Consider the following 57,671-nt stretch of genomic DNA (forward strand, 5'->3'; position numbering starts at 1 on the left):
GATACAGGGAGAAACTGGTAAAGTAAAGCCATTCGGGCAGAAAGATAACGGTGGCGACCTGGTGGAAACTGCCTTCCTGGTGCAGGGTATGCTAACAGTACGCCAGTACCTGCAGGATGGCAACGAGCAGGAAAAAGCGTTGGCCGCCCAGATAGATAAACTATGGAAAGAGGTAGACTGGAACTGGTACCGTAAGGACGGCCAGAATGTACTGTACTGGCACTGGAGCCCGAACTATGGCTGGGAAATGAACTTCCCGGTGAGTGGCTACAACGAGTGCCTGATTATGTATGTTTTGGCGGCCTCTTCACCTACACATGGCATCCCTGCTGAGGTATACCACGAGGGCTGGGCGCAGAATGGTGCCATCAAATCAGACGCTAGTAAGTATGGGCACGAAGTAGTACTGAACCATAACGGGCATAAAGGTAGTGTCGGTCCACTGTTCTGGGCGCACTACTCTTACCTGGGCCTCGACCCGCGCAACCTTACCGACAAGTATGCTGATTACTGGAAGCTTAACAGAAACCACACCCTTATCCACCACGACTATTGTGTAGACAACCCGAAGGATTATGAGGGCTATGGCGAAAATGCCTGGGGCCTGACCTCGAGCTACTCCATGAATGGCTACGCTGGTCACAGCCCTGAAAATGACCTGGGCGTGATTTCACCAACTGCTGCACTGTCTTCTTATCCTTACGCACCGGAAGAATCTATGAAGGTAATCCGTCATCTGTATGAAGACCTGGGCGACAAACTTTGGGGAGAGTATGGATTTTATGATGCTTTTTCGGAGGAGCATGACTGGTACACGCCTCGCTACCTGGGTATAGACCAGGGGCCAATTGTAGTGATGATAGAGAATGGCCGTACCGGGCTGCTGTGGGATCTATTTATGAGCGCACCAGAGGTACAGGCAGGCTTGAAGAAGCTTGGTTTTGAGAGCCCTAAGCTGAAATAGGAATTTTAGTAGATACAGGCGGAGAGTTCTGTAAGAGTTTAATCCTAAAGGAATTAGAAATATACTTATGAGTAGAATCTTACGAGCTATACTTTCACTAGCCATACTTGCTTGCAGCCACTCGGTAGTGCAGGCACAGAGCACGCAGAAGAGTACTTACTGCAATCCTATCAACATCGATTATACCTATGCGGTATACGATGCTTATAGAGATATTTCGTACCGCTCTGGTGCCGACCCTGCCGTAGTAGAATTTCGCAATGAATACTACATGTTCGTTACGCGCTCCATGGGTTACTGGCACTCTACTGATCTGCAGAACTGGAACTTTGTAAAGCCAGAGAAATGGTACTTTCAGGGCTCCAATGCTCCTGCGGCATTCAACTACAAAGACTCTGTACTGTACGTAGCCGGAGACCCATCAGGCTCCATGAGTATTCTTTATACTGATGACCCGAAACGCGGTAACTGGAAGGCTACACCCGGCATTCTGGGCGATCTGCAGGACCCTGCTTTGTTTATTGATGACGATGGCAAAGCTTACATGTACTGGGGCTCCTCCAATACTTATCCTATCCGGGTGAAAGAGCTGGATAGGAAAGATCGCTTTAAACCATCAGAAAAGACAGTGGAGCTCTTCAAGCTGCACGGCGACAAGCACGGTTGGGAACGCTTCGGAGAGAACCACTCGGATACGGTGCTGGCTGGCTACATGGAAGGTGCCTGGATGACGAAGCATAACGGCAAGTATTACCTGCAGTATGCCGCACCAGGTACAGAATTCAATGTGTACGGAGATGGTGTGTATATCAGCGATTCTCCACTGGGTCCTTTCACTTATGCTCCGAACAACCCCGTTTCTTACAAGCCAGGTGGTTATATGAACGGTGCAGGCCACGGCAGTACAGTGGTAGGGCCGGCAGGAGAGTACTGGCACTTTGGCTCAGCCACGGTGTCGGTTAATATGAACTGGGAACGCCGCATTAACATGTTCCACACTACCTTCGATAAGGATGGCCTGATGCACGTGAACACGTACTTTGGCGATTACCCGCACTTCGGGCCAGCTACACCTGGTAAGATGGGGCAATTTGCTGGATGGATGTTGCTGTCTTACAAGAAGCCGGTGAGGGCTTCGTCGGTGCTGGAGAATTTTAAGCCAGAGGGCATGTTGGACGAAAGCACCAAAACCTTTTGGGTCGCAGAGCAGAACAACGATCAGCAGTGGGTGCAGATAGACCTGGAGAAACCAGGCAGAGTACACGCTGTGCAGGTGAATTACCACGACTATAAATCAAACCTCTACGGCAAAGTGCCGGGGCTTTATCACCGTTATGTGATTGAGGGCTCAACAGACGGAAAAAACTGGAAAATGCTGGTAGATAGAAGTGACAGCTATGAGGACGTACCCAACGATTACGTGGAGTTGGGTACACCACAGACAGTACGCTATGTCCGATTCCGAAATATTCATGCACCAACCCCTAATCTGGCCATTTCGGGACTGCGCGTTTTTGGTGTAGGGCAAGGTAAGGCACCGTCTCGCGTGAAAAATTTCAAGGTAAACCGTAAGCAGGATCGTCGCGATGCCATGATCACCTGGGATAAACAGGCTAATGCACAAGGCTATAACGTGCTTTGGGGCATTTCACCGGATAAGCTATACAGCTCCTGGATGGTGTACGGTGACAATAAACTTGACCTAAAAAGCCTGGGTATAGACCAAGGCTACTACTTTGCAATCGAGGCATTCAACGAGAACGGCGTGTCAGAAAGAACCAAGGTGGTAAAGGTAGATTAAGAAATTACGGAATCAGCAACTTATACTATCCTGCAGTTGAAGTGTAAATCTCTGGAATGCGCCTTAGGAGAGGGGCTCTCATTCAGTGAGGTAGGGTGTTCGTTTAGGTTAGTCGCAGCAGAGGTATCCATAACTTTGATGATTAAGCATCACCAAAGTGACCCCATTTAGAACCTGTTCATTAGAATAAAGAAATACAACAAGCTCTTGAAAGATATAAAAAGCAATATGAGAAAACTGTACTTATACTTCTGGCTACTGTTAGCACTACTGGTAGCAACACAAGGGCAGTCTCTTGCCCAGCAGAATCATCCTCCTTTCTGGGAAGAGATACAGCAGTACAAGCAGCAGGATGCATCTCAAATGCCTCCTAAAAATGCTATACTTTTTGTGGGAAGTTCCTCCTTCAGGCTATGGGAAAACATGCAGGAAATGTTTCCCAAACATACTGTCATCAACCGTGGCTTTGGAGGATCAAACCTGCTCGATCTAAAGCGCTACCTGAATGACATTGTATTCCCGTACCAGCCGAAGCAGATCGTGATTTACTCTGGGGAAAATGACATTGCTTCCGACACCGTGCAGGCGCCTGAGGTGCTTGAGCGTTTTCAGGACGTGTTTCTTGAGATACGAAAAGAGATGCCGCAGGTGCCTGTAGTGTTTGTTTCTATTAAGCCTAGTCCTTCCCGGGCAAAGTATAAACCTATCATAGAAGAGGCAAACCAGCTTATAAAGCAGTACCTGAAAACGCAGCCTAAGACCAGGTTTGTAGATGTGTACACGCCTATGCTCAAACTAAGCGGTAAAGCAAAACCAGACATTTTTATACAGGATAGCCTGCACATGAACCAGCAAGGCTATCAGATTTGGACGAAAAGAATTACACCACACTTACTTAAATAATACTACATGAAACGAATCATACGCACCGCTCTGATCATGTCGATCGGGTTGATGAGCACGCAATGTAACACTGCACAGCAAAGCAGCACAGCACAGCAAAGCGGTACGACGCAGCAGACTAAATCTGCGGCGGTGGCTACTGCAGGCGATCAGCAAATGAAACAATTTGTGGAGGATCTGCTCAGCAAAATGACACTGGAGGAGAAGATTGGGCAGCTGAATCTGGTGGCAGTTGGTTTTGATGTGACCGGCCCGGTGGTGAGCGAAAACGTGGATGAGAATATCCGCAAAGGAAATGTTGGTGGTGTTTTTAACACCTATACCCCAAATGCTGCCCGTAAACTGCAGGAGTTTGCCGTTAACAACACGCGCCTGAAGATTCCGCTTCTCTTTGGCTACGACGTAATTCACGGGCACCGTACCATCTTCCCCATTCCGCTTGGCTTGTCAGCAAGCTGGGACATGAATGCTGTGGAGCGAAGTGCCCGTATCGCAGGGGATGAGGCCTCTGCCGATGGCTTGAACTGGGTATTCTCACCGATGGTAGATATAGCCCGCGATGCCCGTTGGGGGCGCATTGCTGAGGGTGCTGGTGAGGATCCGTACCTGGGGTCTCAGGTGGCAAGAGCAATGGTGCGTGGTTACCAGGGCAACGACCTGACACTGGCAAATACAGTAATGGCTTGCGTAAAGCACTTTGCCCTGTACGGTGCCGCTGAAGCTGGCCGTGACTATAATACTGTGGACATGAGCCTGAACCGTATGTTTAACGAGTACATGCCGCCTTACAAAGCAGCTATAGATGCAGGAGCAGGTAGCGTAATGACCGCATTTAACGAAATAAACGGCGTGCCTGCCACAGGTAACAAGTGGTTGATGACAGAGTTGCTACGCGACCAGTGGGGTTTCGATGGCTTTGTGGTAACTGACTATACAGCCATCAACGAAATGGTGGCTCACGGAGTAGGTGATGAGGCAAAAGCTGGAGAATTGGCCCTGAAAGCAGGTGTAGATATGGACATGGTAGGCGAGGTGTTCCTTAAAAACCTGAAGCAGTCTGTAGAAAAAGGAAATGTTTCTGAAGAGGAAATCAACACGTCTGTTCGTCGCATACTGGAGGCAAAGTATAAGCTAGGCCTGTTCGAAGATCCTTACCGCTATACGAACGAGGAGCGTGCTAAGAATACCATCATGAAGCCGGAGTACCGTGAGGCAGCCCGCGATATTGCGCGCAAAAGTATGGTACTCCTGAAGAACGAGAAACAGACACTTCCGCTTAAAAAGACTGGCTCTATTGCGCTTATCGGACCTCTGGCTAAGAACCAGCGCGACATGATCGGTAACTGGAGCGGTGCAGGCGACTGGAAGCAGGCTGTATCAGTAGAGCAGGGTATCCGCAATGTAGCTGGCAATAGCACCAAGATTAACTATGCCAAAGGAGCCAATATTACAGATGATGAGCAAATGATCAAGCGCCTGAACGCTCACGGCGGAGAACTTGAAATTGACACACGCACTTCTGAGCAAATGATTGCCGAGGCCGTGAAAGTAGCAAGAGGTTCTGATGTGATTGTGGCGGTAGTAGGCGAGTCTCAGGGTATGTCTGGCGAGGCTGCCAGCCGTGCTGATATTACCTTGCCTGGCAAGCAGCGTGAGCTCCTGATGGCGCTGAAGAAAACGGGTAAGCCGTTGGTAGTTGTTTTGATGAATGGCCGCCCATTGGCCCTGAACTGGGAGGATGAGAATGCTGATGCTATGCTGGAAACCTGGTTTGCCGGTACAGAGGCAGGTAACGCTATTGCTGATGTGCTGTTCGGTAACTACAACCCATCTGGTAAACTTACGGCCACCTTCCCGCAGGTAGTGGGCCAGGTGCCAATCTATTATGCGCACAAAAACACAGGCCGCCCGTTTGGAGGAGAGCTGCTGGACAAGTATAAATCCCGCTACATGGATGTAACTAATGAGCCCTTGTACCCATTTGGCTATGGCTTAAGCTACACCACTTTCAACTACTCTAAGCCACAACTCAGCAAAAACAGCATTACGCCTGACGAGTCACTGGAAGTGACGGTAAATGTGCAGAATACCGGCAACTACGACGGCGAAGAAGTAGTGCAGCTGTATGTACAGGATGTAGTAGGAAGCATTACCAGACCAGTTAAAGAGCTTAAAGGTTTCCAGAAGATCAGCCTGAAGAAAGGCGAAAGCAGAACGGTGACCTTTACCATCACGCCGGAAGACCTGAAATTCTATAACAACGATATGGAGTATGTGCTGGAGCCAGGAGAGTTTAAAGTATACGTGGGCACCAACTCCCGTGATGTGCAGGAGGCTAGCTTCACTGTACAGTAACACATACCAACTTGTCTGGCAGGTTGGTTGTTAAAATGGACCTGCCAGACAACTGTAACCCTTATTAATTAACTACTTATGTGCTTAAAATCTACAGATAAGGCAGTCGTCCCTAGGCTAAAAACCTTAGGGCTCCTGTTGTCTGTCTTGTTAGCATTTTCCGGTTGCGACAAGAGAAATACTTCAGATTCCGAGAAAGAAAGCTTTAGAAGAGAGGTAGTGGACAAAGACCCACCTGCCACGCCACTTTCACCGGAGGAGAGTATCACTAAAATGCAGCTTCCGCCAGGATACCGGGTAGAGCTGGTGGCCAGTGAGCCAATGGTACAGGAGCCAGTGGCCCTTGCCTGGGACGGAAACGGCAGAATGTATGTAGCAGAGATGAATACTTACATGAAGGATGCCCAAGGCTCCGGCCAATTTGAGCGGACCAGCAGAATTAAGTTACTGGAGGATACGGATTGGGATGGAAAGATGGACAAAGCCACTGTCTTTGTGGATAGTCTGCTGCTTCCCCGTGCCATATTACCTGTAGGTGACCAGGTGCTGGTGCAGGAAACGAACCTGAAGCATATCTGGAGCTATCGCGACACGGACGGAGATGGCGTGGCCGACAAGAAAGAGATGGTTTTCCGTAACGATGGCATCGACCTGCGTAACCTGGAACACCAGAATGGTGGCCTGCTCTGGAACATGGATAACTGGATTTACCCGACCCGTGACAACCTGCGCTACAAGTATAAAGATGGCGAATTGGTGGCCGACACGCTGATAGACAACATGACTGGCCAATGGGGTATTACCGCCAATGACTACGGTCGCCTTTTTTTCTCAGAGGCCGGACCAGGGTTACCCGCCGTGCAGATAGAGCAGATGCCAGCTTACGGCGCTCTGAATTTCAAGGACCAGTTTACGCCTGATTTCGCAGTGCCGTGGCCTGTTATCGGAACCATCGATGCACAAGGTGGAAAAGGCGCTTTACGGCCCGAGGACAACACCCTGAACCATTTTACATCTGGAGCCGGACAGTCCATCTACCGGGGCGACCGAATGCCTGCCGACATGAAGGGCGACTACTTTATACCGGAGCCGGTTGGCCGTATAATCAAGCGGGGAGAAATCGTGAACAACAACGGCAAAATCCAGATCCAGAATGTGTACCAAGGCAAAGACTGGCTAGCCTCTGCCGACATGAACTTCCGGCCTATCAACACCTATACTGGGCCGGACGGTGCATTTTACATTGTGGATATGTATCACGGCATTATTCAGGAGAGTGAGTGGTCGGGTCCTGGCACCTACCTATACGGTATTATTCAGGATAAGGAACTGTACAAGAACAGGGGCATGGGGCGCATCTACCGTGTGGTGCACGAGGATTTTGAGCTGAACCAGAAGCGCCCGAACCTGCTGAACGAGCCAGCCAGCAAGCTTATAACCTACTTGGAACACCCGAATGGCTGGTGGCGCGACAATGCACAGCAGTTGCTCGTACTGCGCAATGATAAATCCTTGGTGCCAACCTTAGAGAAAATTGCTTTAGGCGAGAAAGCTACCTTAAGTGAAAAATCGGGGCCTGTCACCCGCATCCATGCGCTTTGGACGCTGGATGGTATGGGAGCGATGAACAAAAATATCTTGTTCCAAGCACTAGCGGATGCCGACCCTGAAGTTCGGAAGGCTGCCGTCTGGATAAGTGAAATCTACATTCGCCAGAATGACCAGGAGGTGATACAGAAGTTACGGTCAATAAAGAACGACCCTAGCCCGGATGTGCGGATACAATTGATGCTCTCGCTCCGGGAAAACAAAACAGAAGAAGCACAGGCCACTGTAAAATACTTGCTGGCCGCTAACCCTAACAATGAGGTGATGCAGGCCTCCTACAATTCTTTTGTCGAAACACACCGTAAGATAGCTGAGGAAAAAGAACGTATCAAAAACATCAGTCCTGAGGATAGGGAGCTGATCGCCAAGGGCGCTGTAATTTACAAGCAGCTATGCACGAACTGCCATGGTCCTGAAGGCAAAGGTATACAGGTCGGCGAGCGTATGCCGGCACCGCCGCTTGCAGGCTCCCCGCGCATGCAAGGCTCTGACAGAATATTGCCCATAGAAATACTGCTGCATGGACTGAAAGGCCCGATTGATGGGGTGGAGTACACGGACATGATGCCTTCGATGGCGGGGCAGAGCGATGAATGGATTGCGGCGGTGCTCAGCTATGTGCGCAACAGCAGCGAAGTGGGTAACAATGCATCTGTTATCAAACCTGAAGAAGTGAAGCAGGTGCGGGAGCGTATAAAACTTATACCTGGTGGTGCAACGCTGCAGTACCTGGAGGTGCACAAGGGCTACCGTACCACCGAACGAAACTGGGCTAAGGAACAAGAGTAGGAGAACCAAATATGTTTATTAGACTTAGATTTTTTTTGGTGTTGCCTGTCTTACTCCTGTGTGGTTGCGCACGCTATGTACAGGAATCAGCTTATACTAATTCCGTGGGGATGGAATTTGTGCGCGTGGAGCCCGGCAGTATGATTGTAGGCCGCTACCAGCCCACAGTAGGCAAACCTAACCGAAGCAACTCCGAGAGGAAATGGCTGCCGGACTCTGTCTATCAGGTAGCAGAAAAAATGGCACAGCAGGCGGCCATGCCAGGGTTTGAGGTTATGCTAGACAAGCCATACTACATCGGAAAGTATGAGGTGACGCAGGAGCAGTGGGAGAAGGTGATGGGCAGCAATCCATCCTTTTTCCAAGGCGACAAAGTGCCAGGCGACGCAAGTCTGCATCCGGTGGAAAACATTACCTGGGAGGATGCCCAAGTCTTTGTTCAGAAGCTCAATGCACTGGATAAAAAACACACGTACCGTCTGCCAACCGAATTTGAGTGGGAGTACGCCGCCAGAGCCGGAGCCGAAGACGATATTCACTGGTCTGTAATGAACAAAATGGCTGTGAAGGGCGGAAGCACCACCAGTGCCGTAGGTCAGAAGCAGCCCAATGCCTGGGGAATGTATGATATGCTGGGTAATGTGTGGGAGTGGGTGCAGGATTACTATAACGAGAAGATCTTCGCAGACCCCGTGCCTCCCCAAACAGGCAAAAAGCATGTGCTGAAAGGCGCTTCGTTCACTGGCGATGCGAAGAACGCCACTTACAAAACCCACGCGGCCGGGCCAGGAAACGGTTTTGATGTAGGGCTGCGGGTGTTGATGGAGGCTAAAAAGAAATGATTATGCTCCAAAAGATCACTTATACTTATCTAGTGTGCTGTTTAAGCCTCATCGTGTGTGTGGTGGCAGGGCAGGCGGCAAATGCACAAATACCGACAGGCCACGAGCGCATCTTTAATGGAAAAGACCTGGAGGGGTGGCATATCAGCCGTACCACCCATCAGGGCACAACCCCCGACGTGCGGGTAGAAGACAGCGCTATTGTGCTGCGGCAACAGCCGTACGGGCAGGGCGGAGTACTTTTATCAGACAAGAAGTATAAAAACTTTGACCTGTACCTGGAGGCGAAAATCGACTCCTTCACCAACGGCGGTATTTTCCTTCGCTCTTCTGAGAGCGGCATTGCTTACCAGATTGAGCTGGATGAGACAGCAGGTAGCACCGGAAGCCTATTGGGAGAGCGCATGCCTGTCAGCACAAGCATGAAGGCAACAAATCGGGCAAAAGTCTGGAAGCCGAATGACTGGAACTCTTTCCGGATCAGGATGGTGGGGGATGTACCGCATATCACCCTCTGGATAAATGGCGTGAAAATGTGGGAAGTGAAGCAGCCTAAGAACGATTTTATAGCAGGCGCTACCGAGGGCATGATTGGTTTTCAGTCGCACTGGACGGCGCTGTTTTCCCCTGCGGCTTTCGATTGGAACGGACTCGAATCGTGGGCACCCGGCGCTACACACCGCTTTCGCAACATTGCTATCAAAGAACTGGATATAGACCAGGTGGAATAACCTGCGGGTAACCTTACGTTGCACACCTTTGTGCCGTTAAGTATAGGTGCCGTCGTGCATATGTTGTATTTTCAGGAAAGCGTTACTAGAGCTGATTGAGGAGACGATTCGCTGCAGATCCAGCTCAAGAATGAACTTGCAAACGCTTTCAGTCTGCCGTACAAGGGAAACTGATTAGGAGGCAGAGCTCCATCTTCAAAATGTAAATTCACCCAATGCAATGATAAAATATAAGAACCCACTTCTCGCGCTGTTGCTGTTACTTGTGGCTGCAGTACCTGTACTTGCACAAGGCAAGCTAGATGCATACGAGCGTAAAATGTATGTGCAAGGCAATGACTCTTTGCCTTACCGAATCCTGTACCCAAGAGGCTTTTCTCCGACTAAAAAGTACCCGCTGGTATTAGTGTTGCATGGTGCCGGTGAACGAGGCAATAATAATGAGGCGCAGCTGGCATATGGAGCGGATAGGTTCTTGAATGAGCAGGATAAATATCCGGCAATCGTTGTTTTTCCGCAGTGCCCTAAAAACTCTTACTGGTCTAACGTGAACATTGTAACGGATAAGAGCGGCAAGAGAACCTTCAATTTTCAGAAGGGAGGTAAACCTACAGCGGCTATGCAGTCTTTGCTGGGCTTACTGAAACAACTGCGCGGCAGCGGCTATGTAGATAAAGATCGCGTGTACATCGGTGGGCTTTCGATGGGTGGTATGGGCACTTTTGAACTGCTGCGCCGCAAGCCTACTATTTTTGCCGCCGCCTTCCCTATATGTGGTGGAGGCGCTCCTGAAACTGCCGGTAAGTTTGCCAAAAAAGTTGAGGAAATGTGGGTATTTCATGGGGAGGTGGACAGCGTAGTACCAGTGCAGCATTCAAAGGTAATGGCAGAGGCTATAGAGGCAAAGGGCGGTGATGTGAAGCTGACCATTTACCCTGGCGTAGACCACAACAGCTGGGACTATGCTTTTAAAGAACCAGAGCTATTGCAGTGGCTGTTTTCCCACGAAAAATAAGTTTTCGAAATCAGTTGAATGCTTTTAGTAAAATTTTATCTCCAGAGAAAGGGGTAGGAGTTTCTTCTACCTTTTTTTGTGCCTGTTCCTAAGAAGGCGAAAGCATAACCGGCCACTGCTTAGACAGTGGCCGGTTATTTATGTTGATGTTTACTTAAGCTCCTGCAATGAAGACAGGTTCTGGTTTAGGTATTTGCAGATGCTGAAGTATAACGTCAAAGACATCTATGGCTTGTATCTCCTGCGGTAGCCCTGCCTTGTTTTTTGTCAGCAGCAGTGGCCATTCGTTTTTATCTTCCTGTATACGCCCGTGAGACCCTTTTATCAGGGAGGCATCTAATGGGATAATATCCATCACCGTGCGGAAGCCCAGCTTCTTTTTCAGCAGTTTACCTGCTACCAGCGGCAGCGGGAACTTGATTTTCGGGTCGATAAACATTTCAACCGGGTCAAAACCTGGCTTCTTATGTATATCTACCATACGGGCATAGTCAGGGGCTTTTTTATCATCGAGCCAGAAGTAGTAAGTAAACCAAGCATTGGCTTTAGCCACAACGACGAGCTCGCCACAGCGCTCATGGGCTATTCTATATTTGTACCGCTCTTTACCCTCCAATACTTCTTCAATGCCATCTACCTGCTGCAGTAGCTGTTTTACTTCCTGGATTCTGGCTTTATCCTTTATATAGACATGTGCCACCTGGTGGTCGGCTACGGCAAAGGCATCGCTCATGGCCATGTCCAGCAATTCAGTGCCTCGCTCAACGCGTACGTTCAGAAGGCCCTGCTGGCGTAGTACACGGTTAATATGCACTGGCTGGTTTACGTCTGAAATGCCATACTCCGACAATACTATTACCTGTGCTCCCTTAGCCTCATAAAAACGAATCAGGTCCCCGGCTACGGCATCTATTTCCTGCAGGTCCTTGGCTATGCGCGGGTCTGATGGGCCCAGGCGCTGCAGGTTATAGTCCAGGTGCGGGAGGTAAATGAGCGTGAGCGTCGGGTTGTAGAGGTCGTCTGTGATCTTACTCGCATCCGCAATCCACTTGCTCGACTTAATAGAAGTTTTCGGCCCCCAATAGTTGAATAGCGGGAACGTGCCTAGTTGCGCCTGTAGCTTGTCGCGCAGGTCTGCTGGTTGGGTGTAGCAGTCAGGCAGCTTACGGCCATCAGCCAGGTACTGTGGGCGCGGTGTTAACGTATAGTCTGCGGTGGTGTTCATGTTGTACCACCAGCCCATGTTGGCTACAGTAAAGTTCGGATCGGCGGCTTTTGCCACCTCCCATACTTTAGGTGCCTGTACCAGCTTGTTCGACTGCCGCCATAGTTTTACCTCGTCCTCATCCCTAAAGTACCAGCCATTGGCTACAATACCATGTTCTTCTGGCCATTTGCCGGTAAGGTAGGTAGACTGTGCGGTGCAGGTTACTGCAGGTAACACTGGTTTTATACTTGTCTGCTGTGCTGCTTCCGCCCACTTCAACAAGTTGGGTGTGTTATTACCTATTAGTGACTTCGTGAGCCCGACGATGTTCAGGACTACCGTTTTCTGCATGTTTGTATTTGTTGATATGCTCTATTACCCACTCCAACTCCCGTTGGATAGAAAGGGAAAGGTCTTTTTTAAGGTCTTGAGGCAGTACGTCCCAGGTATAGGTTTCCACCTCAAGGTGCTGTGTCATATGGTGTTGCTGTAGTAATCTTAGCACTTCTGCCACATCCTCTTGTGTGGACTGAAGCCCATTGTATTCTTGCGTAAACAGGGGAACATGGAAATGCGTGCGCCATTCAACAGCGTTCGGTTTACGGATGTGCTGTAGGGCAAAGGTCAGATCTGGGTATTGCGTCAGCTCTCCATCTATGTTTTTTTCCACTACCTGGTGCAGATAAGTGTCTTCGGCAAAGGTGGCCATTGTTTCAGCAATGTCAGCACGCGTTTCTATATCCTCAGGTAAGAGTGTTTTAAGTGCAGCGCTAAGTTGGATCTTGCCAATTCTGATACCGGCATGCTTCAACTTAGCAAAGGCTTCGGCAGGCTTTTCGTATGCCAGCGCAAAGTGGCATACATCATAGCATAGCTGCAGGTGTTCGTAAATTGCCTCGCGTGCCTCCTCCTTTGTTAAAGAGAGTTTCTCCTGCAAGTGTGGTACGCCTATCGGTACAAGCCACTCCTGGTAATAATTAATTACTTCTTTCGAGTTTTCAAGTAGCCCGTCTGGCTCTGGCTCAATATCAATATGGATGCTTTTGCCTGTTGCTTGTTTTAGCCTTGCCAGTTCCTCTGTGAGCTCTACCAGGTGGTTTGTGCACTGGTTGTAGATAGACTTCACCTTCTGATCATCGGCCTCCAGTAGCCAGGGCTTATAGGAGAGAGGAGAGGTAGAGATACCGCCTTCCATTCCTTCCGGGAGCAGCTCAGCCAATATTCTGGCTAGACGTACAGTATAATCCAAACGCTCTGTGGTGGTCCAGTCGGGGCTGTGCACCTGGTCTTTAACTGACTGATTATGAAAGCTGCCGTAAGGAAAACCATTCATGGTAAACACATACAGCTCCTGCTCCTGTAGCCAAATCTTAAACTCCTGCAAACGGTCTGGCTGCACCATTAGCTCTTCGCTGGCTCTGTTGGAGAGGCGCAACCCAATGCCAAAGGGCTTCTGAGAAGAGAGCTTCGCTTTTAAAGGAGGAAAGTATGTCTTCAGGTTTTGAAAAGCCTCATCCCAGCTTTCGCCGGGATGTATGTTGGTGCAGTATGTTAGATGATAACCATCGTCCAGAAACATGATGAGGTGCGTTTTGTGAGACATTAGGCCCATCAAATGAAGGCCATCCTATCTTTGATTATACTTGTGTGAGCGGTTGAGGTTGGTATTTTTTCTGTAGATAGAATACCGCCTGCTGTACCAGGTTCTCGTCCATTTCATGTACTTCCTGGCCTACACCTAGCTTCGTTAACAGCATAATCGTAAGTTGCCCGCCCAGGTGCTCACGGAACTCACGCAGCCCGTTAACCACCGCCAAACGGCCGTCTGATTCCTGTAAGGCTAGCTCAGGCACAAACAGGCTAAAGCCAAGTTCTTGCAACAAGTTCAATACATCATCGCGCTCAGGTGCCGTTAACATTCCTTTCAGATGGGAATATACCACATCCAAGGCAATGCCAATGGCTACAGCTTCTCCGTGACGTACGTTATACTTAGAAAGCTGCTCCAGCTTATGTGCTGCCCAGTGTCCGAAATCCAGCGGACGAGAAGAGCCCATCTCAAAGGGATCAAGGCCGCCAATATGCTCCACGTGCAGTTCGGCACAACGGTGAATGAGTTGCTGCATGGCTGCCATATCACGGTTTGCCAGCTTCTGAGCGTCCTGCTTTATACTTTGGTAAAAGCTAATGTCTTTAATCAGGGCCACCTTTACTGCTTCTGAAATGCCAGATCGCCAGTCGCGGTCTTCGAGGGACAGAAGAAAATCGCTGTCATTGATAACGGCAAAAGGCGGAGCAAATGTGCCCAGGAAGTTCTTCTTTCCGAATGAATTGATACTGTTCTTAACACCTACACCGGAATCGTTTTGTGAGAGTACAGTAGTAGGAATGCGTATAAGGCGAACACCTCTGTGGGCAATGGCAGCAGCAAAGCCAGCCAGGTCAAGTATGGCTCCACCACCAACAGCTATCAGGTAGGAGTGGCGGCAAACACCAAACTCGTTGATGGCAGTAAGTATAGTTTGCAGGTGTTCTGAATCGTTTTTGGATTCTTCTCCACCTGTAATCACTAGGGGCTCCGCCACCAATTGCAGGGTATCTGCATGTGTTTGCGTATAAGCGTGGATCTGCTCCTGTAGCTGAGGGTGTGCCTCTGCTACTCCGCTATCTATCACAAAAAGTGCCTTACGTGGAGTGGTAGCCTTATCCTGAGCCAGCACATCCTGTAGCAATGTGTTTTCGGGCTTAAAAAGACCTTCTGTAAAGTATACCCCATACCTAAATGGTACTGCAAAATTCTGTTCTATCGTCTTCATATCCGAGGGATACTTCTTAAGTTAATGTAATCTTGTTCGGTAATGTATAGCCTCCTGTTCTTTGCTAACGTATCAGGTAACTGCAAAACTCTTGGCAATATAAATGGAAACAGGTAATAAGAGCAAAACGATCAATCCGTACTGCCAACCTGCAAAACCAGCGGCTATACTAGCATTCATCACAATTAATGCCAGGATTCCGGCCTTCACCGCTTTTATGATCAGCTTAGGTTCTTTGGCTGGCATAGCTTTGATAAGCGGCGGGAAGATCAGGTAAGCGAACAGTAGCAGGAAAGGCAGGCTATAAAGCAGGTTGAACTGTGGTAGCAACGCAAGGCTCATAATACCTGCAAATACCAGCGCGTACATAAAAGCAGCACCTTTAAGTGCGGCTGTGTTACCGCCGTGTACCTCGCCACGGCTTACCATGGTAATGGCAGCGATGTATACTATCGGGATAAGGGCCATAAACCAGAGCTCCTGCACGGCAGCAGGTATGGCGCTAACGCCCAGCAGCAAGTTACCTCCACGGCAGGCTCCCATATTGATAGGACCGAGAAAGTTCTGATGCTTGCCTTTCCAGTCGTAGAGGAGGGCGAGCAAGGCAACTAGAAGGGCGATAACGGCACTAGTAGCAGAAACCTGCCATGCAGCCAGTATACCACCTATCAATAGAGCTGCTCCCAAGGTGGCAGCTCCTGTAACACTTGCTTTTCCACTAGGTATAGGCCTTTCCGGACGCTCCACGCGATCCAGGTCGGCATCAAACACATCGTTAAAAACAACGCCGCCGCCATAAAGGCCAATAGTTGCCAACGCCAGCCAGCCCAGTAGGTGTAGATTGCCCCATTCAAAGCCGTTCTCCCACAAATGCAACGACAGCAAGGCACCTGAGGCAGCGTAACCTAACATGATGTCTGCGATGGCAGTTATGATGTTAGCTGGACGCATCAGGCGCAAGTATGCTCCAAGTGTAGTCATGGGTTTAGCGTACTATATTTGAGCCCGGCTCACCTGTTGTGTTGATTTCGCCTACTACAGGTGTTTGACCTCCTCTTAAAACAGAGTTGTCTGAAAACTTCTCGCGCTGGTCTACAGAGGTGCTTTGTAGCCAGTCTGACTCATGCATCTGTCCGCTCTTACCGAAAGAGTCCAAGGCATTCTGGTAGCAGGTCTTACGCACATCCTCTATGCTTATGCCACGCTCCAGCATCAGGGAAGCAGTTTTAGGAACTGAAAGCGGATCGCTCACGCCCCAGTCGGCGGAGCTGTTCACGATAATACGCTCCGAACCATACTTCTTCACGATTTCTACCATGCGCTCATTGCCCATTTTAGAGTTCGGGTATATAGTGAAGGCTGCCCAGAAGCCTCTGTCCAACACATCCTTTACCGTTTCCTCGTTATTGTGATCTATAACCACCATATCCGGTGCAATGCCGTGCTCCAGGCATACTTCCATACTCTTGATGGTACCTGCCTTTTTATCACGGTGAGGGGTGTGCACCTGTACTGGCATGTTTACTTCTTTCGCCAGTTCTAGCTGTGCTCTAAAGTATTTGTCTTCTGTAGGGGTTTGGTCGTCGTAACCTATTTCGCCTACACCAACCACGCCCTCTTTGCATACAAACAGAGGCAGTAGCTCCATTACCTGCTCTGCTAGCGGCTCGTTGTTAGCCTCTTTTGAGTTAAGGCCAATAGTGCAGTAGTGCTTAATGCCAAACTGGCTTGCCCTGAAACGCTCCCAACCAACCAAGCTGCTGAAGTAGTCTTTGAATGATCCGGCCTCGGTGCGGGGCTGGCCCAACCAGAAAGCTGGTTCAATAATGGCCACAATGCCTGCCTGGCGCATACGCTCATAATCGTCGGTAGTGCGGGAGGTCATGTGGATGTGTGGATCTATCAGCATGAGGTTGTGCGTATTCATATAGTATGTATTAGCGTTGGGTAAAATTATTATGGTGGTACTAAAATTGGTTTACCGAAGGTACACCTCTTGCAGCGAAGATCAAAAGTTCAACGCTATCTATGCATACTCGACCAGTTGTTATTGTAGTTCCAGGTTCTTTTCGCCTATCTTGTTCCAGGCTATTTCGCCTTCCTCAACAAGCTCCTTAAGCTGCGGGTGCGAGTTCAGAAGTTCTTTGGCTGACGGATTATTGCTTTCTGCACAGGCAAGGGCAGCCGCTTGCTGTTCCAGTTCGTTAGGCTGGGTAAACAACTTCTTTATGTCGTTTAGTATCGCTTCATCTATAAACGGAGCTACCGGCCGCCATAGTTCCGGAGATACAGTTCTTCCGGCAGCCCAGCGCTCGTGGGCGTAATCAGACAGTATACGGGCTAGTTTTGCGTTTCTGCGTTTCTCAATCCCATAGATGCGGAAAAGAGGCTTCCCTACAAAAAGGGTTTTAAGCACCATGTTGTTCCAGGCATCCATCTCCATATAATCAGCTGGGTATGGATTATCTAGGGCTACAGCCTCGAACACATCGCCCATGTTTGTTCTAAAGCCTTCAGCGGCACGTTTACGGAAAAGCTCCGGGTGTGGCAGCAGCGGCAGGGCAGCATAAAGTGCCACTAGCTCTCTCATGTCAGCTGTGTTAAATAGTGTCTCAATCTGAGAGAAGAAAGATTCCCCATCCTGGTGAGGTAGAGAGAGAAGGAGCAAGGTGCGGGCAGCCTGGGCTGCACTCCAGTGGCTCGGGTTAAAGCCAGACCGGATCATGTCTGCCATCTGCAGCTCCTGCTGTGTCAGGTGGAGGTTTTCTTTGCCAATAAAGCGTGGGGCTGCACTAAAGGAGAGGTAAAAGTCTTTGGGCTTTGCTTTCTCAGAGCTTACCAGCTCCATTTTCTGTGTGAGCCACTCCAGCCCCTGAGAGGTGGTGCTGCGCTCCAATAGCTCTTTTAGGTAAGTAGTAGTAGCTTGGATGTCTGCCTGGTACACGTGTGTATAAGGGTTAAAAGTTGCGATGTAATAGTGCTCCCCAGTGCTTACTCCGGAGAAGTATTGCTATGTAAGAATAGCAGAGTTACCGGAGAAAAACAAACATGCAGGAGAAACCACTATATAGTTATGCTGCTATTTACATTAAAATTTACGGATTGCGAAAAAGAAGGTTCATGTTGCAACAGGGGTTCTGGAAATTGTGCAAGATAGTTTGCATTGTCAAATGACTGGATTTCTCTTGAAAATCTGTTAGATAATGCTGTAGTGGATATTTCTTGCTTTTGTAAATTCTTGTAATACCGATGTTTAGTTAAAAGAGGTGATGAAACCTGCTTATAATAGTGCAACATTTTTAGAGCAGCTGCCGTACTAGTCCTGTTGGTTTTGATGCCAACATGCTGAGTATCCACAACTCTGGAATTTCTATATCTTTTATATAAGTATGTAGCGTAGAAATTAATTGCATCTATTAATGCTGTGTTCGTACTATTTCTAGAGCCGTTTACCCAATACTAGTTTATTATTGTGTTATTCGTTATTACTTTTGAACTATTAAAGGTGCTTGGAATGTCTATACCAGTAGAAGCTTGATATAATTATGAAGGAACTTGAAAGAATAGAAAACGGACTAAAGAAAAGTAACACTTTGCTGTACAAGAATGAAGACAAAGGATTAGCCTGCTCTTTTGTTAATGGTGGCTTAGTGGTAGATTCATTTGTAATTGAGGATGACATAATTGCCGATGCACTCTCTCAAAAAGGTTTAAATGGTGTGGTAGAAGGAAGTAACTTTAGTATGCTTCGTAACAACTACGACTGGTTCTCTTTACATGTGAAAACGAAAAAGCTTTACGAAACCCTGAAGTAACAAAAAAGGCAGCCAAACGGCTGCCTTTTCTATTTATACCTTAGCCTCGCTGGGTCCTTTCTCACACAAAACCTCTCTTAGCCGCGCAAACACATTAAGCGACACCTGAAAGACCGGGCTCAGAATAAAAGTATAAAGAAAGGTAACAATATGGATAGGGCCACCTAACAGGAAGCCTACTACCAGCACCACACACTCTACCGATATGCGGGCCTTACTTACTGAGAGCCCTGTTCGGTCAGAAATGGTAAGCATGAAGCCATCGCGCGGACCGGCGCCTATTCCTCCAGCTACATAAAGGCCTCCTCCTATACCAATAATAAGCATAGCCGCCAGCAGCCACACATAATCAAACCAGGTATAAGTAGCCTGAGGGAGTATATCCATCCACAGGAAAAAATCCATGAACGGGCCTATAAGCAGGGCGTTCAGGAATGTGCCGATATTGATGTACTTTCTGCTTACAAATAGCGAGATGAGTATAAGTACCATTCCCACTATAACACTCCAGGTACCAATGCTCCACCCGAACTTTTCAGAGAAAGCCACATTCAGGACGTCCCATGGGTGTAAACCTAGATGCTTAACCTTGACAGAAATGGCTATTCCAAGCCCAAAGCACAATAATCCCAGAAAAAAGAAAGTATAACGAATAACCCAATTACGCAGGGTATCAGATGTTGTAGACAAAGCCATAATGCAAGCTTAAGCAAATCTGTCCATTCTGTCGCCTGCTTTCACTAAAAAACCTATTATCTAGAGTAAAAGTACATCAAACCCTTCTCTGTAAGATTAAAACAAAAGCCCCACCTTTAGAAGGCGGGGCTTGGGGTAGATAGGTAGTAGTAAATCTTTATTGGATGCCACCGGCTCCGCCGCCGTCACCTTGTTTGGTGTCGTCGTTACGGATGCTGCGCTTACGGCGAGGTTTCTGTTTCTCCATTTTACCAAAACGGTAGTCGAAGGTAACACGTGCGCCCCGGTTGAAGTTGTTAATGCGCATGCGCTGTGTGAAGTCGATCGCCTCTACATCGTTGTTCATCTTCATGCTCTTGCGGAACGGGTTGTCCAGGCCAAGGCTTATGCCGCCCTTACCCTCGAACAGCTCCTTCTTGAATGCCAGCGTGTGGTAAGAGAATGCTGCGAATTTACCTTGCAGCTGAATTCTGCGAGAGTTGAAGCCACCGTTGAACTGAGCACTGAAACCCTTGCCGAAGTCATAAGAGGTATTACCGTTGATGTTATACATCCAGCCGCTGTTCTCATAAAGAGAACTTTTCAGGTCTACAAAGTAGATGTTAGAGCTACCACCAACAGACCATGCTTTTACGGGCTTCACAGAACCAAAAAGGCTGATGCCGTAAGTCTTGTTTTGGGCTACGTTGGCAAAAGTCAGGATGGTGTTGTTGTCCTCCAGACGTGGCACTGTCTCAATGGCATTATCTGTTTCGCGCATGTACAGGTTGGCACTGATGGAGGCAGTTTTAAAGTAGGTGCTGTAGCCCACCTCGTAAAGGTTGGTAAGTTCAGCATCCAGGTATGGGTTACCACGAACGATGGTACCTGGAGCTTGCTCCTGGTCAAATGGATTCAGGAAGAAAAGCGAAGGGCGCTGTATACGCTGCGTATAGTTAGCCTTTAGTGTATGCTTATCTTTTATAGTATAAGAAAGCGCTACACTTGGAATAAGGTTGTTATAGCTTTCGGAGTAGTTAGCACTCTCCTGTGCACCATCCTGTTTCACCTGGAAATAATCTCCCTCAATTTCTGTCTGCTCAAAGCGGGCACCCAACTTTACATTCAGCTTTTGCTTGATGGCAAAGCCATAGGTAGCATAGGAGGCATACACATCTTGTGCATAATCAAAGTTCAGGTTGCTGTTTACTTCCGAGTCTGTTTCGATGTACCGGTAAACACCATCGCTGCTTACATCCCTGAAGATTGACTTAGCACCTAGCTCTAGTGTAGTTTTGTTCTCGAACGGATGTACGTAGTCTGCCTGGAAGGTAAGTTCGTTGTTCTGACCATCGTTGTTGTTACGCTGCAGGAAAAAAGGATCTTCTCCGACAGTGTAGCGATCCTGATAGTTACGGGTGTCCGTGTCCATCATTGTATACTGCGACAGCACTGCCAGTTCATGAGCAGGCTTCCCGAAGGTGTGCACGTAGTCCAGGTTAAAGTCTGTACCCTGGCGCTTGTTGCGGTTTTGGATGTCAGTGTTGAAGGTTTGCTCCGGATTCTCTACTCCGCCCTCAGTAAACAGCTGGTTCTGGTCATTTTGCATCTTGAACTGGCCCCCGTTATGGCGTACACCCCCAGAAAGGCTGTTTTTTGCATTGATGTCGTAATCAAAACCTAGCTGCGCATTCATGAACCCACCACGTATCTTTGTGTCGCCATACTGCTCACGTACCACTCTGGACTCTTCAGGACCGTTGAAGGTGGTAATATTGCTCATGTTACCGTGGTTGTAGAACTGCACAGTGCTGGCACTGGCATTGATGCCAAACTTGCCTCTACGCAGGTTCAGGCTACCATTGCCGTTGCTGGCACGAGTACCGGCTGTAGCGTTAATGGAGCCGCTAACACCTTCTAAGCCACTGTCTTTTTTTGTTATGATGTTGATGATACCGGCAGTGCCTTCCGCATCATACTTAGCCGATGGGCTGGTGATCACCTCAACCGACTTAATCATATCAGCCGGGATTTGCTTTAGTGCATCAGCCACGCTGCCCGCCATAATAGAGGAAGGCTTATTATTGATGAGCACACGCACGTTTCCGCTACCGCGAAGCTGCACGTTGCCATCTGTATCCAGGCTCAGCGAAGGTACTTTCTGCAGTACATCGGCCGCATTGCCACCAGAATTGGTAATATCTTTTTCGGCGTTGTATACAGTGCGGTCAATCTTTTCTTCTACAAGAGGCTTCTCACCTGTGATAACTACTTCGTTCAATTTCTTGGCATCAGAGGCAAGGGATACAGTACCAACATTAACCTCTGCGTTATCTGAAGAAACCGTAACATTTTCCACCACCTGCAGCTGATAGCCCAGGAAAGATACATTCAGTTTATATTTGCCAGCAGTAACTTTCTGTAAAGTAAAACGGCCATTATCGTCTGCCATGGTACCGTCAATTGGTTTCCCAGTGCTCAGGTTGATAAGTGCTACTGTGGCAAACTCGATAGGCTGTTTTGTTTCTGCATCTAGTATCACGCCACTGATCTTGGCATTTCCCTTTGGGGTAGCCATTGTTGTTCGTTGCTGTGGTGGCCCTGCTTGCTGCGGAGCTTGTGCCCATCCTGTTGTGGTACTTAGGCCAAGCAGGATCAGGAGTAGATTCTTCTTCATAGTTTTTGTGCGATCAGGTAGTAAGATGGAATGTTAGCTTTGGTGAATGTCTTCATACTCGCGTGTTCTTTATCTTCACGCTACAAAGTAAAGGAGTAGTTTTATACTGCTAAAACAGAATATACTAATGCTCTTCATTTCTATATGAATAGCATTAGTAATCCGATTAGTGTTTGGTAGGTATAATCAAGGAGTCTATCGGCTTTGGCAGGGAGAAGAGTAGGAGGATCAGCTGCTTGTTCTGTTCTTTGCTGGTTTACAATGTGTTGAGCTAGGTGTTTTCCTGTTGAATTCTAAAATAATTTAGTAGCTGTGTATCCTTTTCGTAATTCTTTAGTACATTTGTTCCGAATAGTATTGCTAACCGCAAGAAGTTTATAGACGAAGAGGCGAGAGAACAGGCTCCCTGACCCTCTGGCAACCATCCACCTAGGAAAGGTGCCACATCCTGCCCAACGAAGGGAAAATATAAATTAAAAAACCATGAACACAACAAATTACATCACTGCATCCGGAAGCGCCACGTCACAGTCAGGCACTACTTCCTACATTGCCACTGCTTCTGCCGCGATGTGTTGTTGCTGTTGCTGTTGTTCCTGTTAAGGAGCCCCCATCATCCAGACCTGGCGTTTTATCACTGCTTCGCAAGCAGTTTCCCAAGCGGGTCTAACTTCAATTTATCTTTTACAGCTACTGCGGCTTAGTCTCTTTGAGTATTGCTGCACATAGCCTACAGCAACAAACGCATGCGTACTGCAGCAATCGTATCAAATTCATACTTTAAACATTTTACAGCTACAGCTTCGGCAGTAGCCTACACCTCAGTTATTTGTTGTGCCACCTGCTGTTGTTGTCAGCAGCAATTCCATGGCATGTGCGCCTGTTAGGCTAACCTTAACTTACAGCCTGTTAAAGCGCAGCCACTTCTGGCCGTGTCAGGCTTTCTTTATATGTATTTTATCGAACAAGTCGCTCAGGCGGCTAATATTCATCAGAAATCAGCATGCAAAGTTTTAGAACAGAAATAGAAAACCCGATTGTAGAGAGGGATATAATTGAGCTGGAAAAGAAGATCAGACTCTACCGCGAAGGCAAGTTGCAGGAAGATAAATTCAAAAGCCTGCGCCTGGCACGTGGTGTTTACGGACAGCGCCAGCTTGGGGTACAGATGGTGCGTATAAAGCTGCCCTTTGGTAAGCTTACGACGCAGCAACTGATCCGCATTTCTGATATTTCAGATGAATACTCTACAGGAAACCTGCACCTGACCACGCGCCAAGACATCCAGATCCACTATGTGAGCCTAGACAGAACACCTGAACTTTGGGCGAAGTTGGAGCAGGATGACATAACACTGCGTGAGGCTTGCGGTAACACTGTGCGTAACGTAACAGCATCTCCTGAGGCAGGCATAGACCCGAACGAGCCGTTTGATGTGTCTCCTTACGCTGATGCTACCTTCCGCTACTTCCTGCGCAACCCTATTTGCCAGGACATGGGCCGTAAGTTTAAGATGTCTTTTTCGTCCAGCGACTCTGACACTGCGATGTCTTACATGCACGACCTTGGCTTTATTCCTAAAGTAAGAACAGAAGATGGGCAGGAAGTGCGTGGCTTTAAAGTGATGATTGGGGGAGGTCTTGGTGCTCAGCCATCGCTTGCTCATACTGCTTTCGAGTTTCTTCCTGAGAACAAGGTGATTCCATTTATTGAGGGGGTACTGCGTATTTTTGACCGCTATGGCGAGCGCAATAACCGCAACAAGGCCAGGTTTAAATATCTGATTGCAAAGTTAGGTTTGGAAGAAGTGATGCGCCTTGTTGAAGAGGAGTATAAAGCACTCAAATCCCACTCGTTTGAAATTGATAAAATTATAGATTTTAATCCTGCACCTCCAGCCCAGAAAGCTATTCCGGATTTTGTTATAGACGATACCGATAAGTACAACAAGTGGCTGAAGACAAATGTGTTCAAGCAGAAGCAGGAGGGCTTTTACGGTATCTATATCAAAGTACAGATTGGTGATATCAGCAGTACTACAGCGCGTAAGCTGGTGCCACTGGTGCGTGAGTTTTCTGCCGATGAGATTCGTGTAACACAGGGACAGAACCTGCTTCTAAAGTATGTGCGAGAGGAAGCACTTCCATACTTCTTTGCGCAGCTGGATGAGCTAGGACTTGCCGAGCCGGGCTTTAACAGCGTAGCCGACATCACGACCTGCCCTGGTACAGATACCTGTAATCTTGGTATCTCAAACAGCACCAATATTACTAAAGTGCTTGAGAAGGTAATCGTGGATGAGTATCCGGAGATGCTGTTCAATACTGATATCAAAATCAAGATTAGCGGCTGTATGAACTCTTGCGGCCAGCATGGTATGGCCAACCTGGGCTTCCATGGCTCTTCTTTAAAGAGTGGCAAGAGCGTAGTGCCAGCCCTGCAGGTTTTGCTGGGTGGCGGTACGTTGAGTAATGGTGAAGGTCGCATTGCCCAGAAGCTTCTGAAGGTGCCAAGCAAGAGAGGACCGGAAGTACTGCGTTATGTGCTGAACGATTACCTGGCAAAAAAGGAGGAAAACGAGCGCTTTAACGCCTACTACGACCGCAACGGGAAAGATTATTTTTACCAGCTGCTAAAGCCTTTGACTGACTTGACTACACTTACTCCGGATGATTTTATTGACTGGGGACACCAGGACGATTTCCAACCTGCTATTGGTGTGGGCGAGTGTGCCGGTGTAATGATTGACCTGGTGGCTACACTGCTTTATGAGGCGGACGAAAAGCTGGAGTGGGCAGGAGAAGCAATGGAAGATAAGCGCTATGCTGATGCAGTTTACTATGGTTATGCAGCCTTCATCAGCACTGCCAAAGCGCTGCTGCTGGATAAGAACGTGAGCACCAATACACAGAATAGCATTATGCAAGAGTTCGACACGCACTTCGTGGAGACAGGCATTTTCACTTTCGAATCTGATTTCAAGAGCAAAGTGCTGCAGATAAATCAAAATCAGCCAAGTGAGGCATTTGCGAAAGATTACCTGAACCAGGCGCTGCTATTCTTACAGGAGGCAACCCGCTATCGTCAGGAGCAAAGAGAACCAGTTGTGGAGTAGCGAATCGGTGGTAATTCCCGCCTACAAGTAGCTGTTTACTCAACTATAAAATTAAAACAATGGCATCAAGAAGAAGAGAAATAAAAAATACTGTTGCCGAGCAACAGGCTAATGCAGAGAGATATAAACTGCCAAAGTTAACACTGGTGGGTGCAGGACCCGGCGATGAAGACCTAATTACCCTAAAAGGGATAAAAGCTCTGAAGCAGGCTAATGTGGTACTTTACGATGCACTGGTAAACCCGGAGCTGTTAAAGCATGCGCCCGCCGATGCTCCTAAAGTCTATGTAGGTAAGCGGGCAGGGGCACACCATCTAAAGCAGGAGGAGATAAACAAGCTCATCGTTGATTTTGCTTTCTCTCATGGGCACGTAGTGCGCCTGAAAGGCGGCGACTCCTTTGTTTTTGGTCGCGGCTACGAAGAGCTGGCCTATGCTGACAAATTTAACATCCATACAGAGGTAGTACCGGGCATCTCAAGCTCTATTGCAGTGCCAGAGCTGCAGCAGATTCCGCTTACCATCCGCGGTGTAAACGAGAGTTTCTGGGTTATCACGGGTACAACAAGCTCCGGAGAGATTTCTTCGGACGTAAGATTGGCAGCTCAATCCAACGCAACTGTGATAATTCTGATGGGAGTAAGTAAATTAGCGCAGATTTCAGAAATCTTTGCGGCTGCCGGCAAAGCTGATACGGCTGTGGCTGTGATACAGAACGGCTCCTTGCCAGACGAGAAGATTGCACTAGGTAATGTGCATAACATTGTAGAGCGGGTTGAAACGAGAAAGGTAGAGTCGCCGGCCATTATCGTGATCGGGGATGTGGTGAATTATCACCCTGCCTTACGCTATACGCTGGCCCTGCAACAGCAGCAGGAGTTGGCAGCTGTAGGAGTATAAATAGAAGCATCTAAATTCGAATGGAGCATCACCAGGACGAAAATATAACTGTACCCTCTGCTACAGAAGGGATAGCTAACACGGCTAACCCCCTGTTCCCGGTTTTCCTGAAACTTGAGGAGCTGCAAACTCTTGTGGTAGGAGGTGGGGCAGTAGGGCTTGAAAAGCTCTCGGCAATTCTTGCCAACAGTCCTAAGGCGCAGGTACGGCTGGTGGCCCCTGAGATACATGTGGATATCTGGGCGCTGGCAACTAAGCACCCACAAGTGGAGCTGGTAGTGCGGGAGTTTCAGGAGGATGACCTGGATGGTAAAGACCTTGTGCTTATTGCCACAGATGATCATGTGCTAAACAGAGCTATCCGAGATTTGGCAAAATCAAGGAAGATACTGACCAACGTAGCCGATACGCCGCAGCAGTGTGATTTTTACCTGGGGTCTATAGTACAGAAAGGAAGCCTGAAGCTAGGAATCTCTACCAACGGCAAGTCGCCTACTGTGGCTAAGCGTGTAAAAGAGGTGCTGAATGAAGCTTTCCCGGAGGAGATTGACCAGGTGCTGGGCAAAATGGGGAAGATACGGGAACAGCTGAATGGCGATTTTGCTGAAAAGGTAAAGCAGCTAAATGCATTAACAGAAGGGTTAGTAACTCCTGCGCCAAAGAAGAAGCAGAAGTATAATGTAACTTCGGTATTGGTGATGGTTTTTGCAGCCATTGCCCTTATGGTAACAGGTCACCTCCTTTTTACTTACATTCCGCTGCAGACTATTGGCAATGTCGCTTTGGATGTTGCCTCCCAGATTGATTCTGACATACTCATCTTTATCGTGGCTGGCTTTGTAGCCCAGCTGATAGATGGTGCCTTAGGTATGGCCTATGGAGTGAGTGCAACTACTTTCCTGCTGAGCTTTGGTGTGAGTCCGGTAGCAGCGAGTGCGAGTGTGCATGCCTCTGAGATATTTACCTCTGGCGTGTCTGGCTGGATGCACCTTAAGTTCGGTAACGTAAACAGTAAGCTCTTTAAGAACATTGTACTGCCAGGTGTGCTGGGAGCTATACTTGGAGCTTACCTGCTCTTTACTTTTGAAGAATACCTGTACATTATCAAGCCCATTGTAGCAGTATATACTTTAGTGCTAGGTATCCTGATCCTGCGCAAAGTACTGCGAAAGAAAGCAAAGAAAAAGCCCGTGAAAAAGCTAGGCTTTCTGGCTACAGCAGGTGGTTTCTTAGATGCCATTGGCGGGGGCGGCTGGGGACCAATCGTGTCGTCTACACTGATTGCCAAGGGCCGGAACCCTATGTATACCATTGGTTCTGTTAACCTGGCTGAGTTCTTTGTTTCTATTGCCAGCTCTGCTACTTTCGTAGCTTTTGCAGGTATATCGCACTGGCAGATTATTTTGGGCCTTATATTAGGAGGATCTATTTCAGCGCCTATCGGAGCCATGCTGGCCCGAAAGCTACCAGTTAAAACCATGATGATTATTGTGGGTATCGTGGTTATTATTGTGAGTCTGAGACTGATCGTAATGGCCTTTCCGTTTTAACAAGGCTCTGTAGTGGCCAATTTTAAAGTATAACAAGATTAGATAAAGCAGCAATTCATGAATGATAGTAATACGGGGGCAATCCGTCTCCAGACTCAACGCTCCCACTACCGCGAACACTCGGTGCCACTATACCTAACATCCAGCTTTGTTTTTGAGGATGCTGAGCAAGCGCGTGCCGTGTTTGCAGAGGAGGAGGCCGGTCAGGTTTACTCACGCTACGCAAATCCAAACATCGATGAATTGCTTGAGAAGATGTGCTACCTGGAGAAAGCAGAGGATGGCTTTGCATTCGCTTCAGGTATGGGCGCCATTTTTGGAAGTTTAGGGGCTCTGCTGCAGTCCGGTGACCATGTGTTGGCTTGCCGCTCGCTGTTCGGATCCACGCACCAACTGCTCACCAATATTTTTCCTAAGTGGGGAGTGTCCTATAGCTATGCTGATGCCGGTAATCCGGAAGAATGGGAAAGCCTGATTACGCCTGCCACCAAGCTTATACTGATAGAAACTCCCTCCAACCCAGGCTTAGAACTAATAGACTTGGAGTGGCTGGGTGAGCTGAAGCAGAAGCACAACCTGCTTTTGGTGGTAGACAATTGCTTTGCTACACCTGTACTACAAAACCCGACAGACTTCGGAGCTGACCTCGTACTGCATTCCGCTACCAAGTACATCGATGGCCAAGGGCGTGTGCTCGGAGGTATAGCTGTTGGAAAAAGCGACCTTATTGCTCAAATTCGATACTTTGCCCGCCATACAGGGCCTGCCATGTCGCCGTTTAACGCATGGGTGCTTTCAAAGAGTTTGGAAACGCTACGCTTGCGGGTAGAAAAGCACTGCGAAAACGCTCTAAAATTGGCAGAAACTCTGGAAGGAAATCCGGCGCTTGAGAAGGTGAATTATCCTTTCCTGCCATCTTTCCCTCAGTATGAGCTTGCTAAAAAACAAATGCGCTTGGGTGGTGGTATTGTAACACTGGAGGTAAAAGGAGGCTATGATGCGGCAAAACGCTTTATTGATAACCTGCAGATGGCCAGTATTAGTGCTAACCTAGGCGATACACGCACTATTGTAACACACCCGGCATCAACCACACATTCTAAGCTTTCAGAGCAGGAGCGTGCAGCTACCGGTATCACACCGGGTTTGGTGCGCGTTTCAGTAGGCTTGGAAAGTATAGCCGACATCATTTCAGATGTAACACAGGCACTGGAACGGGTATAACCACTGCTGCTACTATACATCAGTTAAAGAGGCGCAACAAGTTTGCGTCTCTTTACATTTCCACCTTATTTAAAACATTGTACACAGGAGGATACTCTACTATAGAGATTGTATATTAGAGTACACCCTAATGATAATAAGTTTGTAGCTCAACATCAGACATAAATTCATGGAAGTTAATTTAACACGCGTTGATCAGGATTTTCACTTTGCGGCCACAGGTGCTTCAGGAGTGGAGATCAATATAGACGGCTCACCGGAAATAGGTGGGCATAATGCCGGAGCTCGCCCAATGGAGCTGCTCTTGATGGGGCTCGGTGGTTGCAGTGCTATTGATGTTATCCAGATATTAAAGAAGAAGCGCCAGCAGATCGATTCCTTTAAGATCAATGTGAAAGCTGATCGCGTGCAGGGAGAGGTGCCTTCTCTGTTTAAGCAGATTCATGTACATTTTACTCTTGGCGGGCCGCTGGAGGAGCTGAAGGTACAGCAAGCAATTCAGCTGTCAATGGATAAGTACTGCTCAGTGGCAGCTATACTTTACAAAACCACCACTATCAGCTATAGCTTTGAGTTGGTGAAGTAACCTTTACTTCTTTTGAGCAGGTAAAATAGAAAAGCCGCTGCAAGTATAAATTCGCAGCGGCTTTTCTATTTATGATCTAGTCCTACTCTGTCGCTAGTATTCTATTTCAGCTACCATACCGGCACCTACTGTAGCGTAAGATGTTTCGTCTATAAGTATAAATCCACCGTTGGAGCGGTTGTTCTCATACTTATCCAGCAGGAGTGGGGATGCTGTTTTAATCTGCACACGGCAAATATCATTCAGCTGTACCTGGTCCACGTCCTCCAGGTGGTCTAGCGTATTAATGTCGATCTTATAGTCGATATTGCGAACCACGCAGCGGGTTTCAGTAGAATTGTGGCGTAGCAACAGCTTAGCTCCTGGTTTTAAAGCTTTGTTGTGCATCCAGCATACTTCAGCCTCAAATTCCTGGGCTACTTCAAGTCCATCAGCAGCTTTTACAATAACATCGCCACGACTGATATCTACTTCATCTGCCAGCTGCAGTACCACTGACATAGGGGCAAATGCCTCTTCCAGCACCTTACCACCTAGCTCAACAGACTTTACTGTAGTTGTCTGGCCCGAGGGTTGTACTGTTACCTTGTCGCCAGCCTTATAAGTACCGCTGATCACTTTACCTGCATAACCGCGGTAATCGTGGTGTTCAGCAGTAAGGGGGCGGATAACATACTGTACCGGGAATCGTGAATCTTCCAGGTTGAAATCCTGTGAAACAGGAACCTGCTCCAGGTGCTCCAGCAGGCTTGGCCCCTGGTACCATGGCATAGTCAGCTCAGAGCTTTCCACAATGTTATCGCCTTTAAGGGCACTAACAGGTATAAAGGTGATGTCCTTCGACTTCAGCTTTTTAGCAAACTGCTTGTAATCCTCTACAATCTGGTTGTAAACCTGCTCGTCGTAACCAACCAGGTCCATCTTATTGATACAGATTACCAGGTGCGGGATACCCAGCAGCGTAGAGATAATAGAGTGACGGCGTGTCTGCTCTTGAACTCCTTTGCGTGCATCTACCAGAATGATGGACAGGTTTGAGTTAGACGCACCCGTAACCATGTTTCTAGTATACTGAATGTGGCCTGGCGCATCAGCAATAATGAATTTGCGCTTCTCTGTAGAGAAATACTTATAAGCCACGTCGATAGTGATGCCTTGCTCACGCTCTGCCTTTAGGCCATCTGTCAGCAAAGAAAGGTCTATCTGTCCATCCTCGTTCAGGCGGCCAGAGCTTTCGATAGCTTCCAGTTGGTCTGCAAATATCTGCTTTGTGTCGTAGAGCAGGCGACCGATTAATGTGCTCTTGCCGTCGTCTACGTTGCCGGCAGTTATAAATCGTAGTATGTCCATCTTAAAAGTATCCTCCTTTCTTACGGTCTTCCATCGCTGTTTCCGACAACTTGTCGTCGATGCGGGTAGCTCCACGCTCACTAATCTTTGACTCCAGAATCTCGGCAATTACGGCGTCGATATCATATGCTACCGACTCCACAGCTGCTGTACAGGTCATATCGCCTACAGTACGGAAACGTACCTGCTTCTTCACCACCACATCGTCCGGCTCCTGGTAAATGAAGTCAGACCATGCCATCAGTTTTCCATCACGCACCAGGCACTCGCGCTCGTGGGTGTAGTAGATATGTGGTAATGCGATACCTTCGCGCTTAATGTAGTTCCATACATCAAGCTCTGTCCAGTTAGAGATGGGGAACACACGCACGTTTTCGCCTTTGTTGATGCGGCCGTTGTAGATGTTCCAAAGCTCTGGACGCTGGCGCTTCGGGTCCCACTGACCAAATTCGTCTCGTACAGAGAAAATACGCTCTTTGGCACGGGCTTTCTCCTCATCGCGACGTGCTCCACCAATGCAGGCATCAAAACCGAATTCCTCTATAGTCTCCAGCAGGGTGTGTGTCTGCAGCGCATTGCGGCTGGCATAACGGCCTGTTGGCTCTGATAGGTTCTTGCGCTTGATCGTATCCTCTACATTGCGAACGATCAGCTTTTCACCAAGGCGCTCGGCTAGCTCATCGCGGTAACGAATGGCCTCAGGGAAGTTGTGGCCAGTGTCGATGTGTACCAGCGGGAATGGGAATTTACCTGGTCTAAATGCCTTCTCAGCCAGTCGTACCAGTGTAATTGAATCTTTACCGCCCGAAAAAAGCAGGGCTGGCTTTTCGAACTGCCCCGCTACCTCACGCATAATGTGGATGGCTTCTGCCTCCAGCTGGTCGAGGTAATCCAGATATCTCTTGTCCATATTTTATGATTAACAAGCGGTTGTATGTACCACTCTTAACTCTTGAAATCTTTAACTTATCTTGCGTGCAAGCCGCACTCTTTTTTCGAGTTGTCTTCCCACCACCAACGGCCGGCACGGAAGTCTTCTCCTTCCAAAATGGCACGTGTACAAGGTGCGCAACCTATACTTACAAATCCTTTGTCGTGCAGCGGGTTGTAAGGGATGTGCAGTGCTTTAACAGCAGCACGTACCTCATCCAAAGTAAAATCAAGCAGCGGGTTATACTTGATGAGCTGGTGGCCTTCGTCCCATTCCAGTAACTGTAGGTCCTGGCGTGCACCAGACTGCTCGGCACGGATACCTGTTACCCAAATCTGTACACCTTCCAGGGCACGGTTTAGCGGCTCCACCTTACGTATGTAGCAGCACTGCTTGCGATCATCGATAGAGTTATAAAAGCTCATCGGACCTTTCTCGTTCACCAGCTGCTCTACAGCCTCGTGCTTCGGGAAGTATACTTCTATCTTTTTGCCATAGTGGTTGTTCGTCTTGTGCAACAGTGTATAACTCTCGTTAAAGAGGCGACCTGTATCAAGTGTAAACACCCTAATTGGCAGGTTATTTTCAAATATATAATGTGTGATGAGCTGATCTTCTATGCCAAGGCTGGAGGAAAAGGCTATGCTGCCATTAAATTCCTGAGCCAGCCGGCGCAGTCCTTCCTCAGCCGTAAGGCCAGAAAGAGCGGCACGTAAACTATCTAGTTTAGCCAGCAATTCTTGTGATAGATCCATGGAATATATATTAATCTCTTTGAAAACTAAGTTTGTAACTAGGGTTTCCAGTTTAGAGCCATAACTATGCCACTAAGCTCAAGGAGCATGAAGTGTGCCTGCTTATATCCGGTAAAGTAAAAAGAAGAAAGCGGCTAAAAAAGACGTCGTAAAACTGGAATGGTATAGGTGAGAAGTGCACGCTTAGCACATACAACAACAGCAACAGCAATTCTGCTGCAGAAGAGCAGATGTTGGGACAAAGGCAACTGATGCGGTGGCTGTACCACTGCTTGCCATACGTGTAGCTGATGTAATGTTGTAGGTTTGCATTGCTTTATCAATTTATATGCCCCGGCTGCCGGGCTAGGAATTGGCACCTTACCATTTTGGAGGTTGCCAGAGGGTCTCAGAGCCTAGTCTCTCGCCTCTTCTTTATAAATTTTTACAGACGTAACGTCCATTGGTGATACTAATGCAAAATTAGGGCTTTTTCTGAGATGTGTAACCTTTTATGTAAAATATTGTGAAACAGCCGCTAAAATTAGGCAGGCAAGAGCGTAGCAGCTCTTACCTTAGGCCTGTATTGCTTTTGATTATACTCTAAGCAGCAAGTTGAGTTACATATTTTACAAGCGAACGCTTGGCAATTGGCAGCAGCGACTGCTCAACTGGTACCGGTATTTTGGCCACAGCCACAAAGGTGGCGGGGTTAGGTAACTTCTGGTTCTCCCGTATAAGCTGTGCCTTTAAGTGCTCATGGGTAAGAGCCAGCCCACGGCGCACAGTCTGCAGGTGCTTCGTATTAATGCCCCTGTACTTTTCATAAGTGTTTTCAAAAACAGTAATATGATACACGTACACCTGTGTCTCTTTGCCAGGGAAATTCTCCAGGAAGAGGTAGCCTTCGTTATGGTAGATAGGAGTAATGCCCACGGGGCTGAACTCCAGGTGTCGCTCCACAAAGTCATAGAGTTCTTTCCCCTCCTCCAGTGTTTGGCTAAAGCGTGGCGTGGCATACTGTATGATCTCTTCAATTTGCGCCATTGTCTCGTCGTCCTCCACAATTTTCTCATACACTAGCTCCAGCTTTTCGAAGTCGGCGCGGCTAATACGTTGCGGAAACTGCTCATATACCAGGCGCTTATGCTCTTTTACCTGTAACAGGTTCCGGTAGTGCATGATTAGGTCTGAGAAAATAGGGTACAGGCGCTGCTCTCCAAACTCATTTTTGGCGGCCTGCAAGTATGCCAGCAGCATGTATTTTTTGTACTCAAAGTCTAAAAGTCCCTCAGTGAGCCAGTTGATAGGTAGGGTGTTCATAGGCCTTCAACTTTAGTGTTTATACTTGTGATATTAAACGAAAAAAAAGAGGGTGAGGGTTGAGGAAAGTAAGTGCTCAAAAATTAGTACCTGTAATGGTGGGTTTTAAGTGAATAGTAGTATTTTTACCTGTAGAGACATTTATTCTGCAAGACTATGTTTGCAAAACCACAACTATGAAATGCATTCCACGCATAGCTTTTTCCTGAGGAAGTAGAAGAAGCAGTTTCCAGGTGACGTTAGCGGCTGAACTGACACCTTGCTAGCTGCCTCACAAGACTGAAGCGTGGCTGTACCTAATAGCCATTTTGAAACGAAAAAATTTCACCAACAAACACCCTTAAATTCTAAATGATAGCAAAAGTCCCAATAAAGAAGGCATTTTACCTGTTTGCGGTGTGCCTCTTTGCTGTCTTTTCCTGTAGTGATAAGCGTTCCGGTGATCCGAAGGTGCTTGTGTTTAGCAAGACCAGCGGGTTCCATCACAACTCTATTGCAGCAGGAAATGCCGCCCTTATAAAATTAGGTCTAGAAAATGGCTTTCAGGTAGACACCACTACCAATGCCAACATGTTCCATGAAGACTCTCTTAAGCAGTACTCTGCGGTAGTGTTTCTTAACACTACCGCAGATGTGCTTAATCACTACCAGGAAGCTGACTTTGAGCGCTACATTCAGGCCGGTGGTGGTTTTGTGGGTATCCACTCTGCCACAGACACTGAGTACGAGTGGGGATGGTACGGCAGATTGGTTGGCGGCTACTTTAGCAGCCACCCTGAGACGCAGGAGGCTGTACTGCATGTAGTGGATAAAAATCATGAGGCTACTGCACACCTGCCAGAGGAGTGGAAGAGAACTGACGAGTGGTACAACTTTAAGAACCTGAACCCGGAAACTAAGGTGCTGTTAGCTATAGATGAGAGCAGCTACGAAGGCGGTACTAACGGCGATAACCACCCAATGGCTTGGTACCACGAGTACGATGGTGGCCGTGCATTTTATACTGCTTTAGGCCATACAGATGAGTCTTACCAGGATCCGCAGTACCTGAAGCACGTACTGGGAGGCATCAAGTATGCGATCGGTGAAAATAAAGAGCTGGACTATGAGCAAGCTACCTCTAAGCGTGCGCCAGAGGCTGACCGCTTTGTGAAGGTGCAGCTGAACACTGGTGCTTTCTTTGAGCCTACTGAGATGGCTATTCTGCCGAGCCTCGACATCCTGGTGGCACAGCGCCGTGGCGAATTGATGCTGTACAACAACAAAACAGGTGATGTAACGCAGGTAGGTGCGCTAAATGTGTACCATAAAACAACCATACCTGATGTAAACGCAGAGGAAGGATTAATGGGCTTAGCAGCTGACCCTAACTTCAGCAAGAACAACTTTATCTATCTGTTCTATAGCCCTGCGGATACCTCTGTAAACCGCTTGTCGAGGTTCGTGTTTAAGAATGGTAAACTGGATAACTCCTCAGAAAAAGTTATTCTGCAGTTTTACTCCCAGCGCAATATCTGCTGCCACACTGGCGGCTCTATAGCGTTCGGTCCAGGTAACACCCTTTTCCTTTCTACTGGAGATAACTCTACACCATTCAACGAAAAAGGACAGCCTTATGTAAATAATGGCTATGCGCCGCTGGATGATCGCCCAGGCCACGAGCAGTTTGATGCCCGAAGAACTTCTGCTAACACCAACGACCTGAGAGGTAAGATCATCAGAATTAAGATGAATGATGATGGTACCTACACTATACCTGAAGGAAACCTGTTTCCTACAAATACACCAAACGCGCGCCCTGAAATCTTTACCATGGGGCATCGTAATCCATACCGTATCTCTGTAGATCAGAAAAAAGGTTACCTGTACTGGGGCGATGTGGGCCCAGATGCCGCTGGCGATAGCATGAAAGTTCGTGGCCCTAGAGGTTATGATGAGATGAACCAGGCCCGTAAGGCTGGTAACTTTGGTTGGCCTCTGTTTATAGGTAACAACTATGCTTACAACCGCTACGACTATGGTAAGGGCTTTACAGGACCAGAGTTTGATCCTGCAAAACCGGTAAACGAGTCTCGCAACAACACAGGTATTAAGGAGCTTCCTGCTGCGCAGCCTGCCTTTGTCTGGTATCCATATGCAGAGTCGCCTGACTTCCCACAGGTGGGCTCAGGAGGCCGTAACGCCATGACAGGTCCGGTTTATTACTCAGACATGTTTCCAGAACAGACACGCTACTCGTCTTACTACGACGGAAAGTTATTTGTATATGACTGGATGCGTAACTGGATTAAGGTTATCACCATGAAAGAAAATGGCGATTTTGATAAGATGGAGACGTTTATGCCAGACATTAAGCTGACGGGTGCTATAGACATGGAAGTTGGCCCAGACGGTAGGCTTTATGTGCTGGAGTATGGTTCTGGCTGGTTTGCGAAGAATGATGATTCAGGCCTTGCCAGGATAGACTATCTGGCTGGTAACAGACCTCCTAAGGTGGCTGACTTGACAGTAGACAAAATGAGCGGTAGAACACCGTTAGTCATCACGGCCAAAGTGGATGCGAAAGATCCTGAGAACGACAAGATGCGCTATGAGTGGAATGTTGGGGGTAAAACCCTACGCACTACAGAGCCTTCTCTGAAGTATACAATCAACAACAACGGCGACCACAGTATAAGCGTGGTAGTGTTTGATGATAAAAATGCTTCTTCTAAGAGCAATGTAGTTACCCTGTACGCTGGTAATGAGCAGCCTCAGGTTAATGTGGCTTTACAAGGCAACCGCAGCTTCTATACCGAAGGTCAGCCAGTTAAGTATAGTGTAAAAGTTACAGACCCGGATGGCACAGTTGATATGAACAACCTGTTTGTGTCGGTGGATTATGTAGAAGGTACAGACTTGGCTGGTGCTTCTCAGGGACACCAGATTGTTTCGGAAGAAATGCTGGGCAAAAACCTGATGCTAAGCTCTGACTGTAAAGCATGTCACTCTATCAATGAAAAGTCTATCGGCCCGACTTACACGCAGGTAGCCAAGCGTTACCAAAAGGATAATGGAGCCATGACACACCTGACCAACAAGATTATTAAAGGTGGTAGTGGTGTATGGGGTGAGGCGGCCATGCCAGCACACCCTAACATGTCTGAGTCTGATGCCAAGCAGATTGTAAAATGGATTCTTTCTTTGGGTAACACAGAGAACGCTAGAAAGTCTCTGCCTGCCAGTGGAGAGATAGTGCCTAAAGTTGACTCAAAGCAAAAGGATAACACAGTTCTGAAACTAACGGCTACTTACACAGACCAGGGAGGCCAGGGTATCAAGCCACTTGCCGGAACCGGAGTAGTGTACCTGCGCAATACAACCCTGGATGCAGCAGACTTCAAGTCTATCAATGGCTTCAACAGCGTGGAGTTCGGCGGAGCTCATTTCCTGATCTTCCCGGGCTCGAACGGTTGGCTGAAACAGCCGCAGTTAGATCTGACTAATATCGGCAGCATTGAGCTGATAGGCTTCGGCAATGGTGAGACTACCGAGTATAAAGCGGAGGTAAGGCTGGATCAGCCAGATGGCACTAAGGTAGGAGAAGGCATACTTAAGCTTGGCGGAGAAAGACAACCAGGTAGTGGTACTGTGAAGCTTCAAAACCTACCAGATAGCAAGCTCCACGATGTCTACATTGTGGTGAATGTAGCTGGTGGTGCAACCGGCCAGAACCATGTGCTTAAAACAGTTCGCTTTGTACCTGCATCAGGAACTGCAGTTTCAAGCAGCAGATAATAAAGCAATCCAATCAAACAAAAAGGGCTTCTCATGAGAAGCCCTTTTTGTTTGCCTTTAGAAGGCACAGCACCTATTGGCGAGACTTGATAAACTCTATTATCAAGGCAAACGACTTAGTACAGTTTGAACTATTAGACTGTAGCAGCTAAATAGTAACAAAGCAGCATTAAAGGGCAGGAAAAGCGCTTGGAGAAGCTCCTGGTTTAGAGGTTGGCCTTAACCAAAGTGGAAGCCTTACGTTTATATGGCAAGACTTTGAGGGAGAAGCAAGACATAAATTTCTCTCTATCTACCGTAGAAAATACATAAGCTATGAATTACACAGAGAATTTTGAAGGTATAAAACTAGATGTACAGGCTGTTGATATCGATATTTCGGATGCGATGCAGCAAAAACTAAGGGAGAAGATTACAAAACTGAAGCGTCATGCCAAGAAGATAGATTCAGTGGATATATATTTCAAGGAAGAAGCGAGCCAGTCAACTAACACGAGGAGCGTGCACATGCGGGTTGGCGTACCTGGTAACGATGTGTTTGCACAGGACTCAGGAGACAATTGGTACCAGTTGCTCGATAATGTGGAGGATAAGCTGAAGCGTCAACTCGAAAAGAAATAAGAGCCTCTAGGCACCACTTATCAAACCCGCTGTACTTAGACATAAGGCAGCGGGTTTCTTTTGTAGAGCAGCTATAAAGAAACTTGATAGATGCTTATCCTCAACTAATGCGGCAGAAATCTAATACATCCGCTATACTTGCCATTTACAGATCAAAGTATAAAAATATGCCTAACACTTACTACCAAGATAAGACTGTACTAATAACCGGAGGCGCACAGGGTATAGGACTGGGAATGGCACAAGCTTTTGCTGAGGCCGGAGCAAATGTAGTGATCACCGATAAAGACGAGGAAGCAGGGCAGGAAGCACTAAAGCGGCTAAAAGGCCAGGGACTTGAGGTTGTGTTTATACCTTGTGATGTTAGCGTAGAATCTGAAGTACAGGTACTTCTGCAACAGGTAGAAGAGAAGTATAAAAAGCTGGACGTGCTCCTAAACAACGCAGGCATTGCTGACCCTTTTGTTGGGGCGCTGCAGGAACTGGACATGGCTGTGTTCGACAAAGTGCTTGCTGTAAACCTGCGCGGGCCGCTGTTGTGCTCTAAGTATGCACTGCCTCTGTTGCAGAAGGCTGAGCACCCTGCTATCCTGAACATCTCAAGCACCCGGGCTTTTATGTCGGAGCCTGATACATTTGCTTATTCCGCATCTAAAGGTGGCCTGGAGGCGCTGACGCATTCATTGGCTGTAAGTCTGACAAAAGAGCGGGTACGTGTAAACGCTATTGCACCTGGCTGGATTGAAGTAGGAGAGTGGAAGAAGGAGAGTGAGAAGTATACACCTCAGCACACTGAGCAGGACAAAGAACAGCACCCGGTAGGGCGTGTTGGTCTACCACAGGATATAGCTGAGGCCGCCCTGTTCCTTTGCTCCGATAAGGCGGGCTTTATCACAGGGCAGAGCTTAAGTATAGACGGAGGCATGACTGTGAAAATGATATATCACTGATACTGAAGGATGAATACTACTCCTTCGTAGGTCATTGGCCAAAATCCATAACCATTGCTGGCTGTAAAAGGTAAAAAATAGAGCTTAAGAATAAACTATGAGAAACCTGCCAGACAACCTTTCGCTTCTTTATGTTACCAACCCTATGTGCGCATGGTGCTACGGTTTTACACCAGTGGTGCGGCGTTTAAAGGCCTTGTGGCAGGGCAGGCTAGATGTGCAGGTGCTTTTTGGCGATCTGCAGGCCCATCAAACAAAGCCTCTACTGCACGATCAGAAAGAGCGCCTGGCTCTAAGCTGGCATCGGGTGCAGGAGCGAACTTACTTGCCTTTCGAGTACCGGTTCTTTATCCAGCGGAGTTTTGTCTTTAACACTGAACCTGCCTGCAGGGCTATGTTGTGTGTACGGCTTCTACGGCCTGTGCTAACTCTGGAAGTATTGCGTGCCATGCATTCGGCTTTTTTTGTTGATAATGCTGACCTGAAAGATACACGTGAACTGGTGCGACTGGTGGGGCTGTTCGGTATTCCTGAAAACCTATTTATGACACTGTTCGAGTCGGAGGAAATAACCCAGCAAATGGAAGATGAATTTGCCTACGTGAACAATATTGGCGCCACCACCTTCCCAAGTTTGTTCCTCAATACAGAAAATGGACCGGAACGCTTGGCAGCTGGTTATGTGGAGCTGCATGAGTTAGAACAACGCCTTTTTCAGCTGTTGTAATTCCTGAAAATCACCCTGCTTTGTATATTAGGTTGTTTATATATAGTGCTTGTTTAGCATCTATAACAACCTATTTATGTTTTTGGCCGTATATTAAAACTTCAGTATATTTAAGTGTTTCTGAGTAGAAATCAGATAGAGAACAAGACCCGTATGAGAAGCAAAACGACCACAAACCAAGTTGATGAGTATGTAGATAAACTGACACCTGAGAAGAAGTTGTTGGCCCAAGAGGTTCGGCGAATAATCAGCGGTTCAGTGGCCCATCTGGAGGAGTGCGTGCGCTGGGATTGCGCATGTTATTTTTTCTATGGCCCTGTCTGCTACTTTGCCTCTTCACGCAGCGGCATTCATTTTGGTTTTTTCAGAGGGAAAGAGCTTTCCGATCCTCACCGCCGCCTGGTAAGCCGCAACGGCCAATATCCACATATTAAAGTGCGCACCTTAGCCGACATTGATGAGACTTATTTTGCGGACTTAGTTCGCGAGGCAGTGCAGTTAAATCAAAACTAAAGCCTAAAGGTTGCCTTTATGGCTGCAAGCCTCACCTGGCCTTTCTAGTTCCATGGTTACGTGCTGAATGTCCATGCCTGCCATGGCAGCGCGTATCCTTTTCTTTAATTCTTCCTCCTGTTGCACCGGCAACTGAAATTCGGCAACGGCATGCATGGTAAGTACATTATAGCTACCATCCAGTGTCCAGATATGCAGATCATGTACTGATCTAATCTCAGGTATTTCTTTTAACACGGCCTCCACTTTTTCAGCACTTATGTGCTTTGGTGTACCCTGCAGCAGAATATTCATAGTTTCGCGTAAGTTTCTAATCACGTTATACAGCACGTAGAGCGTGATTAAAACAGAAAGCAGTGGGTCGATCCAAGGCAGGTCGAAGAAGTATAATATAATGCCTCCAATCAGTACCGCTACCCATCCCAGCACGTCCTCCATCAGGTGAAGCCTTACGACACGCTCGTTCAATGATTCCCCTTTTTTCAGGCGAAGTACAGCGGCACCGTTAACCAATATTCCAAGCAAGGCGAACGCCATCATACCTGGAGCATTTACCTCCTGAGGATCCCAGATACGAGGTATGGCCTCTGAAAGTATGATAAATGAACCAACCAGCAGTATAACTGAATTGATAACGGCTCCCAATAATGAAAAACGCTTATAACCAAATGTGTATTTCTGGTCTCGCCCGCGCTTAGCTACGTTTTCGAAGTACCATGCCAGGCCAAGTGAGAGGGAGTCGCCAAGGTCGTGCAGGGCGTCCGAAAGTATAGCCACGCTATTGATCCAGAGTCCGCCAACTATCTCTAGTAGGGTGAAGGCGAAATTCAGGAAAAAAGCCACTTTTATATTGCTGCCCGCTCCATGGTCGTGGCCATGGCCTCCATGATGGTGATGTGCGTGTCCCATAGTCAGTTAAAACGCTAAGTAATGCAATAGGATACTCTATAACCTAGCAGTTGCTGTTTAGAGAGCAGGCCTTATATTTGTGCACCGCGCTTTTGCAAGGTGATTATTGCGACCTACCTAAACCATGATGCATGAAGATACTTCTTATTGAGGATGAACCAAAGGTGGCCTCATTCATAAAAAAAGGGCTGGAAGAGCAGAGCTACGAAGTTGATCAGGCCTATGACGGCAACTTTGGCATTAAGCTGGCACTTCAGAATGAGTATGACCTTATTATTCTGGATATTATCCTGCCAAACATGAACGGACTGGAGGTTTGTCGTGAGATCCGGCGTCACAACGTTGCAGTGTCTATACTCATGCTTACAGCGCTTGGTACAACCGATGATAAAATCATAGGCTTGGATGCCGGTGCTGATGATTATCTGACCAAGCCTTTTGAGTTTAAGGAACTACTGGCACGTATCAGGGCAATCTCCAGGCGCAGTACTGAGGTTAATGTAGGTGAAAAGCTAGGTATAGCAGACCTGGAAATGGATGTGGCCAGAAAAACTGTTACCAGAGGCGGTAAGCCGATCAACTTAACGGCCCGTGAGTTCGCTTTGCTGCATTACCTGTTGCGTAACAAAGGACGGGTAGTATCTAGGGTTGATATAACGGAGCAGGTGTGGGAAACATCTTTTGACACAGGAAGTAACGTGATCGACGTGTACATTAACTTTCTTCGTAAAAAGGTGGATAAGGGACACAGCTCTAAATTAATCCACACGCTGGTTGGGATGGGTTATGTTCTGAAGGAGCAAAATACAGTATGAAAATACGCACCAAATTAACAATGCAGTTTGCCAGTATCATTGCGCTGATATTGATTCTGTTTTCACTGGTTGTTTACTACTTTACTTCCCTTTACCGCCAGGACGATTTTTATAACCGTATTCTACGAAGAGCTGAGGTGGCTGCCCGGCATGTGTTGGAGGCCGATGAAGTAGGAGAGGATCAGAGGCGGCAAAACCTGATTCAGTTTTACCATGAGCTGCCCCATGAAGCGGTGAGGATCTATAACAGTAGCGGAGATCTTAAATTCTCGAATGGGGAAGGTGATCTAGGTGTGACTCCGGCCATACTAGAGCGCATACGCCGAGAGGGGGTGCTGGAGTATGATATAGATGTACGACAGGTAGTAGGCATACGCTACCAGGATAGTACGGGAGATTTCGTTGTGCTGGCCTCCAGTATCGATGCCTATAGTTTACGCAAGCTACAAAACCTGAAGATTATACTTGTAGTTGGCTTTCTAGGCTCCATGGTAGTGGTTATAATTGCTGGTTGGGCCTTTGCAAAACAGGCTCTATTGCCTATAACAAAGGTAGTAAGTGAGGTAAAGCAAATTAGCGCCAACGACCTGCACTTACGTCTGAGCAATGCCGACGGCAAAGATGAACTCTCGCACTTAGCACAGACTTTCAATAGCATGCTCGACCGCCTTGAGCTGGCATTTGAAATGCAAAGCACATTTGTGTCCAATGCCTCGCATGAGTTGCGCACTCCTTTAACCACGATGATAGGGGAACTAGAGGTAGCTCTGATGAAGCCGAGAGAGCCGGAGGAATACCAGCGGGTGCTACAGAGTACGCTGGAGGACGCCCGCCTTTTAACCGAGCTCTCTAATGGCTTGTTGCAAATAGCCCAGGCAAGTATAGATCCTTCCAAAGTAAAGCAGTCTTACCTGCGCTTTGATGAACTGGTCTGGATGGCCCGGGACCAGACCCTAAAACGCCAGCCAAAGGCACGTATTGATATAGATTTTTCAAACTTTCCGGATGACGAGAACCGCCTGGTTGTGCGTGGCAATGAGGCCTTACTTTTGATTGCTGTCGTAAATGTTCTGGAGAATGCTATTAAGTTCTCACCTAATGGCAGAGTGGCAGTGGGGCAGATTGAGGTGCAAAAGCATGATGTGGTGCTGCGTGTGCAAGACCAGGGTTTGGGTATTTCACAGGAAGATCTCAAACATGTGTTTGTGCCGTTCTTCCGTGCCGACAATGTCCGTAACATAACAGGCCATGGTATTGGCCTTCCGCTAACAGAGCGTATACTTAAAATGCACAGGGGAAGTATAAATGTAAGCTCCCAGATAAATAAGGGTACAGAAGTAACTATTTCATTGCCGCAGGCCTACGTTATAATTCCCATCTGAGTTCATTTTTAATCTCATTTTAATCTCCTTTTAATTTCCTCTTAATCTTCATGTGGTAAGTTTGTTTAGATAAAGTGAAGGTGTTGCAAGTGAATTACTTGCCTCGGGCAAAATTTGATATGGCATCCTTACTATACTTATTTTGAAGTTAAGATATGAGAGAGAGTAATAATAATTTCGGCTATTTAGCAAACCTTAGCAAGGATATACCTTCAGGTTTGGTTGTATTCTTTGTAGCGCTTCCGCTTTGCCTGGGTATTTCACTTGCATCAGGAGCCCCGCTGTTGTCGGGTCTTGTTACCGGTATTGTGGGTGGCGTATTGGTGTCGTGGCTAAGTGGCTCGCAGCTTGCTGTAAGTGGTCCGGCTGCCGGCCTTACGGTTATCGTTTTGAACGGTGTAGAGACACTAGGTTCGTTTGAGGCATTTTTGCTGGCAGTTGTTATCGCTGGTTTCCTGCAGTTGATACTAGGTTTCCTGAAGGCAGGTGTGATAGGTTTATACTTCCCTTCATCTGTTATTAAAGGTATGCTGGCTGCTATTGGTCTTATCCTGATCCTTAAGCAGATCCCTCACTTCCTTGGTGCAGATGATGACTTCTTCGGAGAAATGGAATTCTTCCAGCCAGATGGCCGTAATACCTTTTCTGAGATTGGGTATGCTTTCTCAGCTATACAAGTAGGTGCACTTTTTATTGGTATTATCTCACTGGCAGTAATCCTGCTTTGGGATAATCCGAAAATCAAGAGCAATAAAGTACTAGCCCTTATACCGGGAGCTTTGTTAGCTGTAGTCCTTTCAATTGTTTTAAATGAGGTTTTCATAGCCTTTGTGCCTGGACTTGCTATAACTTCCAGTCACTTGGTAAGTATTCCGATCATTAACGGTTTTAGTGACCTGGGCAACGAACTTCAGTTCCTGGATCTTGGCTCCCTGACTAACCCATCTGTATACATTGTGGCCTTTACTATTGCTATTGTGGCTAGCTTGGAGACCCTGCTTAGTATTGAAGCAATTGACAAGCTGGACCCGCATAAGCGCCGCAGCGATACCAACCGCGAATTGAAAGCACAGGGTATAGGTAACATGGTAGCTGGCCTTGCTGGTGGCCTGCCAATGACAGCCGTAATTGTTCGTGGTTCTACTAATGTTGCAGCTGGTGCCCAAACAAGAGTTTCAAGCTTTGTTCACGGTACTTTCCTGGCGCTGTCTGTGTTCCTGCTGGCAGGCTTAATGAATAAGATTCCGCTTTCTGCCCTGGCTGCTGTACTATTGGTGGTAGGTTTTAAATTAACCAAGCCAGCTCTTTACAAGTCTCAGCTTAAATTAGGTTCAGAGCAGTTTATACCTTTCATTGTAACTATTCTTGCCATTCTATTTACCGACCTCCTGATTGGTATCTGTGTGGGTCTGGCAGTAGGTATATTCTACATCCTGAAGGCTAACTATAAGTCGCCATACTTCTTCCATAAGGAAGAGCACCGTGAGCGTGAAGTTATCCGTATCAAGCTTAGTGAGCATGTTTCTTTCCTGAACAAGGCCAGCATCGTTCTTACACTGGACCATCTGCCACAGAACAGCCATGTTATAATTGACGGTGAAAACTCTGAATATATTGACTACGATGTGCTGGAAGCCATAATGGAGTTTAAGAAGACGGCACATGAGCGCAACATAGAAGTAGAGTTAATTAACATCAAAGAAGTGTCTGTAATGGACCTGCACTAAGCAATTAGAGTGTAGTTTTGTAGACGCATTAACGTAAAGTAAACCATATAATGGAAAAGATTTTTGAGAATAACCGTAAGTGGGTAGCCGATAAACTGGCTGAGGATCCTGATTATTTCAAGAAGATGGCCATGGGACAGGAGCCACGCTACCTGTTTATCGGCTGTGCCGATAGCCGTGTGCCAGCTGGCGAAATAACAGGCCATGGTCCTGGTGAGATGTTCGTGCACCGTAACATTGCCAACATGGTGGTGCACACCGACATTAACATGTTATCTGTGCTGCAGTATGCGGTAGAGGTGCTAAAGGTGAGAGATATCATCGTTTGCGGCCATTATGGCTGCGGTGGTGTAGCAGCAGCTGCCGGAAACAAGCAATTCGGCTTAATCGATAACTGGCTGCGCAACATCAAAGATGTTATTCGCCTGCACGATAATGAGATTTCTTCTATTGACGATGAGCAGCAGCGCCTGCGCCGCCTGGTTGAGCTGAACGTGGTAGAGCAGGTACGTAACCTGTACAAGACTTCAATCATCCAGAACGCAATGCAAACTGACAACCCCCCAAGGTTGCACGGTTTGGTATACGACATCAGCGAAGGCTTACTGCACGACCTGAAAGTCGATATGGATACAATACAGCGTTACGACAGCATCTACAAGCTAGCAGTAGCTGAATAACCCTGAGTTTCCTAATTCTGTTATGATAAAAAGGAGCCTCCTGAATACAGGAGGCTCCTTTTTTATTTAGAATCCGGGAATATAGCTAAGGGTAAACTGGAATGAGGCGTTGCGTCGCTCTTTGCCTTCAAAACTTCCCTCGTCATCAATGTCTTTCAGACCACCATTGTAGCGCACACCAAAGCCAACTCCATTTGGTGCACGGTAGCCTACTCCGGCTGCATAGCCAAAGTCGATCGGGTATGGGTTATCTGTTATTTCGGTCTCGGTAATGGTAGTGGTGTTAGACCTGCTTACCTCTAGAGTTTGCTTTCCCTTTAGCAAAAATGACATCTGCGGGCCTGCCTCAAAAAACAGTCCACTCACCTGCACGCTCAAGAGTACTGGCACATCCAGGTAACTAAGGCGCAGCCTTTCTTCTGTTTCTGTGCCATTTGAGCTTAGCTCTCGCTTTGCTCCTTTGGAGGTGAATAGCAATTCTGTCTGAAGACCAATTAACTCATTAAAGCTTTTGCGGGCTGTTATTCCTGCTGTATAGCCAGGTCGATAGTCATAATTTTCTGCGTCTCTCCCTTTAAGGGTGGTATAGTTTAGGCCTGCTTTTACGCCCATGCTCTGAGCTGTAGCTGTGCCTGCCATCAAAGCCAAACCTAGGCCCAAGATAAGTTTCTTCATGCTAAAGTATAAATTATAGTCTATAAAAAGGTTTACAAGGAGATTTGCAGCGATTCGATATCCGCAAAAGTATAAAATGTATAGGATATAGTTAGTCCCAAATACAAAAAGCCCCGCTACAAGTGTAACGGGGCTTTCATTAGATATTTTATTGTAAACATTTACCCTATTATAACTGCCCAGAAACAGTTATCTATAGGTGTGCCTACCATTCATAGCCTCTTCTCGAAGATGATCCATAAGAGTATGGAGGTCCGCTGTAGGTATTACCTGAGCTGGAGCTGCTTCCATATCTGTTTCCCGAGTTATAGTCACGGTCTCTTCCACGGTCGTGCATTTCATCCATTCTTCTGCGGCGTTCCGCATCCTCATCACCAAACCAAGACTTTACCTCATCACCGGCACGGTCGAAGAAGCCGCGGTCATCATCTCTGTCGCGGTTGCTGTCATAACCGGAAGAGTAGCGGCTGCTTCCGCTGTAGCCTGATGATTTGTAGCCCATATTGTCTCTGTCTGAAGAGCCATAGCCGTAGTTGGAACTAGATCCTGAGCCATAGTTAGATCCAGAACCATAGTTTGATGATCCGTAGTTAGAGCCAGAACCGTAGTTACTGTTAGAGGAGCCTGTGCCATAGGTGCCGCTTCCGTAATTACCGCTTCCGCTGCTGTAGTTGCCTCTGCTACCGTAATTGCTTCCGCTACCGTAGTTACTGCTACCACTACCATAATTGCTTCCGCTGCCGTAATTGCTGCTACCGCTACCATAGTTGCTGCTACCGTAGTTTCCGCTGTAGTTGGTGCCACCTCTATAGCTAGAATCAGAGCCTGGACCTGAGCCGGTATAGCTTGATGAGCCATAGTTAGAGGCAGAGTAGCCAGAGCCCGAACCGTAGCTAGAACCTAAACCATAGTTGCTTCCGGAACGGTCATTGTCGCGGTAGCGGCTTGAACCGCTTCTGTTGCGGTCGTCGTCATCGTCGAACCAAGATTTTACTTCGTTCTTAGTACGATCCCACATGTTGCGGTCATTGTCTCTGTCGTTTCTATCTCTGTCGTTTCTATCTCTGTCGTAATTTGAGCTGTAGCCTGATGAGCCGTAGTCTGTGCCGGCAGAGCGGCCGTATGATGAGGTGTTGCCGTAACCTGAATTAGAATAAGCATCTAGACCTGAGCCCATTCCTGAGTGGCGGTTACCATAACCGCTATCATTATCATGGCCAGTACGGCGGCGTCTATTTCCTAAGTCAAAGTCGTTGGAGTAATAGTTTCTTGACGAGCCTCTTGACTGAGACCTGTCATTGTCATTGAAAGGGTTGTAGCCCGAATTTTCATAGCTTCTCATAGGTTCTAATAGTTTTTAATTTAAAGATGTTTCTTCTTGTTAAGAACGATTGCCGGCACTATCTGAATGAGATAATGTCGACGTGTTTTTTTACGGTGCACAGACTGATATGTTATTTTCTGCCAAGATTGAGTGCATCTTCTTCATACAATTCGGCACTGGCTTCTTACTGAAATTTTTTTTTATCCTATTTAGCCTATCTAACTAGTTGTTTGATTAGTGCAATTTAAATTTCGCAAATGCTAAATAATATTTATAGATACTTATAGAATAGTATTGCACTATATTTATGTAATGCTGGTTTGTGGGTTTGTGTATATATATATTAATCTAGTTAAATACTTGGTTCTAAGTTTTTTTGAGCTGATGGTGGAAATGCGCACTAAACAGTCTTTGATAAATAAATTGTAAAATATTGTGCAATTGTCTTTGTTATATGGTCTTAGCTTTTATAAATTTGCAGCAAATCAGTGCAGAAGCAAGAGGGATGGTTGCTAAAGAATAGTGCAAAATCTACTGCTAATGCCGAGTTGGTTTAAATAACTTTTAGCTAAATAATAGGAATGAAATTCAGAACAATGCTGGCCTCTTTGGTTGCTGTAGTAACGTTTACAGCATGTGAGGATATCTTTGAAGGTGGAAGCCTGCAGCCTGACGGTTCTACCCCAAGCCTGACCATCAACAACCCTGGTAAAAATCAAGCTATCACAGCTGCAGGAGGTCTGCGCGTTAATATCACAGCAGTTGATAAAGACGATGTGGAGCAAATTAACTTCACTCTGAAAGGTGAGACTGCAGAGAAAGCAGTGTTGAGCTTCAGCACAAAGCCACAGAAAAGAGTTGTTGAGTTTGACACAACGGTGAATGTAGGTGGGATAGCTCCAGGAACTTACAAGCTCCAGATCTTAGCTACAGACAAGCGCACTAACCAAACTACACAGGAAATAACGGTAAATGTAAAGTAGTACCGACCTACTAAGAAAACAACTTTACCTAATTAAAAGGGGCAGCCACTGTAATGGCTGCCCCTTTTTCGTATCAAAGCTTTAGGCTCAACTTATCTAAAACTGATATACCACTTGCCACTGTTCGTTTAGAGTGAGAGCGGCATCAAAGGGTTCACCTGTTTTCTGAGAGGTAAAGCCTTTGATTTTAGGGGTTTTACCCTTTAGTAAAAGCGAGGAAATTTGTTTATCTGTTAACTGCTTTCCGCCTACTTCGAATGGAACCATGAACTGGCAACCCTCCCGAAACCTGCTGCAACCATAGGCCGCTTTGCCTTTTAATAGCTTTCCTTGCTTACAGCGTGGGCATTGGGCAAATGGATCCTTAGCGGCAGCTTTTTCCACCTGCTCTACAACTACCTGGTTGCTGCTGTCAAGCTTCAGAATAGCATCGTAGCTATCTCCGTTTTCTGATTTAAAACCTTTAATGGTAGGTGTTTTGCCCTTGCTTAACAGAGCCTGGACCTGCTTCTCAGTAAGTTCTTTGCCCTGTTGTTCGATAGGTATCAAAAACCGGCAGCCTTCTTTGAAGCGGATACAGCCATAAGCTTTCGAGCCTTTCAGGATATGACCTTCTTTACAGGAAGGGCAGGAGCCAAGGCCTTTAGTGGGAGTGGCTTCAGCCTGTTCAGATGCAGCAGCTTTTGTACTGGCGCTTTTCTTCTTGCTTTTGGCGGGCTGCTTCTCTTCCTGCTGTGGCTCTAAGGTAACTGTGGCGCGGTCATACTTTACCTCCTGTACCAGGCTCGTCACAAACTCCTGCAGTTCCTGCAGAAAAGCATCAGCTTTAAACTCGCCGCCTTCAATTTGACGAAGCTTGCGTTCCCACTGCCCAGTCATCTCTGCTGATTTTAGCGTTTCGTTCTTGATAACACCAATCAGGTCGATACCCATCTGCGTAGGCACAATCTTTTTCTTTTCCTTACGGATGTACTGTCGCTTGAACAGAGTTTCTATGATCGCGGCACGGGTAGAAGGGCGGCCAATACCGTTTTCCTTTAGTGCATCTTTTAGCTCTTCGTCTTCCACCTGCTTGCCTGCGGTCTCCATAGCACGCAAGAGTGTAGCCTCAGTATACTCCTTCGGCGGATTAGTCATTTTCTTCTCCAGCAGTGGCTCATGTGGCCCATGCTCACCTTTCTCAAAGTGTGGCAAAACGCCCGTGGCCTCTTCTTCCTCCTTGGAGTCTTTACCTGTAGGTGCGTCCGATGATTTCACATCATCAGCTCTGTACAGCACGCGCCAGCCCGGCTCCAGTATCTGCTTTCCGCGTACTCTGAAAGTATAACCTGCAGACTCAGCCATTACTGTCGTATTGCTCACGATACAGTCAGGATAGAAGGCAGCAATAAAGCGGCGCGTAATGATGTCATACACATCAGCTTCACGGCCATACAAATTACCTGCCGCAGCACCGGTAGGGATTATGGCGTGGTGGTCGGTAACCTTGTTGTTATTGAAGACTTTTTTCGACTTGCGTATTTTACTTTGAAGAAGTGGCTCTACCTCCTGCCTGTAGTTACTCAGCCCCTGCAAAATGCCCGGAATCTTTGGATAAATGTCGTCTGGGAGGAATGTTGTATCTACACGAGGATAGGAAACAACCTTCTTCTCATAGAGGCTCTGTACCGTTTTGAGGGTCTCGTCTGCAGAAAGGCTGAGCTTGTTGTTGCACTCAATCTGTAGCGAGGTTAGGTCAAACAGCTTTGGCGGTGACTCAGTGCCCTTCTTGGTTTCAACATCCGTAATTGTAAGCTCGGCCTCTTTGATGGCCTCCATAATTTTCTGTGCCTCTTCTTCCTTCTGGAAGCGCCCGTTTGTGCTGGCAAAAGTAGTTTCGCGGTAAACTGTTTTTAGTTCCCAGTACGGCTGCGGCACAAAGTTGACAATCTCGTGGTGGCGATTCACCAGCATAGCCAGCGTAGGGGTTTGTACACGCCCAATGGAGAGCGTCTGGCGGCTGCCGTTCGCGTACTTCAAAGTAAAGAGGCGCGTGGCATTCAGGCCCAACAGCCAATCTCCGATAGCCCGGCTTTTACCTGCCTGGTATAGCAGGTCGAACTCAGAGCCATCTTTTAGCTTCGCAAATCCCTGACGGATGGCATCTTCGGTAAGTGAGGAAATCCAAAGGCGTTTGAAAGGCTTTCTGTACTTTGCCTCTGTCAGCACCCAGCGCTGTATTACTTCCCCTTCCTGGCCTGCGTCACCACAGTTTATTACCTCCTCAGCATTTTCCAAAAGCCTTTTAATGATACCGAACTGCTTTTGCACACCACTGTCCTTCATCAGCTTAATGCCGTACCTCTCAGGCAACATGGGCAGGTCGTAGAGACTCCAGCGCTTCCATTCCGGGCGGTAGTCGTCAGGCTCCCGCAGGGTGCAGAAGTGGCCGAAGGTCCAGGTTACCTGGTAGCCGTTGCCCTCATAGTAGCCGTCTTTCTTGGTTTTGGCACCAATCACCATGGCAATCTCACGGGCTACACTTGGTTTTTCAGCAATGCAGACTTTCAAGGTGGTAATGGTTTAGAGGTTGTTAAACAGACTTCAAATTTAACGCTTTTAGGGCGCATCTGCGAATTAAATCTGCACTTATACCTGTTTACTAAAAGTATAAAACACCTCTGTTTTATACTTGTTTTAGATTAGAATCTGACAAACAGACACAGCTGAATAAAACGTATGATAGGAGCGGTAGTTGAATATTTATATCCTGATAAATTAATGTTTAAATAATAAAGTTATAGCCTTTAGTACTAAACATTACTTGATTATAAATGGTAATAACGAGTATGAAATATTTAAATATGAAAGATGCTTACTAGAACAAAATGGTATAGCCGTATGCTGATGGCAGCGGGTATATTACTACTGGCTCTTGTGGGCCAAGCTTGCGAAGAATTTGAATACAGCCCCTATGAGATAAGGCTTAGCGAGGATGAGAAAAACATTAACAGCCGCAATATTGCTAGAATTAACGCACTTAATATTAGCCCAACCGATACGCTTCGGTTTGTACTGACAGCCGACACACAAGGTTTCTATGAAGAAAACGAAAAGCTGGTCTCACACATAAGCCAGCGCGACGATATCGATTTTGTGCTTATTGGTGGCGACTTAACAGACTTCGGCTTAACAAAAGAGTTCAAACTGGTGCATGAGGACTTTAAAACCCTGAAGGTACCTTATGTGGCTGTGGTTGGTAATCATGACGCTATCAATAACGGCAAGCAGGTTTTTACAGCCATGTACGGCGACTATGACATTAGCTTTGCTGTGGGCAACAGCAACTTTATACTTCTCAACACTAATTACCTGGAGTTCGATAAACAAGTACCAAACCTGGACTGGCTGGAAGCAGAGCTACAAGCCTCCGAAGGATATGAGAACGTGTTTGTGATCTCCCATATCCCGCCAACAAACAGGGAGTTTGGCGAAGAGAATGGCGTACGTTATGGTCAACTGATGAACCAGTACAACGTTAACTTCTCGCTGCATGGTCATAACCATAACTATAAATATCATTTCCCTTTCGGGGAGGAGGTGCCGGTGCTGGAGACGGCAGCTACCGAAAAACTGGAGTATATCGTGTTTACTGTGATTGGAGGCGAGGTAAGCTTTAAGCGCGTTCTAATTTAAAAATCAAAAAATGAGTATAAGACTACTTGTGACTATGGCTTACCTGCTTAGCCTGCCTTTTTATACTTTGGGTCAGGATAGTACTGCCACTCGAAAGTGGTATGCGCCTGATGCTATAACGTTACAATTTGCCGGGAATGTGGGTATGTTTGCCGTAGGACCTAATTACAGCTTTGCTGAAGACAAGGTTAACGCGGAGCTGCTTTATGGTTTTGTTCCTAAGTTAGATGCGGAGGAGGTACTACATCTCTTAACTATTAGAGGCATTTACAAACCTATCCGCCGGGTAGAGCTTAACGATAAGTATAAGGTTACACCACTGCGCATGAACCTGGGGCTGAGCTATTACTTTAGAGACCAGTTCTCCACCTCCTGGGACAGCTCCTACCCGAAGAACTACTATTGGTGGACGAGCAGCCTGCGCATAACAGGCGGCCTGGGAGCGGAGCTACATCGGAAAGTCAGCAACAGTAGAAGTATAAAAGAGCTGACCTTGTATGGGGAACTTGGTACCTATGACCTGATCGTGACCTCAGCTGTTAAAGACCCAACGCTTACAGCTTGGGATATACTCAGTTTTGCATTGGGTGTGCGGGCAGGATTCTAGAAAAGCATTACCTTTAGTTGATAACCAAACCGAATTCAGATGCAGCCTATTGGTAAAACTATTGTTGTTATAGGTATTGTAGTTGTTGTGTTGGGATTGATCATCTGGTTTGCAGGCGACAAGTTCAGCTGGTTTGGCAACCTACCCGGTGATATACGCGTGGAGAAGAAGAACATGCGCTTCTATGCACCTATAACAAGTATGATTTTGCTGAGCATCCTTTTCTCGCTAATCATGTGGGTGCTACGTAAATTCTTTTAAAGCAGTGCGGCTTTAAGCTTTGGCTATACTTTTATAACTTGCTGCTGCCAAAGTATAAGCTTTCATGAAAATGAAACTCCACAAAGACCTTTATGCCTTGCGGGCAATGGTACTGGTGTTTCTGCTGCTTTGGCTTTTCTTCTGAGCCATGTTTTTTATACTTTCCAAAACCCTCGACTTTCTGTTACTGCCCCTGGTGTGGGTGTTGCTGTTGCTATTTCTGTCCCTATTCCTGAGATCAGCAAAATGGCGACGCATAAGCTTAATTAGTGCGTTGGTGCTGCTGCTGTTCTTTTCCAATCCTTTCTTTAGTAACCTAGCTTGGCGGGCCTGGGAGGCCGAACCTGTACCTGTAAGCGAGGTTGAAGAGTATGATGTGGCAGTGGTGCTAACAGGTGTTACTTCTTTTAAACCTGACATAACGGACCGTGTGCACACAAACAAGGGGGCCGACCGTTTTCTGCACACCTTACAGCTTTACCGCTTAGGCAAAGTAGACAAGATTCTGATTACCGGTGGTAAAGGCTTTCTAATGGATGATATGGTGCCGGAGGCAGAGCAGCTTAAGCGTATTCTGCTAATGGCAGGCATGCCGGAAGAGGACATAGTTGTAGAATCTGGCGCTGTTAACACACGTGAAAACGCTCAGTTTGCAGCAGAGGTGTTAAGGCAGCACCCTGAGTGGCAAAAAGTGTTGCTCGTTACGTCTGCTTTCCATATGCGCCGCTCTGAAGGTTGTTTTGAAAAGGCAGGCGTTAGTTTCGACAGCTACCCGACCGACTTCTACTCTTCGGAGCCTGTTTTAACGCCGGACCACACTGTTGTGCCTAGTGCAGTAGCCTTTGAGGGTTGGCACCACCTTATTCACGAAATAGCTGGATATGTAGTATACAAAGTGCTGGGTTACTGCTAAAGTTGCTAGCCAGCCCTGTATAATCTAGAAGTGAAGCCTTGTGCGTACACTTATAAACTCTATACTTTAACGCCTTGAAAAAACTCCTGCTTTTGTGTGCATCCTGCTGGCTAATGCTCTTACAAGCTTGCGGCCAAACTACAGACAAGGCTTATGCGTTGATGCTGAAAGGGCTGTACAGCAACTCTATACCAACTATCAAACCCAATGAGCTGCAAGCCATACTTTCTTCCGACGAAAAGAGAACCCTGCTGCTTGATACGCGGCAGCCAGAAGAGTATGGTGTTAGCCATATTGCAGGTGCACAGTTTGTCGGATACGACTCTTTTGAGGTGGAGCAACTAAAAGGCGTAGCCAAGGATACCCCGGTTATACTTTATTGCTCGGTAGGGTACCGCAGCGAAAAAATAGGAGATAAGCTGCAGGAGGCAGGGTTTACGAATGTGCGCCACCTATACGGCGGTATATTTGAGTGGGTAAACCAGGGGCTGCCGGTCTATAACCAGAAGGAAAAAACAAACAAGATACACGCCTTCTCCAAGTCTTGGGGCGTGTGGTTGCAAAAAGGAGAGAAAGTATATGGAACAGAATAAACTGCTCATGCTTTTTGTGCGCAACCCGGAGCTGGGTAAGGTGAAAACCAGGCTTGCCGCTTCTGTGGGACCAGAGAAAGCGCTTGAAGTATACTTGCACCTGCTTCAACACACCAAGTTGGTTACGCAGAATTTGTCCGTAGACAAGCTTGTATACTATACCAATGAAGTAAATCAGGATGACCTCTGGCCGAACGACAAGTATGAGAAACGTATACAACCTGCCGGGGATCTGGGTGAAAAAATGCAGGCTGCTTTTGCCGCAGCCTTCCTGGAGGGGTATACTTCGGTAGTGATTGTTGGGAGCGATTGCCTTCAGCTGACACAGGAAATAATAGCTGATGCCTTCAAAAAGCTGGAGACACACGAGGTAGTTGTTGGTCCTGCACTGGATGGGGGTTATTACCTGCTTGGCATGAATTGCCTCTATCCACAACTCTTCCAGAACAAGCGCTGGAGTACAGAACATGTGTTCCAGGAAACCCTACAGGACCTGCAGCACCTGCATATCCATTATGCCCTCCTTCCACGTTTATCAGATGTTGACCACCTTGAAGACCTGGATGAGGACCTGCAGGAAACATTCGGCTTTTAGATTGTAACCACCTCAATCAATAGGGGGTGAGGTGCCAGAAACTCATAAGCACTAATAATTAACTCACTTTTACTTCTGTAGCGTTAGCCCGGATACAGCATCAAATCCATACACGTCGTTTCTAAAGTGTACACGCATTTTTTCATCTACCCAGGATGTCAGATAGATGATATGTAGGGGCACAGGATTTTTGACCCTGATATAATGGTTAGGCTTTTGTTGGCGCCAAAGCTTAGCTATGTCCCCAGATGTGTAGCCGGAGCCACATTTTAAGAGGTATTCAGCTAACTCGACAGGCTTCTCCAGCCGGATGCAGCCGTGGCTAAAGGCACGGTCAGGGTACTTAAAAAACTCTTTTTTAGGTGTATCATGGAGATACTGCGGCAGGCTGTTCGGGAAAGGAAACTTCACTTTGCCCAGTTCATTGCCCGTCCCGTTGAGCTGGACAATACGATAGTTAAAGTTGGCTCTGTTTACGTCACGCCAGTTTACTCGCCATGGGTTTACCTGAACCCAACCCTTAGACGTTTCTTGCTCTAGGCGCATACGCTTTTTATAAAGATAGTTTGGGCTTCTTCTAAGAATAGGTACTATCTCGTTTACCGCAATAGAGGTAGGCACATACCAGTAGGGGTGCAGTACAACCATGTTCAGTTCAGAGTGTATCGGATATGTTTTTAAACTAGGCTTGCCTACAATCACGCGCATACGCAGCAGCGTTTTGCCACTGTCCACTACCTGCATGGTGTAATCAGGTAAGTTGATAATGGCATAGGGTGCACGCAGGTGAGTAAGTGTAGAATCGAACCGGAGCATGTTGATATGGAGCTGTTGCAGGCGTTGCTGAGGTGGTATATTAAGAGCCACAACAGTACCAGAACCTATAATTCCATCCGGCTTCAGGCCATGTCGGTACTGGAATTTTTGCACTGCTGATGTAATTCTGTGAACGTACACTGCTCCGTCCGTAGCGGAGTCTAAAGGAAGGTCTCCGGTAAGAAGAAGGTTCTCTTGTAGCAGGGGTACAAAAGGGCTGGTGTCGCCTGGGCGCAGTAGAAGTGTGTCGGGGAAAGTATGCCAGTTATCAGTAAGTACAATGTTTTGATACTGTACAATTGCCTGCTGCAGCCGCTTTTTACTGTATGGCATATACTGCTTCTGCTGCGCATAACCATCCGCCAACCAAAATATGAGAAGGAGTATGTGCAGAAAATAGTGCATGCAAAACAGTATAGTATCTGTTTTGGTATACGTGCTAAACTGATGCCACGCCGCAAACTGAAGCTTTTCTAAGCGCAGTTAAGTTTGTAGCTTTAGCACTCTTGTAAAACGACTTCGGAGCTGCCGATGCAGCACACATATATATGGCTACTACCATCGACAAAAATACCCTTACTTTCCTGGCCGAGTTGGCCGAGCACAATACACGGGAATGGTTTAATGAAAATAAAGCTCGTTATGACGCTGCACGTAAAAACTACCTGAACTTTCTGGATGAGATGTTGCTGGAGATGCAGCATTTTGAACCTGCCGCACGAGGGCAGCAAGGCAAAGACCTTGTCTTCCGGATTTACCGTGATGTTCGTTTTTCTAAGGATAAGCGCCCTTACAAAGACCATTTTGGAGCTTATGTAGCGGAAGGTGGGCGTAAGTCTATTCTGCCGGGTTATTACCTGCATCTGGCTGGTAACAACAAATCTTTTGTGGCGGGAGGCCTGTGGTATCCACCTGCTGAGGAGCTGAAGGCTGTTCGGCAAGAGATAGACTACAACCTAGATGAATTTAAAGCACTTGTGGAATCGGAGGAGTTTAAGCAGAAGTTTGGTGCTGTAGAAGGCGAGCAACTGAAAACCACACCGAAAGGCTATGAAAAACACAATCCGGCCATTCATTACCTCCGGTTTAAAAGCTGGAATGCTATAATGCCACTTTCTGATGAAACTGTTCTTGGTGCTAATTTCCTACAAGTGGTACTGGATGCATTTAGATCGGTAAAGCCACTGAACGATTTCCTGACCCACCCGATAAAAGATG

48 protein-coding genes and 2 riboswitches (2 of these 50 only partly in view) are annotated in these 57,671 nt (G+C 47.2%); of the genes, 31 read left to right on the forward strand and 17 right to left on the reverse strand.

The window, feature by feature from the left end:
• From PKOR_RS12820 to PKOR_RS12855, 8 genes are all read left to right on the forward strand, one after another.
• Nucleotides 1-964, forward strand: partial view of a glucoamylase family protein gene (locus tag PKOR_RS12820; protein WP_071843147.1) — the 3' portion only. 407 nt of this gene lie to the left of the window's left edge; only the last 964 of its 1,371 coding nucleotides appear in the window; the start codon falls outside the window, past its left edge; it ends in the stop codon at nt 962-964.
• Nucleotides 965-1,031: 67 nt separating this feature from the next.
• Entirely contained in the window at nt 1,032-2,765 is a 1,734-nt protein-coding gene (locus PKOR_RS12825; RefSeq protein ID WP_046311243.1) for a family 43 glycosylhydrolase, read from the forward strand.
• Between the two features lie 228 nt (nt 2,766-2,993).
• Nucleotides 2,994-3,668, forward strand: a complete 675-nt coding sequence (locus tag PKOR_RS12830; protein ID WP_046311245.1) for an SGNH/GDSL hydrolase family protein — start codon at nt 2,994-2,996, stop codon at nt 3,666-3,668.
• Between the two features lie 6 nt (nt 3,669-3,674).
• Entirely contained in the window at nt 3,675-6,023 is a 2,349-nt protein-coding gene (gene bglX / locus PKOR_RS12835) for a beta-glucosidase BglX (protein WP_148561686.1), read from the forward strand.
• Nucleotides 6,024-6,161: 138 nt separating this feature from the next.
• A complete protein-coding gene (locus PKOR_RS12840; RefSeq protein ID WP_235336302.1) occupies nt 6,162-8,420 on the forward strand; it encodes a DUF7133 domain-containing protein in 2,259 nt (752 codons plus the stop codon).
• A gap of 110 nt (nt 8,421-8,530) precedes the next feature.
• Nucleotides 8,531-9,262, forward strand: a complete 732-nt coding sequence (locus PKOR_RS12845; RefSeq protein WP_046311247.1) for a formylglycine-generating enzyme family protein — start codon at nt 8,531-8,533, stop codon at nt 9,260-9,262.
• A gap of 2 nt (nt 9,263-9,264) precedes the next feature.
• Nucleotides 9,265-9,993, forward strand: coding sequence for a 3-keto-disaccharide hydrolase (locus PKOR_RS12850; RefSeq protein WP_235336316.1), 729 nt, complete (start codon nt 9,265-9,267; stop codon nt 9,991-9,993).
• Between the two features lie 220 nt (nt 9,994-10,213).
• The gene (locus PKOR_RS12855) at nt 10,214-11,008 is read left to right on the forward strand and encodes a carboxylesterase family protein (protein ID WP_046311249.1); all 795 of its coding nucleotides are present in this window, start codon (nt 10,214-10,216) and stop codon (nt 11,006-11,008) included.
• A 154-nt stretch (nt 11,009-11,162) separates the two neighbouring features.
• On the opposite strand, the gene PKOR_RS12860 is transcribed toward PKOR_RS12855, so the two are convergent.
• The 6 genes from PKOR_RS12860 to PKOR_RS12885 all read right to left on the reverse strand — a co-directional run bounded on the left by PKOR_RS12860 (nt 11,163) and on the right by PKOR_RS12885 (nt 17,975).
• Nucleotides 11,163-12,566, reverse strand: a complete 1,404-nt coding sequence (locus tag PKOR_RS12860) for an alkaline phosphatase family protein (protein WP_046311251.1) — start codon at nt 12,564-12,566, stop codon at nt 11,163-11,165.
• Entirely contained in the window at nt 12,511-13,818 is a 1,308-nt protein-coding gene (gene eboE, locus PKOR_RS12865; RefSeq protein ID WP_071843149.1) for a metabolite traffic protein EboE, read from the reverse strand. The genes PKOR_RS12860 and eboE overlap by 56 nt, the downstream gene beginning before the upstream one ends.
• A 34-nt stretch (nt 13,819-13,852) precedes the next feature.
• Nucleotides 13,853-15,031: a 3-dehydroquinate synthase gene (locus PKOR_RS12870; RefSeq protein ID WP_046311253.1), complete on the reverse strand. Its 1,179-nt coding sequence runs from the start codon at nt 15,029-15,031 to the stop codon at nt 13,853-13,855.
• A gap of 72 nt (nt 15,032-15,103) precedes the next feature.
• Nucleotides 15,104-16,012 carry a UbiA-like protein EboC gene (eboC, locus tag PKOR_RS12875; protein ID WP_046311254.1) on the reverse strand — a complete coding sequence of 303 codons (909 nt, stop codon included), beginning with the start codon at nt 16,010-16,012 and terminating at the stop codon, nt 15,104-15,106.
• A 4-nt stretch (nt 16,013-16,016) separates the two neighbouring features.
• On the reverse strand, nt 16,017-16,958 hold the full coding sequence (locus PKOR_RS12880) for a TatD family hydrolase (protein ID WP_046311256.1): 942 nt from the start codon (nt 16,956-16,958) through the stop codon (nt 16,017-16,019).
• A gap of 120 nt (nt 16,959-17,078) precedes the next feature.
• The gene (locus tag PKOR_RS12885) at nt 17,079-17,975 is read right to left on the reverse strand and encodes an EboA domain-containing protein (protein ID WP_046311258.1); all 897 of its coding nucleotides are present in this window, start codon (nt 17,973-17,975) and stop codon (nt 17,079-17,081) included.
• 601 nt (nt 17,976-18,576) lie between these two features.
• On the opposite strand from PKOR_RS12885, the gene PKOR_RS12890 reads away from it, so the two are divergent.
• Nucleotides 18,577-18,846 carry a hypothetical protein gene (locus tag PKOR_RS12890; protein ID WP_046311260.1) on the forward strand — a complete coding sequence of 90 codons (270 nt, stop codon included), beginning with the start codon at nt 18,577-18,579 and terminating at the stop codon, nt 18,844-18,846.
• 33 nt (nt 18,847-18,879) lie between these two features.
• Here PKOR_RS12890 and PKOR_RS12895 read toward each other — a convergent pair whose 3' ends face one another.
• A complete protein-coding gene (locus PKOR_RS12895; RefSeq protein ID WP_235336332.1) occupies nt 18,880-19,542 on the reverse strand; it encodes a YczE/YyaS/YitT family protein in 663 nt (220 codons plus the stop codon).
• A gap of 157 nt (nt 19,543-19,699) precedes the next feature.
• On the reverse strand, nt 19,700-22,198 hold the full coding sequence (locus PKOR_RS12900) for a TonB-dependent receptor (protein WP_046311262.1): 2,499 nt from the start codon (nt 22,196-22,198) through the stop codon (nt 19,700-19,702).
• A gap of 372 nt (nt 22,199-22,570) precedes the next feature.
• A riboswitch (SAM riboswitch) is annotated at nt 22,571-22,673 on the forward strand.
• Between the two features lie 528 nt (nt 22,674-23,201).
• On the opposite strand from PKOR_RS12900, the gene PKOR_RS12905 reads away from it, so the two are divergent.
• From PKOR_RS12905 to PKOR_RS12925, 5 genes are all read left to right on the forward strand, one after another.
• Complete coding sequence (locus PKOR_RS12905; protein WP_046311263.1) at nt 23,202-25,313, forward strand: HEPN domain-containing protein; 2,112 nt, start codon at nt 23,202-23,204, stop codon at nt 25,311-25,313.
• 59 nt (nt 25,314-25,372) lie between these two features.
• On the forward strand, nt 25,373-26,212 hold the full coding sequence (gene cobA / locus PKOR_RS12910) for a uroporphyrinogen-III C-methyltransferase (RefSeq protein WP_084694788.1): 840 nt from the start codon (nt 25,373-25,375) through the stop codon (nt 26,210-26,212).
• A gap of 20 nt (nt 26,213-26,232) precedes the next feature.
• Nucleotides 26,233-27,762, forward strand: a complete 1,530-nt coding sequence (locus tag PKOR_RS25985; RefSeq protein ID WP_084694789.1) for a TSUP family transporter — start codon at nt 26,233-26,235, stop codon at nt 27,760-27,762.
• 57 nt (nt 27,763-27,819) lie between these two features.
• Complete coding sequence (locus tag PKOR_RS12920; protein ID WP_046311265.1) at nt 27,820-28,986, forward strand: trans-sulfuration enzyme family protein; 1,167 nt, start codon at nt 27,820-27,822, stop codon at nt 28,984-28,986.
• A gap of 169 nt (nt 28,987-29,155) precedes the next feature.
• Nucleotides 29,156-29,572 (forward strand): OsmC family protein, encoded by a 417-nt coding sequence (locus PKOR_RS12925; RefSeq protein WP_046311266.1) that lies wholly within the window; start codon nt 29,156-29,158, stop codon nt 29,570-29,572.
• A 93-nt stretch (nt 29,573-29,665) separates the two neighbouring features.
• Here the strand turns inward: PKOR_RS12925 and PKOR_RS12930 are convergent, their stop codons facing one another.
• The 4 genes from PKOR_RS12930 to PKOR_RS12945 form a co-directional block, all read right to left on the reverse strand.
• Nucleotides 29,666-30,922: a sulfate adenylyltransferase subunit 1 gene (locus PKOR_RS12930; RefSeq protein WP_046311268.1), complete on the reverse strand. Its 1,257-nt coding sequence runs from the start codon at nt 30,920-30,922 to the stop codon at nt 29,666-29,668.
• A 1-nt stretch (nt 30,923) separates the two neighbouring features.
• A complete protein-coding gene (cysD, locus tag PKOR_RS12935; protein ID WP_046311269.1) occupies nt 30,924-31,832 on the reverse strand; it encodes a sulfate adenylyltransferase subunit CysD in 909 nt (302 codons plus the stop codon).
• A gap of 56 nt (nt 31,833-31,888) precedes the next feature.
• Nucleotides 31,889-32,608, reverse strand: coding sequence for a phosphoadenylyl-sulfate reductase (locus tag PKOR_RS12940; protein ID WP_046311271.1), 720 nt, complete (start codon nt 32,606-32,608; stop codon nt 31,889-31,891).
• A gap of 321 nt (nt 32,609-32,929) precedes the next feature.
• Nucleotides 32,930-33,031: riboswitch (SAM riboswitch) on the reverse strand.
• Nucleotides 33,032-33,190: 159 nt separating this feature from the next.
• Entirely contained in the window at nt 33,191-33,910 is a 720-nt protein-coding gene (locus PKOR_RS12945; RefSeq protein WP_046311272.1) for a hypothetical protein, read from the reverse strand.
• A 351-nt stretch (nt 33,911-34,261) separates the two neighbouring features.
• Between PKOR_RS12945 and PKOR_RS12950 the strand changes: the two genes are divergently transcribed.
• From PKOR_RS12950 to PKOR_RS12970, 5 genes are all read left to right on the forward strand, one after another.
• Complete coding sequence (locus PKOR_RS12950) at nt 34,262-37,687, forward strand: ThuA domain-containing protein (protein WP_052738847.1); 3,426 nt, start codon at nt 34,262-34,264, stop codon at nt 37,685-37,687.
• 315 nt (nt 37,688-38,002) lie between these two features.
• Entirely contained in the window at nt 38,003-38,308 is a 306-nt protein-coding gene (gene hpf, locus PKOR_RS12955) for a ribosome hibernation-promoting factor, HPF/YfiA family (protein ID WP_046311274.1), read from the forward strand.
• 107 nt (nt 38,309-38,415) lie between these two features.
• Nucleotides 38,416-39,258: an SDR family NAD(P)-dependent oxidoreductase gene (locus tag PKOR_RS12960; RefSeq protein ID WP_235336347.1), complete on the forward strand. Its 843-nt coding sequence runs from the start codon at nt 38,416-38,418 to the stop codon at nt 39,256-39,258.
• A gap of 97 nt (nt 39,259-39,355) precedes the next feature.
• On the forward strand, nt 39,356-39,985 hold the full coding sequence (locus PKOR_RS12965; protein ID WP_046311275.1) for a DsbA family protein: 630 nt from the start codon (nt 39,356-39,358) through the stop codon (nt 39,983-39,985).
• 153 nt (nt 39,986-40,138) lie between these two features.
• Nucleotides 40,139-40,498: a DUF1801 domain-containing protein gene (locus tag PKOR_RS12970; RefSeq protein ID WP_046311277.1), complete on the forward strand. Its 360-nt coding sequence runs from the start codon at nt 40,139-40,141 to the stop codon at nt 40,496-40,498.
• Nucleotides 40,499-40,501: 3 nt separating this feature from the next.
• Here PKOR_RS12970 and PKOR_RS12975 read toward each other — a convergent pair whose 3' ends face one another.
• Nucleotides 40,502-41,407: a cation diffusion facilitator family transporter gene (locus tag PKOR_RS12975; RefSeq protein ID WP_046311278.1), complete on the reverse strand. Its 906-nt coding sequence runs from the start codon at nt 41,405-41,407 to the stop codon at nt 40,502-40,504.
• Nucleotides 41,408-41,538: 131 nt separating this feature from the next.
• Between PKOR_RS12975 and PKOR_RS12980 the strand changes: the two genes are divergently transcribed.
• The 4 genes from PKOR_RS12980 (at nt 41,539) to PKOR_RS12995 (ending at nt 46,011) form a co-directional block, all read left to right on the forward strand.
• Nucleotides 41,539-42,222 (forward strand): response regulator transcription factor, encoded by a 684-nt coding sequence (locus PKOR_RS12980; RefSeq protein ID WP_046311280.1) that lies wholly within the window; start codon nt 41,539-41,541, stop codon nt 42,220-42,222.
• Nucleotides 42,219-43,604, forward strand: coding sequence for a HAMP domain-containing sensor histidine kinase (locus tag PKOR_RS12985; protein ID WP_046311281.1), 1,386 nt, complete (start codon nt 42,219-42,221; stop codon nt 43,602-43,604). Before PKOR_RS12980 ends, PKOR_RS12985 begins: the two co-directional genes overlap by 4 nt.
• A gap of 155 nt (nt 43,605-43,759) precedes the next feature.
• On the forward strand, nt 43,760-45,331 hold the full coding sequence (locus PKOR_RS12990; protein WP_046311283.1) for a SulP family inorganic anion transporter: 1,572 nt from the start codon (nt 43,760-43,762) through the stop codon (nt 45,329-45,331).
• A gap of 50 nt (nt 45,332-45,381) precedes the next feature.
• Nucleotides 45,382-46,011, forward strand: a complete 630-nt coding sequence (locus PKOR_RS12995) for a carbonic anhydrase (RefSeq protein ID WP_046311284.1) — start codon at nt 45,382-45,384, stop codon at nt 46,009-46,011.
• A 66-nt stretch (nt 46,012-46,077) separates the two neighbouring features.
• Here PKOR_RS12995 and PKOR_RS13000 read toward each other — a convergent pair whose 3' ends face one another.
• Entirely contained in the window at nt 46,078-46,686 is a 609-nt protein-coding gene (locus PKOR_RS13000) for a porin family protein (protein WP_046311286.1), read from the reverse strand.
• A 205-nt stretch (nt 46,687-46,891) separates the two neighbouring features.
• A complete protein-coding gene (locus tag PKOR_RS13005; RefSeq protein ID WP_046311287.1) occupies nt 46,892-48,028 on the reverse strand; it encodes an SWFGD domain-containing protein in 1,137 nt (378 codons plus the stop codon).
• Nucleotides 48,029-48,591: 563 nt separating this feature from the next.
• Here PKOR_RS13005 and PKOR_RS13010 point away from each other — a divergent pair.
• Nucleotides 48,592-48,993 carry an Ig-like domain-containing protein gene (locus PKOR_RS13010; RefSeq protein ID WP_046311288.1) on the forward strand — a complete coding sequence of 134 codons (402 nt, stop codon included), beginning with the start codon at nt 48,592-48,594 and terminating at the stop codon, nt 48,991-48,993.
• Between the two features lie 96 nt (nt 48,994-49,089).
• Here PKOR_RS13010 and PKOR_RS13015 read toward each other — a convergent pair whose 3' ends face one another.
• On the reverse strand, nt 49,090-51,543 hold the full coding sequence (locus PKOR_RS13015; protein ID WP_046311290.1) for a type IA DNA topoisomerase: 2,454 nt from the start codon (nt 51,541-51,543) through the stop codon (nt 49,090-49,092).
• 300 nt (nt 51,544-51,843) lie between these two features.
• Here PKOR_RS13015 and PKOR_RS13020 point away from each other — a divergent pair, with 300 nt between their 5' ends.
• The 6 genes from PKOR_RS13020 (at nt 51,844) to PKOR_RS13045 (ending at nt 55,637) form a co-directional block, all read left to right on the forward strand.
• A complete protein-coding gene (locus PKOR_RS13020; RefSeq protein ID WP_084694790.1) occupies nt 51,844-52,668 on the forward strand; it encodes a metallophosphoesterase family protein in 825 nt (274 codons plus the stop codon).
• A 10-nt stretch (nt 52,669-52,678) separates the two neighbouring features.
• The gene (locus PKOR_RS23515; protein ID WP_052738849.1) at nt 52,679-53,275 is read left to right on the forward strand and encodes a hypothetical protein; all 597 of its coding nucleotides are present in this window, start codon (nt 52,679-52,681) and stop codon (nt 53,273-53,275) included.
• Between the two features lie 39 nt (nt 53,276-53,314).
• Nucleotides 53,315-53,536, forward strand: coding sequence for a DUF2905 domain-containing protein (locus PKOR_RS13030; protein ID WP_046311291.1), 222 nt, complete (start codon nt 53,315-53,317; stop codon nt 53,534-53,536).
• A gap of 148 nt (nt 53,537-53,684) precedes the next feature.
• A complete protein-coding gene (locus PKOR_RS13035; RefSeq protein ID WP_046311293.1) occupies nt 53,685-54,449 on the forward strand; it encodes a YdcF family protein in 765 nt (254 codons plus the stop codon).
• Nucleotides 54,450-54,562: 113 nt separating this feature from the next.
• Nucleotides 54,563-55,042, forward strand: a complete 480-nt coding sequence (locus tag PKOR_RS13040) for a rhodanese-like domain-containing protein (protein ID WP_046311294.1) — start codon at nt 54,563-54,565, stop codon at nt 55,040-55,042.
• A complete protein-coding gene (locus PKOR_RS13045) occupies nt 55,029-55,637 on the forward strand; it encodes a TIGR04282 family arsenosugar biosynthesis glycosyltransferase (protein WP_046311296.1) in 609 nt (202 codons plus the stop codon). Before PKOR_RS13040 ends, PKOR_RS13045 begins: the two co-directional genes overlap by 14 nt.
• A 69-nt stretch (nt 55,638-55,706) precedes the next feature.
• Here PKOR_RS13045 and PKOR_RS13050 read toward each other — a convergent pair whose 3' ends face one another.
• Entirely contained in the window at nt 55,707-56,786 is a 1,080-nt protein-coding gene (locus tag PKOR_RS13050) for a L,D-transpeptidase family protein (RefSeq protein ID WP_158453773.1), read from the reverse strand.
• Nucleotides 56,787-57,001: 215 nt separating this feature from the next.
• Between PKOR_RS13050 and PKOR_RS13055 the strand changes: the two genes are divergently transcribed.
• Nucleotides 57,002-57,671, forward strand: the 5' portion of a protein-coding gene (locus PKOR_RS13055; RefSeq protein ID WP_046311300.1) for a DUF2461 domain-containing protein. The gene runs 17 nt beyond the window's last position; the window shows 670 of its 687 coding nt (coding positions 1-670); its start codon is at nt 57,002-57,004; its stop codon lies beyond the right edge, outside the window.

The organism is Pontibacter korlensis, from assembly GCF_000973725.1.
GTDB classification, from domain to species: Bacteria; Bacteroidota; Bacteroidia; order Cytophagales; family Hymenobacteraceae; genus Pontibacter; species Pontibacter korlensis.

Bases quoted from the DNA above. Each gene is read 5' to 3' on its own strand.
- PKOR_RS12825 (WP_046311243.1), top strand. From the start codon at position 1,032: ATGAGTAGAATCTTACGAGCTATACTTTCACTAGCCATACTTGCTTGC.
- PKOR_RS12830 (WP_046311245.1), top strand. From the start codon at position 2,994: ATGAGAAAACTGTACTTATACTTCTGGCTACTGTTAGCACTACTGGTA.
- bglX (WP_148561686.1), top strand. From the start codon at position 3,675: ATGAAACGAATCATACGCACCGCTCTGATCATGTCGATCGGGTTGATG.
- PKOR_RS12845 (WP_046311247.1), top strand. From the start codon at position 8,531: ATGGAATTTGTGCGCGTGGAGCCCGGCAGTATGATTGTAGGCCGCTAC.
- PKOR_RS12850 (WP_235336316.1), top strand. From the start codon at position 9,265: ATGCTCCAAAAGATCACTTATACTTATCTAGTGTGCTGTTTAAGCCTC.
- PKOR_RS12855 (WP_046311249.1), top strand. From the start codon at position 10,214: ATGATAAAATATAAGAACCCACTTCTCGCGCTGTTGCTGTTACTTGTG.
- PKOR_RS12860 (WP_046311251.1), bottom strand. From the start codon at position 12,566: ATGCAGAAAACGGTAGTCCTGAACATCGTCGGGCTCACGAAGTCACTA.
- eboE (WP_071843149.1), bottom strand. From the start codon at position 13,818: ATGTCTCACAAAACGCACCTCATCATGTTTCTGGACGATGGTTATCAT.
- PKOR_RS12870 (WP_046311253.1), bottom strand. From the start codon at position 15,031: ATGAAGACGATAGAACAGAATTTTGCAGTACCATTTAGGTATGGGGTA.
- eboC (WP_046311254.1), bottom strand. From the start codon at position 16,012: ATGACTACACTTGGAGCATACTTGCGCCTGATGCGTCCAGCTAACATC.
- PKOR_RS12880 (WP_046311256.1), bottom strand. From the start codon at position 16,958: ATGAATACGCACAACCTCATGCTGATAGATCCACACATCCACATGACC.
- PKOR_RS12890 (WP_046311260.1), top strand. From the start codon at position 18,577: ATGAAGGAACTTGAAAGAATAGAAAACGGACTAAAGAAAAGTAACACT.
- PKOR_RS12895 (WP_235336332.1), bottom strand. From the start codon at position 19,542: ATGGCTTTGTCTACAACATCTGATACCCTGCGTAATTGGGTTATTCGT.
- PKOR_RS12900 (WP_046311262.1), bottom strand. From the start codon at position 22,198: ATGAAGAAGAATCTACTCCTGATCCTGCTTGGCCTAAGTACCACAACA.
- PKOR_RS12905 (WP_046311263.1), top strand. From the start codon at position 23,202: ATGCAAAGTTTTAGAACAGAAATAGAAAACCCGATTGTAGAGAGGGAT.
- cobA (WP_084694788.1), top strand. From the start codon at position 25,373: ATGGCATCAAGAAGAAGAGAAATAAAAAATACTGTTGCCGAGCAACAG.
- PKOR_RS25985 (WP_084694789.1), top strand. From the start codon at position 26,233: ATGGAGCATCACCAGGACGAAAATATAACTGTACCCTCTGCTACAGAA.
- PKOR_RS12920 (WP_046311265.1), top strand. From the start codon at position 27,820: ATGAATGATAGTAATACGGGGGCAATCCGTCTCCAGACTCAACGCTCC.
- PKOR_RS12925 (WP_046311266.1), top strand. From the start codon at position 29,156: ATGGAAGTTAATTTAACACGCGTTGATCAGGATTTTCACTTTGCGGCC.
- PKOR_RS12930 (WP_046311268.1), bottom strand. From the start codon at position 30,922: ATGGACATACTACGATTTATAACTGCCGGCAACGTAGACGACGGCAAG.
- cysD (WP_046311269.1), bottom strand. From the start codon at position 31,832: ATGGACAAGAGATATCTGGATTACCTCGACCAGCTGGAGGCAGAAGCC.
- PKOR_RS12940 (WP_046311271.1), bottom strand. From the start codon at position 32,608: ATGGATCTATCACAAGAATTGCTGGCTAAACTAGATAGTTTACGTGCC.
- PKOR_RS12945 (WP_046311272.1), bottom strand. From the start codon at position 33,910: ATGAACACCCTACCTATCAACTGGCTCACTGAGGGACTTTTAGACTTT.
- PKOR_RS12950 (WP_052738847.1), top strand. From the start codon at position 34,262: ATGATAGCAAAAGTCCCAATAAAGAAGGCATTTTACCTGTTTGCGGTG.
- hpf (WP_046311274.1), top strand. From the start codon at position 38,003: ATGAATTACACAGAGAATTTTGAAGGTATAAAACTAGATGTACAGGCT.
- PKOR_RS12960 (WP_235336347.1), top strand. From the start codon at position 38,416: ATGCGGCAGAAATCTAATACATCCGCTATACTTGCCATTTACAGATCA.
- PKOR_RS12965 (WP_046311275.1), top strand. From the start codon at position 39,356: ATGAGAAACCTGCCAGACAACCTTTCGCTTCTTTATGTTACCAACCCT.
- PKOR_RS12970 (WP_046311277.1), top strand. From the start codon at position 40,139: ATGAGAAGCAAAACGACCACAAACCAAGTTGATGAGTATGTAGATAAA.
- PKOR_RS12975 (WP_046311278.1), bottom strand. From the start codon at position 41,407: ATGGGACACGCACATCACCATCATGGAGGCCATGGCCACGACCATGGA.
- PKOR_RS12980 (WP_046311280.1), top strand. From the start codon at position 41,539: ATGAAGATACTTCTTATTGAGGATGAACCAAAGGTGGCCTCATTCATA.
- PKOR_RS12985 (WP_046311281.1), top strand. From the start codon at position 42,219: ATGAAAATACGCACCAAATTAACAATGCAGTTTGCCAGTATCATTGCG.
- PKOR_RS12990 (WP_046311283.1), top strand. From the start codon at position 43,760: ATGAGAGAGAGTAATAATAATTTCGGCTATTTAGCAAACCTTAGCAAG.
- PKOR_RS12995 (WP_046311284.1), top strand. From the start codon at position 45,382: ATGGAAAAGATTTTTGAGAATAACCGTAAGTGGGTAGCCGATAAACTG.
- PKOR_RS13000 (WP_046311286.1), bottom strand. From the start codon at position 46,686: ATGAAGAAACTTATCTTGGGCCTAGGTTTGGCTTTGATGGCAGGCACA.
- PKOR_RS13005 (WP_046311287.1), bottom strand. From the start codon at position 48,028: ATGAGAAGCTATGAAAATTCGGGCTACAACCCTTTCAATGACAATGAC.
- PKOR_RS13010 (WP_046311288.1), top strand. From the start codon at position 48,592: ATGAAATTCAGAACAATGCTGGCCTCTTTGGTTGCTGTAGTAACGTTT.
- PKOR_RS13020 (WP_084694790.1), top strand. From the start codon at position 51,844: ATGCTTACTAGAACAAAATGGTATAGCCGTATGCTGATGGCAGCGGGT.
- PKOR_RS23515 (WP_052738849.1), top strand. From the start codon at position 52,679: ATGAGTATAAGACTACTTGTGACTATGGCTTACCTGCTTAGCCTGCCT.
- PKOR_RS13030 (WP_046311291.1), top strand. From the start codon at position 53,315: ATGCAGCCTATTGGTAAAACTATTGTTGTTATAGGTATTGTAGTTGTT.
- PKOR_RS13035 (WP_046311293.1), top strand. From the start codon at position 53,685: ATGTTTTTTATACTTTCCAAAACCCTCGACTTTCTGTTACTGCCCCTG.
- PKOR_RS13040 (WP_046311294.1), top strand. From the start codon at position 54,563: ATGCTCTTACAAGCTTGCGGCCAAACTACAGACAAGGCTTATGCGTTG.
- PKOR_RS13045 (WP_046311296.1), top strand. From the start codon at position 55,029: ATGGAACAGAATAAACTGCTCATGCTTTTTGTGCGCAACCCGGAGCTG.
- PKOR_RS13050 (WP_158453773.1), bottom strand. From the start codon at position 56,786: ATGCCATACAGTAAAAAGCGGCTGCAGCAGGCAATTGTACAGTATCAA.